Consider the following 57,671-nt stretch of genomic DNA (forward strand, 5'->3'; position numbering starts at 1 on the left):
CGGCGTACGCATCGAGCGCGTCATGACCGACAACGGCTCTGGCTACAAAAACGCCTTCCGCGCGGCCTGCGAGGAATTGGGCATCCGCCACATCCGCACGCGGCCCTATACGCCCAAGACCAACGGCAAGGCCGAGCGATTCGTACAGACCAGCCTGCGGGAGTGGGCCTATGCCAGACCCTACGAAAGCTCAGCCCAACGCACGGCTGCCCTGCAGCCCTTCATTGACGGCTACAACTGGTGCCGGCCACACTCCGCGCTCGGCCATCAGCCTCCCATCACACGCATTCCGGGTGTGAACAACCTCGTGAGACTCAACAGCTAGCTCTCTGACCCGGCTGTGTTACGCAGCAAGCAGCGAAGGCTGGTATGGGTAGGCGGAGCGGCTGCATGACTTGGGAGCCTGCACTTTAGAGTCGAGTGGACCACCAAGCTTCACAAAGTAGGGAAAGACCAGTTCGGCCATGAAGGCAACAGGGTAGGTAGTGCAGTCCGCCGTTCCTCGCGCACGTTGTTCGACAACTGCCGTGACTTGCGAGGCGCCCAACTTGTTTTTGCTCTGAAGATTCACAAGCTCTTCGTAGCGAAGGTTGGCAAAGTCGAGAGTGCGCAATGGTGACGAGGTGCGGCAGACCAGCGCGTAGTGCGACCGCTTGATGCGGCCTGTCTCGCTACCTTGGCGACTGGTTACCTTCACGCCTTCGGGAATAGGCCAATCTCTGCCATCGAGATCGATCGCCTCAGACCACACAGTCAGCCCTGAGGGTGTGACGTCGATGGCCTTGGGTTTGCTGCGCATGGGAGAGAACAGCACGATGGGGCGCTCTTCCAAGCGGATGAGGTCGCGGATGGCGGGGCCAACGCTGTTGCCGATGCCCCAAAGGAACATGCCACCAGTGGCTAGTCGCTCCTGTTCCTTACGGGCAAGGATGCTGTCAATTTTTTCACCAGCTTCGGTGCCGAAGCGGGTCCAACAGAAGTGCTTTGGCAGCATGAGCTTTCCAGTTAGTTCAACGTCACGAATATGCATTTATTCGTTTATTATACGAAGTATGAATGAATCCATCAAGGATCAGTGGACGGAGATGCGGGCCACACTGGGCAGGATTGGGCAAACCCAGCCGGAAATTGGTAGAGCGGCAGGTGTAAGTCAACCGGCAGTCTCTCGACTTATGGCGAAGTGTCCGAAACGGCATGGCGGCGCATTCAAAAAGCTATGCAAATATGCAGAAAGTCAGCGGGCTTATGCGCAGGCCACGTTGCCGCTGCCCGTGGAAGATGCTGCACTGGTCTCTGCAATTCGCGAGGTGTGGAACGGGACCCCCGAGCACGCTCAAGCCTTAGCTGCCATGATTCGCGCTGCAGGAGCTGCTGCACGTATCGCAATGAATTGAGAGGGGAAAATGGCAAATAACACTGACAGGCTTGTTCATCGCCTCCTCGACATAGGCTTGTCGCAGGAGATGATCGACTTGTCCCTACCAGATTGGTGGGTTGCCGAGGATAACGAGTCGCCCTCCGCACGCGCAATGGCTTCGATGCTTCTGGCTAGGCGCCTGAACCTAGACCCGACGACGCTTCTCGACGATGAGGTGCCTTTGGGATTCCTTCACACTGGAGTAAGTAAGTTCAAGCACATGCGTCTAGCTGATGGCGTGCGCCGAGATGCACTCGTAGGGTTTGCTACTGGCGTGGGCCGCATCCTTTTGTCGATGGCAGAGAACGAGCCGGGTCACGTCGTGCCCGCCAACCCGTTGGAGTTGCGGAAGGCCCTGATATCCGGGCGCCCTTTCGTCTCCTTCGGAGATGTCATCGCCGCCTGCTGGTCACTTGGTGTGCCCGTATTGCACCTGCGGGTGTTTCCTGCTCAGACCAAGGGCGTGACAGCTATTGCCGTGAAGCTCGGAGCTCGGCATGCGATTTTGGTCGCCCGGGAGTCAGGGTTTGATGCTCAGTACATGTTCCACGTCGCCCATGAACTTGGTCATATCGCACTGGGACATTTAGGAGAAGGGGGCGCGATTGTCGATGCTGACCCGAATGATCCTGCGAACAAACGAGATGAGCTGATAGACGACGAGGAAGAGCAAAGTGCTGATGCGTATGCTCAGGCACTTTTGACGGGTGCCCCCTCGTTCGAAGTGTTCGGATCGGAGGAAATGAGGGGTCGCCAGAGACTAGGCACCGGGCGAGAGCTTGCAACCCGGGCGCAACAGCTCTCGGGTGAGCTTGCAGTAGACCCAGGCCATCTCGTAATGGTGTTCGGGCACTCAACTGGAGACTGGGAACTGGCATTTGCTGCCGCGAACCAGTTGCCTCGACAGCCTCACAAACCAGGCTCATTGGTGAACCGTGTAATGTGGAGTCAGTTGGGCGAGCTTCAGGCAGATGAACATTCAATTGCCTTTTTGCAGGCGGTGGCACCGATATGACTGTTTCTGTGCTGCTTGACAACGATGTTGTCATTAAATTGGCGAGGATGGACGCCTACCTTGATGCCCTTTTGAGCATGGGGCTGACACCTCGACAGGTCGGCTCCCTTAAGCCGATGCTGCGGTACATGGGGCTATATGACAATAGTCGTCTCGTCCGATTTACGGACAACGCAGCGGAGGCGGCTCGGCTCCTTGCCGCATTGAAAACCGTCGTCGTGATGGAGATGACGCCGCCAGAAGCCGCGCTCGCGACCAGGGTCGCAAAGGTAGTACTTTCAGCTGGCTTGGACTTCAATGAAGGTGAGCTGATGATGTGCGTGGTCGCGGTCATCAGAGGCAACCTAGACTTCTGTACTGCAGACAAGCGAGCACTGAACAGCTTGCCGGGTGTTGAAGCTTGCTGGGCGGATGTAGGGAACATGCGCGGCAGATGCATTTGCTTCGAGCAGGTGTTCTACGCTCTATGCCAAAAATTCGGTTTGGCGCGCGTCACCCAGGCTGTGCGAACTTGTCCCACTACGGAGAAATCCATGACGCGACTTCACAACGTCTCGGTTGCACGCGGGCAGGACGATTTCCTACGCGCACTTGATCTGTACGTCCAAGACCGAATCAGCCGGCCCGCACGAGGCTGGCTGAAATCGTAAGCTCAGCGCAGCACAACGGCGTACGGTTCGGCAAGTTCGGCCGATAAGCAGAGCGCGATTTCAGTCTTGCGCTCGGCCAGACCAGATCCTGGCGAGTACACCAAGCAGGCTTTGTCCACATGTCCTCGGATGTATTGGTCGCCACTAATTCCTTCCTTATTCCCAATTCCAACGACCGTGTCGGAGAGAGATAAGACTTCCTCAATCGGGTCTAGGGTGGACACGACCAGCGCGTAACGCGAGCCGAGGACGTTGACGCCCTTGGGAACAGGGTAGTAGTTCTTCCCGTCAGGGCTGAACTCTTTGGCCAATCCTTCAGCGTAGTGGCGAGATGTGATTTCCTGCATCAGCAGCCGCACCTTCGTGCCTTTTGCAGTCTGTTCCTTCACAAAAGGCTGCACCGCGTTGTATGGATGACAGCTGCTGCCGCCATAGCCCCAGAACGATACGCCTGCATCCTCGATCTCTTTACGTTTTCGCGCGATGATGTCTTCAAGAGACTCGTTGGCATGAACGCCCACCTTCATGTAAAGGAAAGAGTCTCCTTGCTTCAAAATGCTCATGATTTGCCTCCTAGGTGTTCGAGGTTGTAGGTGCCATCAAAGGCCTTGCCATAGTCGACACGATTGGTCTCACGTACGTAATGCACGCGAAGATTTTGCGAGCGACCGTAGAAATCCTCCAGCCGTGGTGTATGAAGGCCGTAACTCCGGAGTACTACCTTGCGGTCCGGCAGAGATCGGAAAAAGAGATTGCAAGAGCGTAGGTCGGGCGCGTCGTCAAGGTGGTATTCATGCAGTTTCGTCTGCATCTCCTGAACATAAAAGCCCTTACCCAGTGCGAAGGCCTGTGTTTCAGCTAGCACCTTCTGGGACCATGGGACGGTTGGGTCATCCGCAATCACCACCACGCCAACGGCATCGGCGCTCGATGCCTCAATGCAGCGCTCAACGAAAACCTTCACACTTTCCCCGGCGTTGTGCGCACCCCATGGTGGATTTGTGTAGAAGGCATTGAACTGACCAAGAAGTTCCGCAGGAAGCTCGTCGATGCAGTTGTAGAGGCGCGACTGGATCCGGTCAGAAATGCCCTCTCGGTCTGCGAAGCGTTCGACGGCGCGCACCATGCGCTCATCAAAGTCGAGAACTAGGATGCTTTCCGGTCCGGCCTCAAGTACCCCGCGCTTCACGAGGTAGGCCAAGCACAAGCTGATGCTGTCCCCGTCTCCCATGAAAAGTAACCTGCGTCCGGCAAACCTCTGCGCGATAAGGCTTGTTTGCAGGACCATGTCGCCAGCTTTCATATAAATCTGGTCGAACTCTCGCAGCGGCTGCGGCCGGTTCTGAATGACGTCAGACACCGCGTTGATGGCTCGTCGCAAATCGAGTTGACCATTAGCTTTGGACATCTCTCCGCCCCTCTGTTGTTTAAGTATCTAGCTGTGTAACACGGGCCCTCTACAAAGCGTTGTAGGGAAAACGTGCGGGCGGGAGCACTATCTCACGATAACACGGTACCAGGGGAACCCGTTGCGCTGCTGGTCTGCAGGTTATGGACCCGTAGGTACAGGCGAATCAGCGGCTTTGTGCTCATGGTCTTCGTGCGCCGATGAACTTTGAAGTTACATGTCGTCCCCCCTCAGCAGTGACTGCTTGATGCGGAAAGTACGAGTTGCGTCACCGAAGGGCAGCACCCGCTGCAAACCTATCTTTCCGAACGCGAAAGGTGCCAAGGCTTGTTCGGCCCAGGCCGAGCAACAAGGTGAGCGATGCATTGTGCGGCGTCGCCGTAATTCCGAATCACCCGCGCACCAACACCAGCCCTGGCGGCAACGCCTCCCCGAACACCCGCCGCTGGTCCGCTTCATCCAGCACCGTCACCTCCCGCACCATCGCCACCCAGCCCGGTGCGGCATTTGCAGCCTCCAGTTGCTCGGCGATCCGCAGGCGAACCTCCTCCGGCAGGTCCCGTGCCCGGTCCCCCGTGGCCTGCGCGATCTGGGCCACGGCAAAAGCCGCGGCCTCCTGCCGCGCCCAGTCCGGCGCGATGTCGCCCTCGATCTGCGCGATCCAGCCCTGCACGGTGTCAGGCGGCAGCACATGGTGCACGCTGGCATACATCGGCTGGCGCGCGCCCAGGCGGCCCAGGGCCCACCAGAGTTCGGCCGTGGGGCGTTGTTTCAGCCGCTGCAGCAGCCAGCCGCCGAACTGCGTCTTGTCGGCCGGCTGGATGCGCTCGAACGAGGCCGCCATGCGCAGCAGTTCGTCGGGCGCCTGCATGCGCGGGCCTTCGGGGGCGGGGATGTCGGTTCCGCCCGCGGGCTGCAGGTAGTAGGCGATGACGTCGTAGACCATCTGCTGTTGTTCGGCGTCCAGGCCGCCGGCGATGCGGCGCCAGAGGGTCCACCATTCGGACCATTGCTGGCTGTCGTCGCTGTGGGCGATGCCGGGGCCGAACAGTTCCCACATCTGCTGCATGCGCCAGCCGTCGAGCGGGTCGCCGAAACCGGGGCGCAGGGTGAAGCCGACGAGGTTGAACCAGGTGCGTTCGTGCTGGGCGGAGCGGCGGCGGCGCTTGGCGCCTTGCAGCAGGGCGCCGAACAGGGTGCGCAGTAGCGGCGTGGGCCAGGTGGCGCGGTCGCCGAGCAGGCGCTCCAGGGTGGCACGCAGCTGGCGGACCTCTTTCGCATCTACGCCCTGTTGCTTCTTGCCGCCATAGACGCGGTCGATGGCGGCGAGGGCTTCGGGCAGGCGGGGGTGGGTCGTGGCCGTGGCCTTGGATGGGGATGCGGCGGAAGCGGTCCTGGCGCCAGTATTCGCATCGGCACCTGCATCGCCATCGTCATGCGCATCCTGCGTGGCCGTATCGCCGCGCAGCTGGAATTCGAGTTGCCAGCGCTGGGGATGCGGGGCGTTCACGGCGACGCAGTGCATTTCCAGCGTGCCGACGTCGGTGATGCGGGCTTCGAGCTGCACCTCTACCTGTGCGGCGCCGGCTGCCTGCGTTTTTGGCAGCACGGTGGCGATGGGAGGCAGGCGCTGAAGGCCGTCGTCATCATCCTGCAGGGCGACCAAATCTCCCGCACGGTGGTGGCGATCGACGGCGCGGGTGACGAGGTTGAAGCGCACGGGCCGGCCGAGGCGCAGGCGGAAGCGCCGGTCCGCGAGCCGCACGGTGTCGCCTTCGGGGGTGCCGTGCGGCAGCACGCAGACGCCCTGGCCGCCGTCGAGCGCGAGGTAGTAGGCGCGGGCCGCGCTGCTGCGGATGCGGGGTGCGCTGCCGGCGCGGGCCATGGCGTAGGCGACGGCGCCGCGTGCGACGGCGGCGTCGAGGCGGGGTTCATCGACCTCCAGCAGCCGGATGGGTGGAGCGCCGGCCGGCTGCCAGGCGCGCAGGGTGGCGAGCAGGCGCTCGCGCAGGGCCTGGGCGTGGAACACGCCGCCGTTGAGCAGCACGGTGTCGGGCAGGGCGCCGCCCTGGCGCTGAAGGAAGGCGGCGATGTGGCGGGTGATGGCGGCGTCGTGGGCGTAGGGCAGGCCGAATTCGACGAGGGCGCCGCGTGCACGCACAGGCTGCGCATCGGCGGTCACCTGCGGGAAACAGCCTTCGACCAGCAGCCGGTCCACGTCGGCGCGCGTGAGGGTGGCCGAGCGCGCGCCGCCGATCAGCCGGCTGCCGCTGCCCTGGAGCGTGACGGTCGTCTCCTGTGGGCCGTCGGGGGCGAGCAGGCGCTCCTTGGCGCTGCGGCAGCGCTGGGTGAGTTGCGCGAGCTGGATGGCCGAGAGCGGGGCATGCGCGGGCTGGCCCGGCTGGCCCGGCTGGCCCGTGGGCCCGCCCGACAGCCGTGGCTCGATCCAGCGGGCGAGCGCGAGGTCCATGTTGTCGCCGCCGAGCACGAGGTGGTCGCCCACGCCGGTGCGCGCGAGCTGCGGCTGGCCGGCGGCGTCGAGCGTGACGTCGATCAGGGTGAGGTCGGTGGTGCCGCCGCCCACATCGACCACGAGCAGGCGGCGCGTGTGGGCCAGCTCGCGTGCGAGGCCGGCGCGGTGGGCGAAGACCCAGTCGTAGAACGCGGCCTGCGGCTCTTCGATGAGGTGGACGGCTCCCAGGCCGGCGAGCGCGGCGGCCTGCAGTGTGAGCTGGCGCGCGCCTTCGTCGAACGAGGCGGGCACGGTGAGCACGGTGGGCTGCTGCGCGAGGGGGGCCTCGGGGTGGGCCTGGTCCCAGGCGTGGCGCAGGTGGCGCAGATAGCTGGCGCTGGCCTCCAGCGGGGAGACCTTGGGCACGCCGTCCGGCGCGCCCCAGGGCAGGATGGCGGCGGTGCGGTCCACGGCGGGGTGCGACAGCCAGCTCTTGGCGCTGGCCACGAGCCGGCCGGGCGTCTGCTGGCCGAGTTCGCGCGCGAAGGCGCCGAGGATGGCGGGCTCCTGCGATGGCCAGGGCAGGGGCAGGTCGGCCGCCGCGAGCGCGCCTTCGGCGGGGTGAAAGCGCAGCGAGGGCAGCAGGGGCCGTGGCGCGACCTCGCCGGCCGCGATGCTCTGCGGGACGGGGAAGACCTGGATGTCGTCCGCGCCCAGGGGCGCGAACGCGAGCACGGTGTGGGTCGTGCCCAGGTCGATGCCGATGCGGAAGGCGGCCGCCATCACGCGTCGCGGACGTCGAACTCCACCTTCCACTGCGCGCCGCCCGAGGCCCCGACACTTGCTTGTGCCAGCAGTTCCAGCGTGCCGATGTCGGTCACGCGCGCGCGCAGTTGCACGGGCACGACCTCGCCCGCGGCGCGGCCTTCGGCGGGCAGCGTGGCTTCGATCTGCGCGAGTTCCTGCAGTTCTTCGGGCGACCAAAAATCCAGCAGGGTGCCGGGCTGGTCGTCGCGCCGCACGGACGATCCGAAGAAGCGGAAGCGCACGGATTCACCGACCACGAGGCCCAGTTGCTGCGGAGGCAGCGGTGCCTCGGAGCCTTCTTCCATGCCGAAGGGCGCGACGCACAGGGCCTGCACGGGCGGCTCCAGGCCGGGCACGGCGGGCATGCTGGATTCGATGCCGACGTAGTAGGCCTGGGCCGTGCCACCGCGGATGCGGATGCCGCGGCCCTGGCGCACCTGGCCGTAGTAGGCGGCGCCGCGCGCCACGGCATGGTCCATGTCGGCGCCCTGCAGCAGGCGGGCGGGGGGCGCGCCGTCGGCGGCGAGCCAGGCGTTGAGCGTGGAGAGCACGCGTTCGGCCAGCAGTTCGGACTTGAACACGCCGCCGTTGAACAGCACGGCCGTGGGGTGCAGGAAGGTCGCGCCCTCGGGCTGGGCGAAGCCCGGCAGCTGCGCGGTGGCCCCCACTTGGCGGCCCAGCAGCGCGGCCAGGTGGCGGGTGACGGCGGCATCCTGCGCGTAGGGCAGGCCGATCTGCGTGAGGCCGGCGCGCGGGCGGGTGATGGGCCGGGCGCTGCTCTCGACGGCCGGGAAGAAGCCTTCGAGCAGGATGGTGGAGAGCAGTTCGCGCTGCAGTTCGGTGCGGATGGAGCCGCCGATGAGCTTGGAGCCGCGGCTGGGCACGACCAGGGGCACGCTCTGCAGGCCGGGGTCGCTCAGCAACTGCTCCTTGGCCAGGCGGCAGGCGTAGGTGAGCGCGCGCATCTGCCAGGGGTCGAGCTGTTTGCCTTCGGCGGCCAGGCCGCGCGCGACGCCGTGGGCGAGGGCCAGGTCCATGTTGTCGCCGCCGAGCAGGATGTGCTCGCCCACGGCCACGCGGTTGAGCTGCAGGTTGCCGGCGTCTTCGGTGACGGCGATGAGCGAGAAGTCGCTGGTGCCGCCCCCCACATCGACGACGAGGATCACGTCGCCCACCTGCACCTGCTTGCGCCAGTCGCCCGCGCTGCCCGCGATCCAGCTGTAGAGCGCGGCCTGGGGCTCTTCCAGCAGGGTGATGCCGTGGTAGCCGGCGGCCTGGGCGGCCTCGGCCGTGAGTTCGCGCGCGGCCGGGTCGAACGATGCGGGGATGGTGACGGTGACGGACTGCTGGTCGAACGGCGCCTCCGGGTGGCGGTGGTTCCAGGCGTCGCGCAGGTGCTGCAGGTAGTGGGTGCTGGCGGCCAGCGGCGAGATGCGCTCGACCTCGGGCGGCGCGTCGGCCGGCAGGATGCCGGCGCGGCGGTCCACGCCGGCATGGCCGAGCCAGCTCTTGGCGCTGGAGACGAGGCGGATCGGCGTGAGCGCGCCGTGGCTGCGCGCCCATTCGCCGGTGATGCGGCCGGGCGCGGCGTTCCAGGGCAGGGCCAGGTCGCCGGGCGCGAATTCGCTGTCGTGCGGCACGTAGAGGAAGGAGGGCAGCAGGGAATAGTCCTGCACGGCGCCGGGGCCGCTCTGCTGGGCGACGGGCAGGATCTCGGGCGCCGCGCCCTCGGTGTGCAGATCGACCCAGGAGAGCGCGCTGTGCGTGGTGCCGAGGTCGATGCCGATGGCGTATTTCGGTTGGCTCACAGTTCGACCTCCGCGGGGGCGATCACGCGGGTGTCGTGCCCTTCGGTGAGGGCGGGCAGGCGCACGGCGGTGGCGCGCCAGCCCTTGTGCTGCAGCGTGCCGGTGAACGGCGGCTGGCCGACCACGTTGCCGGTGACGCGCACGGCGGCGGCGTCGAAGCTGGCCGGCAGGGTCAGGCGGCTGCCTTCGGCTTCGGAGCGCACGGGTTCGAGATCGAACGTGTCCTGCAGCACCTTGCGCGCGCCGCCGTGCAGCAGGCGCGCGGCGCCGCCCACGTCGGCATCGGAATAGGCGCCGATGTCTTCCTGCAGGAAATCGACGAAGCGCGATTCGCGCTGCAGCAGGGCGAGCAGTTGCAGGGCAGCATCGACGTCGGCGGTGGCGCGCACGGGCGCGGGGGGCGGCACCGGGGCCGGCGGCGGCGCCTGCACGGGGGCCGGTGCGGGAGCGGGCGGCGGCACTTCGCTGGCCAGCGGCGCGCCGCTGCGCAGCGCCTGTACGCGCGCGGCCAGGCGGCCGTCGCCCAGCAGGGCGAAGAAGCTGCCGATGGCCAGGGAGAGGCGGGAGAGGAAGGGGAGTTCTTGGGGTTCGGTCATGGGTCTGTGGTGGCGCCAGGGGGCGCGACGGGCAGCGGGTGGGCCGGCCTGGCGCCGGGCCGTATGACCGCTATTGTCATCAATGCGGGAAAGCAGTTGTAAAACCCGAGGATTGCGCGCGCCGCTGCCGCGGGTGGGCGCCGGGGATGGGCGCCGGGCGGTGCGGACTCGCAACATCTTTTACCGAAGCGGTGCAACTTCATAAATACAAATAATTCGCATTACTTGTTTTGTTTGTATCATCGCTTTCCGCGCGTCGGGACCACCGCCGCCCATTCCAGGAAAGCGATGCTTATGTCCTTCATGCCGTTGCCCGAACCTTCCCTGGCCGATGTGTTCGTCGCTCACCGTGCGCAGTTGTGGCGGGTGGCGCGGCAGATCGTCCATACCGAGGATCTGGCGGACGACGTGGTGCAGGACGCCTACCTGAAGCTCGCGGAAGGGCCCGGGCGCGTGGCGGAGCGGCCCATCGGCTATTGCTGCCAGGTGGTGCGCAACCTCGCGCTGGACTACTGCCGCAGGCACCGGGTGGAGGCGAGCTACCGCACCTTCGACGTGGACGTGGAGGCCATCGACGTGCCGTGCCATCGCTCCCCCGACCGCCACATGTGCGAGCAGCAGGTGATCCACGCGATCGACGAGGTGCTCGCGCAACTGCCGCCGCGCACGCGCATGGTGTTCGAGCTCTACCGCATCGAGGGCCTGACGCAGCGCCAGATCGCCGAACGCCTCGGCTGCGCGCTGGGGCTGGTGAACGGCCTGATCGCGGAGGCGGCGAAGGCGGTGGCGCGCTGCCGGGTCCACATGATGGCCGGGCAATGACCCCGGTCCTGCCCCGCGCGGCCGGCTGACGGGGCGGCCGGCCCGGGGCAGGGCGCCCCGGGTGGCGGCTTACTGTCGGGATGCGCTAGGCTCGGCGCATGACAGCACCCCACGATGAGGATCCCGCCTGGGACGCGGCCTGGACCTGGGTCCGGCGCGAATTCGACCGCGAGACGTTCGACGAGGCCGCGCGCGCCGAACTGGCCGCGTGGCTGCAGGCGGACCCTTTGCACCGCCAGCGCTACGAGGAGGCCGCGCAGCTGTGGCGGCTGGCCGGCATGGTGCCGCGCCGCACGGACGACGGGGACGGGCATTCCTGAAACGCGCGGCGGCGGCCCGGGCACCGGCCGCGATGAACAGATGGCCCCGCCAACCGTCTTGTGAAGGCAGGCCCGCCCGGATGCGCTCCCTTTTTTTTCGGGAGCGGCGCGGCGGGGCTGGATGTTCAACCGCACAAGGGATGCACCGATGTCAACGAGCTGCTTCGACCGCGAGGACGAAACCTTCATCGTCCTGATCAACCACGAGGAACAGTATTCGATCTGGCCGCACTGGAAGGCCGTGCCGGAAGGCTGGAAGGCCGTGGAGGGCGTGCGCGGCGACAAGAAGACCGTGGTGGCCTATGTGGACGGCGCCTGGACCGACATGCGGCCGAAGTCGCTGCGCGACTGGATGGCGCAGCAGGACGCCGGGGCCGCGGCAGAAGGTTCCACCGCCGCGGCGGCCTGACGGCGATGGCCATGGCGAGCGATGCGGACCTGGTGCTGCTGTGCCTGCCCTGCGCGGGCGCGAGCGCGACGATGTACCTGCGCTGGCAGCGGCGCCTGCCCCCCGGGATGCGGGTGGTGCCGGTGGAGCTGCCCGGCCGCGGTGCGCGCATGGGCGAGCCGTTCGCGCGGTCGTACGCCGATCTCGTCGGCCCGCTGGCGGAGGGGTGCCTGCGCGCCGCCGGGGGGGCCGCGTTCGCGCTTTTCGGGCACAGCATGGGGGCGCTGCTCGCCTATGGCGTCGCCTGCCGCATGGCGGCCCTGGGCGGTGCCGTGCCCGCGGCACTGGCCGTGTCGGCCTGCGCCGCGCCCGCGCTGCGCAGCGGCGAGCGCTATGCGGAGCCGCTGGACGACGCGCGCCTCATCGCGGACCTGCGCGAGCAGGGCGGCACGCCGGAGGCGGTGTTCGCCGAGCCTGAGCTGCTGCGCATCACCCTCGACGTGCTGCGGGCGGACTACCGCCTGTGCCATGGTTTCCGCCGGCCGGACGACGTGGAGGGTGCGGAGGGCACGGCGCCGCTGTCCTGCCCCGTCCACATCTTCGGCGGGCGCGCCGACCGCATCGCCGCGGCCGAACTGCAGGCCTGGGCGCGCGAGACGCGCGGCCCTTCGACCCTGGACTGGTTTGGCGGCGGGCACTTTTTCCTGCGCGAGGAGGAGGACCGCTTCCTGCGGACCCTGGCCGCGCGCATGACGGCACCGGGGGCGGCGCGCGGCGCGCGGTCCCTGGCGGCCACCGCCTGACCGCGGCCACCCATTTTTCCTGCTTCCTTTTCTGGTTTCCCGCGCTGCCTGGCGCCGCGGGCTGGCAGCGCCTTTGCGCGCACGAGGAGTTCCACATGAATGAAATGCCGATGCAATTCAGGCGCCAGGCGCCCGAAGGGTCCGAGCTGCCCCTGCTGATCACGCCGAACCGGCCCGGGGAGGGGCTGCTCGATGCCTTCGGCCGCCTGCGCCCGCGCATCGAGGAGGCACTGCCGGCCGTGGGCGGGGTGCTGCTGCGCGGGTTCGACGTGCCGGCCGTCGAGACCTTCCAGCAGTTCGCGGCGGCGTTCGGCGATCCGCTGCTGAAGTACGAGTTCGCCTCGACGCCGCGCTCGGCCGTGGAAGCCTCCACCGGGGCAGGGGTCTATACCTCCACGGAGTATCCCGCGCACCAGACCATTCCCCTGCACAACGAGCAGGCCTACACCCGCGAGTGGCCCATGCGCATCTGGTTCCACTGCGTGACGGCGGCGCCGGAAGGGGGCGAGACGCCGATCGCGGACAGCCGGGCGATTTACCGGCGCATGCCGGAGCGCATCCGCCGCCTCTTCGAGCCCGGCGTGCTGTATGTGCGCAATTTCGGTGAAATGGACGTGCCGTGGCAGAAGGTGTTCAACACGGACCGCCGCGATGCGGTGGAGGCGTTCTGCGCGAAGGCGGGCATCGCCTGGGAGTGGAAGGACGACGGCGGGCTGCGCACGCGGCAGCTGTGCCAGGGCATCGAGGTCCACCCCGTCACGGGCGAGACCGTGTGGTTCAACCAGGCCCACCTGTTCCACATCTCCGCGCGCGATGCGGAAGAGCGCGAGGTGCTGCAGGAGGTGCTGGGCATCGACAACGTGCCGCGCAACACTTTCTTCGCCGATGGATCGCCCATGCCCGATGCGCTGATGGACGAGGTGCGCGCGGTGCTGGACGCCGAGACCGTGTCCTTCCCCTGGGAGAAGGGCGACGTGGTGATGCTGGACAACATGCTGGCGGCCCATGCGCGCGCGCCCTTCAAGGGGCCGCGCAAGGTGGTGGTGGCCATGGCGCGGCCCCACGGCAACCTGGGAGCGGGCGCATGAACGCGAAGGATCTCGCACTGCCCGCGGCCCTGGGCGCGGGGGCCGCGGCGCCGCGCAATTTCGTCGGGCGGCTGCGCACGCTGGCCGAAGAGCGGCCGGACACGGTCTGGCTGACAGTGGTGGACGAGCCGCAGGGCAGCCGGCGCGAAGTGGCGCTGACCTATGCGGAGTTCGCGCGCCGCGTGCACGCCCTGGCCGCGCGGCTGCAGCAGCGGTTCGCCCCGGGCGACCGCGCGCTCGTGCTGCAGGACAACGACGAGCACTATGCCGTCAGCATGCTGGCGTGCTTTCACAGCGGCATCGTCGCGGTGCCGGTGTTTCCCCCGGAATCGCAGCGGCCCCAGCACCTGGCGCGGCTGCAGGGCATCGCGCGGGACTGCGGCGCGGCCTGCGTGCTCACCACGACGGAGTGGGAGGCGATGGTGCGCGCCGGCTTCCCCGGCCTGGAGGTGATCGCGGGCGACGCGGTGGACCCGGCGCTCGCCGGCACCTGGCGCACGCACGAACCGGCGGACGACGACCTGGCCTTCCTGCAGTACACGTCCGGCTCCACGGGGCATCCCAAGGGCGTGATGGTGACGCACGGCAACCTGATGGCCAACGAGCGTGCCATCCAGGAAGGCATGGCCACGGGACCGGAGGACCGCTTCGTCTCGTGGGCGCCGCTGTTCCACGACATGGGCCTGATCGGGGGGCTGTTGCAGCCGCTGTACTGCGGGGCGTCGCTGGTGCTGGTGTCGCCGCGCTACTTCCTGGAGCGGCCCGCGCGCTGGCTGGAACTGGTGTCGCGCCACCGCGGCACGGTCAGCGGCGGGCCTGATTTTTCGTACCGCCTCTGCCTGGAGCGCATCAGCGAGGCGCAGGCCCGGGGGCTGGACCTGTCGCACTGGCGCGTGGCCTACAGCGGGGCGGAGCCCGTGCGGGCCGACACCATGGCGGCCTTCGCCGAACGCTTCGCGGCGCACGGTTTCCGCGCAGGCGCGGTGCATGCCTGCTACGGCCTGGCCGAGGCGACGCTCTACGTGACCGGGGTGCGGCCCGGGCAGGGCCTGTGGGCGCGGGCATTCTCTGCGCAGGCGCTGGCCGTGGGCGCTGCGGAGCCCGACGATGCGGGCACGGGCCCGCTGCTCGTGGGCTGCGGAGGGCCGGCGAGCGGGCATGCCGTGCAGATCATGGACGTGGCATCGCTCGCCCCCGCCGATGCGGGCTGCGTGGGGGAGGTCTGGGCGAGCGGGCCCAGCGTGGCGGCGGGCTACTGGGACCAGCCGGAGGCGACGGCCGCCACCTTCGTGGAGCACGGCGGCCGGCGCTGGCTGCGCACGGGCGACCTGGGCTTCGTGCATGAAGGGCAACTGGTCGTGACCGGGCGCACCAAGGACCTGATCATCCTGCGCGGCCACAACGTCTATCCGCAGGATGTGGAGCGGACCATCGAGGCCGAGGTGGAGGCGGTGCGCAAGGGCCGCGTGGCCGTGTTCCCGGTGCAGGGGGCGCAGGCCGAGGGCATCGGCGCGGCGGTGGAGGTATCGCGCGGCATGCAGAAGCTGGTGCCGCCGCAGGCGCTGGTGGAGGCCCTGAGCGCGGCCGTGAGCGAGGCGGTGGGCGAGCCGCTGTCGGTCGTGCTGCTGCTGCAGCCCGGCACGCTGCCCAAGACCACCAGCGGCAAGCTGCAGCGCAGCGCCTGCCGCGCGGCCTGGGCGGAGCGCAGCGCCGATGCCTACGCCATCTATGAATGGGGGCGCTTCGTGCGCGGCGGGCAGCAGGAGGCCGCCGCGTCCGGCGGTGGCGCCCTGGATGCGCTCGAATCCGAGGTGGCGGGCATCTGGCAGGACGTGCTGCGCACCGCGGCGCCGCAGGCGCTGGACCGCCACTCGCATTTCTTCGTGCTGGGCGGCAATTCGCTCGCGGCCACCCAGGCGGCGGCGTGCATCGCGCAGCGCTTCGGCGTGGCGTTCGCGCCGCGCGTGCTGTTCGACCATCCGCGGCTCGGTGCGTGCGTGGAAGCCCTGCGCGCGGCCCTGGCCGCGGGGCCGGCGGACGGCGCCGGTGCGGTCGCGAGCGCCGTGGAGCCGCTGCCCCCGGCCCTGCGCGCCGGGAACCGGCCGCTGTCGCACGCCCAGGCGCGCCAGTGGTTCCTCTGGAAGCTGGCACCTGGGGATGCCGCCTACCACGTGGGTGCGGCGCTGTGGATCGACGGTGAGCTCGATGCCGCGGCGGCGCGGGCCGCGCTGGAGGATGTGGCGCGGCGGCAGGCGTCGCTGCGCACCGTGTTCGGCGAAGGCCCGGATGGCGTGCCGTTCCAGCGCGTGGAGGAGATGCCGGCGATCGCGTTCGAGGCGGCGGACCTCGGCCGCACCGCCTGCTCGGAGCGCGACGATGCCGTGCGCGAGCGGCTGGTCGCGCTGCAGTCCCGGCCCTTCGATCTGCTGCAGGGCCCGCCATGGCGCGTGGCGCTGCTGGGCCTGGATGCGCGCACGCATGTGCTCGCCGTGGTGATGCACCACATCCTTTCGGACGGCGCATCGATGCAGCTCTGGGCCGCCGAGTGGCTCGAGGCCTACGGCGCGCGCCGCCAGGGCCTGCCCGCGCGGGGCATGCCGCCACTGCAGTACATCGATTACGCGGCCTGGGCCGCCGGCCGGCTGGAGGCCGGCGAGGGCGAGCGGCAGTGGGCCTGGTGGCGGGAGCGGCTGGCCCATTGGCACGCGGCACCCTGCGAGGTGCGGCCGGACCATCCGCGCCCGCCGCGCGCGTCCTATACGGCGCGCCGCCATGCCTTCGAGGTGCCGGCGGCGGTGGTGCAGGGCCTGCGCGCGCTGCAGGCGCGCGAGGGCGCGACATCCTTCATGGTGCTGCTGGCGGCCTTGCAGGTGCTGCTGTCCCGGTACACGGGGCAGCCGCGCGTGCGCGTCGGCGCGGCGGTGGCGCAGCGGGGCGTGCCCGGCGTGGACGGGCTGGTCGGCCTCTTCGTGAACACCCTGGTGCTGCCCGGCACGGTGGGCCCCCAGGCCACGCTGCTCGATGTGCTGCGCGATGCGCGCGAGCTGGTGCTCGGCGCGCAGGCCCACCAGGAGCTGCCGTTCGACCGGCTGGTGGAGGCACTGCGGCCGGAGCGCAGCGCGGGCGCGAGCCCGCTGTTCCAGGTCATGCTCAACCACCTGGCGGAGGACGAGCGGCTGCTGCGGGCGGTGCCGGGGCTCGCCGTGCGGGCCGAGCCGCTGCAGGGGCCGCAGGCGCAGTTCGAACTGGTGCTGGAGGCGCGCGAGCGCGGCACCGGGGCGCTGTCGCTCACCTGGGTCCACGCGGCCGAACTGTTCGAGCCGGCCACCATCGAGCGGCTGGCCGGCCATTTCCTGGCCCTGCTGCAGGCGATGGCCGAGGGCCCGGACCAGCCGGCCGGCGCGGTGGAGTGGCTCGCGCCCGCCGAGCGCGCGCAGCTGGACGCCTGGAGCCGCAACGACCACCGCGAGAGCCCGCCCGTGCCGGTTTTCCGGCAGCTGGAGGCGCATGCCGCGCGCCAGCCGCGGGCCACGGCGCTGCTGTTCGGCGATGAAGCCCTCGGCTATGGGGAACTGAACGCGCGGGCCAACCGCCTGGCGCACCACCTGCTGCGCGAGGGGCTGCGGCCGCAGTCGCTGGTGGGCATCTGCATGCAGCGCTCGGTCGAGATGATCGTGGGCATGCTGGCGGCGATGAAGGCGGGATGCGCCTACCTGCCGCTGGATCCGGAGCTTCCGGCCGGGCGCCTGGGCGACATGCTGGAGCACAGCGGCGCGGCCTGGGTGCTGTCGCACGCGGCGACGGCGGGGCAGGTGCCCGCGCTGCCGGGCGTGCGCGTGATCGGCATGGAGGGCCTGCGGAACGAAGTGCCCGGCGATGCGCAGAACCCCGGCATCGCGGTGCATGGCGAGCAGCTCGCCTATGTCATCTACACCTCGGGCTCCACGGGGCGGCCCAAGGGCGTGGCCGTGCGCCATGCGGCGCTGCACACCTGCATGGCCTGGATGCAGGGCACCTACGGGCTGGCCGCGCCGGACACGGTGCTGCACAAGGCGCCCTTCGGCTTCGACGTGTCGTGCTGGGAGATCTTCTGGCCGCTCACGGCCGGCGCGCGCCTGCTGGTGGCGCCGCCCGGGGCGCACCGCGATCCGGAGCGCATCGTGCAGTTGATCGAGCGCCACCAGGTCACCACGCTGAACTTCGTGCCCTCCATGCTGCGGGCCTTCCTGGACCATCCGGGCATCGAGCACCGCACCCGCCTGCGCCATGTGATCTGCGGGGGCGAGGCGATGCCCGAGACCCTGCAGCGCGAGGCCCTGCGCCGCCTGCCGGGCGCGACGCTGCAGAACCTCTACGGGCCCACGGAAACGACGATCCACGTCACCCGCTGGACCTGCCGGGACGAGGCCGGGCCGGTGCCCATCGGGCGGCCCATCAGCGAAACGCAGGCCTGGGTGCTCGATGCGCAGCTGCAGCCGGTGCCCCGGGGCGTGGCCGGCGAGCTCTACATCGGCGGGGCGCTGCTGGCGCGCGGCTACCTGGGCCAGCCCGGGCTGACGGCCGAGCGCTTCGTGGCCGATCCGCGGGGAGCGGGCGGGCGCCTGTACCGCACCGGGGACTGGGTACGCTGGAATGCCGAAGGGCAGATCGAGTACCTGGGGCGCATCGACCACCAGGTGAAGCTGCGCGGACTGCGGATCGAGCTGGGCGAGATCGAATCGGCGCTGCGCGCGCAGGCCGGCGTGAAGGACGCGGTGGCGGTGGTGCGCGGCGCGGAGGGCGCCGAGTCGCTGGTGGCCTACGTGGCGGGCGCGTGGGATGCCGTGGCGCTGCGTGCGGCCCTGGCGCAGCGGCTGCCCGGCTACATGGTGCCGCGCGCCGTCGTGGTGCTGGATGCGCTGCCGCTCAATGCCAACGGCAAGGTGGACCGGGCCGCGCTGCCCGATCCCTCGGCGGGCGCGGGCGCCGGCCCCGCTGCGGCGCCGCCGCCGCAGGGCAGCACGGCGCACCGGCTGGCGGCGCTGTGGAGCGAACTGCTGGGCGTGCCGTCGGTGGGGCTGCAGGACAACTTCTTCGACCTGGGCGGCCACTCGCTGCTGCTGGTGCGTGCCCATCGCCGCCTGGAGGACGAGTGGGGCTGCCGGCTCGCGCTGGTGGACCTGTTCCAGCACCCCACGGTGGAATCGCTCGCGCGCCGGATCGAGCAGGCCTCGGGCGAAGGCGGCACGGCGCAACCCGGTACATCCGCTGCGGTGCAGTCCGCCGACGACCGCGCGCGCCGGCAGCGTGCCGCGCTGCTGCAGCGCCGCGTCCATCTTCAAGGAGCCCGGGAATGAATGCACCCATGGACTCTCCCGTGATCTCTTCGCAGGCACCGAGCGGCCTGGAAATCGCGATCGTCGGCATGGCGGGGCGGTTTCCCGGCGCGCCGGATGTCGAGACCTTCTGGCAGCGCATCCGCGATGGCCTGGACTCCGTCAGGACCTATTCGGACGCGGAACTCGAGGCCCTGGGCGTGCCCGAGGCGCTGCGCCGCGACCCGGACTATGTGAAGGCGGGCGTGCCGCTCGACGGGTTCGACCGCTTCGACGCGGAGTTCTTCGGCTTCACGCCGCGCGAGGCCGAGCAGCTCGATCCGCAGCAGCGACTGTTCCTGGAAAGCGCCTGGGCCTGCCTGGAGCACGCCGGCTGCGATCCGGCGCGCCGGGAAGGCAGGGTGGGCGTGTACGGCGGCGAAGGGCCGGGCGTGTACCTCATGCGCCACCTGCTGCCCGCGGCGGGGCTGGACGCGGGCTCGGGCATCGCCGACGTGCTCGGCCTGATGGGCGCCAATGCGCCCAGCTCGCTCTGCGCCCGCGTGGCCTACAAGCTGGACCTGCGCGGCCCGGCGGTGAGCGTGCAGACGGCCTGCTCCACATCGCTGGTGGCCGTGCACATGGCCTGCCAGTCGCTGCTGGGCCACGAATGCGACATGGCGCTGGCAGGCGGCGTGTGGCTGAACCTGCTGCAGCAGGGCGGCTACCGCTACCAGGCCGGTGCGATCCTGTCGCCCGACGGGCACTGCCGCGCGTTCGACGCCGATGCCGCGGGCACGGTGATCGGCAGCGGCGTGGGCGTGGTCGCGCTCAAGCGGCTGGAGGACGCGCTGCGCGACGGCGACACGGTGCATGCCGTGATCAAGGGCAGCGCGGCCAACAACGACGGCGCGGCCAAGGTCGGCTTCACCGCGCCCGGCGTGGACGGGCAGGCCGAGGTGATCCGCGCGGCGCAGCTCGTCGCGGGCGTCTCGGCCGACACCATCGGCTACGTGGAGGCGCACGGCACGGGCACGGCGCTGGGCGATCCCATCGAGATGGCCGCGCTCACGCAGGCATTCCGCGCGGACACGGACAGGCGCGGCTTCTGCGCGGTCGGCTCCGTGAAGACCAACATCGGCCACCTGGACGCGGCGGCCGGCGTGGCGGGGCTCATCAAGGCCGCCATGGCCCTGAAGCACGCGCAGTTGCCACCGAGCCTGCACTGCCGGCAGCCGAACCCGCGCATCGATTTCGCGTCCAGCCCCTTCTACGTCAACACCGAAACCACCCCGTGGCCCCGGGGCGCCTTCCCGCGCCGCGCGGGCGTGAGTTCGTTCGGCATCGGTGGCACCAATGTGCACGTGGTGCTGGAAGAGGCACCGCCGCCGGTGCCGCACGCGGGCCGTTCCGTGCAGGGGCTGGCAGGGCAGGGCACGGAGGTCACGGAGGGCGTTCCGGAGCCCGAGTGGGAGGTGCTTCCGCTGTCCGCGCGCACCGAGGCCGCGCTGCACGCATCCCGCGCGCAGATGGCCGCCCACCTGCGCGGCGTGCCGCAGGAGGCGCTGGCGGACATCGCGCACACGCTGCAGTGCGGCCGCCGGGCCTGGGCCTGGCGGATGGCCGTGGCGGCGCACGAACCCGGCCTGGCGGCGCAGCGGCTGGAGGCCCCGCTGCCCGCGCCCCGGCGCGTGCCGGCCGCCGCGCCGGAGGTGGTGTTCCTGTTCCCCGGCTCCGGCGCCCAGCACATCGGCATGGCGCAGGGGCTGGACCGGCGCAGCGCGGTGTTCCGGCAGGCGCTGGGTGCGTGCGCGGGTGTCCTGCGGCAGGAGGCCGGGATGGACCTGCGGGCGCTGATCCATCCCGCACCCGGCCGGGAAGCCGGGGCCGCCGGGCAGCTTGCACGCGTCGAGGTGCTGCAGCCCGCGCTGTTCGCGGTGGAATACGCGATCGCGCAATGGTGGATGTCGTGCGGCGTGCGGCCCGCGCTGATGCTGGGCCACAGCCTGGGCGAATATGTCGCGGCCTGCCTGGCCGGCGTCTTCGCGCCCGAGGATGCGATGCGCATCGTGATCTGGCGCAGCCGGCTCATGGCCGGCCTGCCCGAAGGCGCGATGACGGCGGTGCCGCTGCCCGAGGCGGAGATCGCGCCGTTGCTGTCCCTCGGCTGCGACCTGGCCGCCGTGAACGGCGATGCGCTCTGCGTGCTGTCCGGCCCGCCCGCCGCGATCGGGGCGGCGGAAGAGGCGCTGCGCGCGCAGGGCCACGCACCCCACCGGCTGCACGTGGCCGTGGCCATGCATTCGCGCATGGTCGAGCCCATCGTCGCGGAGCTGGAGCGGCGCATCGCCATGGTGCCGCGCCATGCGCCGCGCATTCCCTTCCTTTCCAACGTCACCGGCCGGCCGATCACGGCCGGGGAGGCCATGAGCCCGGCCTACTGGGGGCGGCACCTGCGGGGCACCGTGCGCTTCCGCGAGGGGCTGGACGCGGTGTTCGCGCAGCCGGGGCGCGTGGTGCTGGAGGCAGGGCCCGGCGAATCCATGGCGGGGCTCGCGCGGCGGCATGCGCAGGCAGCATCGGCCGCCGGCATCTGGGCCAGCCTGGCCCATCCGCAGCAGCGCGACCGCGACGCGCAGCAACTGGCCCAGGCCCTGGCCGGCCTGTGGGCGGCGGGCGTGGAGATCGACTGGCCCGCCACGCGCGACGGCGCACGCCGCAGGAAAGTGCCGCTGCCCACCTATCCGTTCCAGCGCCAGCGCTTCTGGGTGGAGGCCGGTGCGCAGCGACCACCGGGCGATGCATCCGCGACGCAGCCGCAGGGCATCTATTACCTGCCCGCGTGGCAGCGCAGCGGTGCGGTGCCGGAGGCCGCGGGGCCCGGCCCGGGCGACACGGTACTGCTGCTGGGCGGTGCGGGACTGCCGCTGGCGGAGCGCCTGGCGCAGCGCCTGGCGGAGCGCGGAGCGCGGGTGGTGCAGGTGGCGGCGGACGAGGGTTTCCGGCGCGATGCCGACGGCGGCTTCGGGCTGCGGCCGGACGCGCGCGGCGACCATGCGGCGCTCTGGCGCGCGCTCGGGCCGGTGACGCATGCCTTCCATTTCTGGGGGCTGGAGGAGGCCCGGGGCGGTGCCCCGTCCATGGCCGCCTGGCAGCGCGGCTACTTCAGCCTCCTGGCCCTGGCCCAGGGCCGCGAGGACGCGGGCCGGGACGAACCGCTGTCGCTCACCGCCGTGATCGACCGTGCCGAGGAGGTGGCCGGCAGCGAACCGCTGGAACCCGGCAAGGCCACGGTGGCGGCCCTGGCGCGCGTCCTGGACCAGGAAATGCCGCGCATCGCCTGCCGCGTGGTGGATGTGCTGGTGCCGAACGCCGGCAGCGCCGCCGAGGCGCAACTGGCCGATGCGCTGGCGGGCGAGCCGGCCCGCCCGGCCGATGAGTTCTGCGTGGCCTGGCGCGGTGCGCAGCGCTGGGTGAAGGCCTATGAGCCCGCCCCGGCGCCCGCGCCCTGCGCGCGGCGCCTGCGGCCGGGCAGCGTGGTGCTGATCACGGGCGGCCTGGGCAGCGTCGGCCTCGCGCTGGCGCGGCACCTGGGCCGGCGCCACGGCGCGCGGCTGGTGCTGCTGGGGCGCACGCCGCTGCCGCCGCGCGCGGAATGGGAGGGCCTGCTCGCGCGGCCGGACCTGCCCGCGGCGCAGCGCCGCAGGCTCGCGCAGCTGCAGGCGATGGAGGCGGACGGCATCGAATGGATGGCCGTGGCGGCCGACGTCACCGATGCGGCGCAGTGGCGCGGCGCGCTGCAGGCCGTGCATGCGCGCTTCGGCGGCGTGAACGGCGTGGTGCATGCCGTGATGGAGCCGGGCGGCGGCATGCTGGCCACCCGCACACGGGCCGAGGTGGAGGCGGCCTTCGCCGCGAAGATGCAGGGCACGCTGGCCATGGTGGACGCCCTGCGCGGCGAGCCGGTGGATTTCGTGCTGCTGTGCTCCTCCGTCGCCAGCTGGGTGGGGGGGCTGGGCCGCAGCGACTACGCGGCCGCCAACGCCTGGCTCGACGCCTTCGCCACCGCCAGCCGGCGCGACAGCCCGTGGCCGGTGTTCTCGGTCAACTGGGATGCCTGGCGCGACGTGGGCCTCGGTGCCGGCATGGACGTGCCCGAGGGCATGGGCCTGGACGAGCGCACGGGCATGGAGGTGTTCGACCGCGTGGTGAACGGGCCGCCGCAGCCGCAGACCCTGGTGTCGGTCACGCCGCTCGCGCAGCGCCTGCGCCCGCTGGACGGGCTCGTGGATGCGCTGGAGGCAGCGCCTCAGCCAGCGGCGCCCTCCGGCGGCGCCGCGCACCCCCGCCCGGTGCTGTCCACGCCCTACCGCGCGCCGGAGGGCGAGCTGGAGGACAAGCTCGCGGCGCTGTGGACCGAGGCCCTGGGCATCGATGGCATCGGCGCCGACGACAACCTCTTCGAGCTGGGCGGCGACTCCCTGCTGGCGATCCGCCTGCTGGCCCGCGTGCGCAAGGCCTATGCCGTGGACATCCACCCCGCGGCCTTCTTCAAGGCCCCGCGCATCGCCGACCTGGCGCAGCTCGTGGAGCTGCGGCTGATCGAGGACATCGAGCGCGGCGCCGCACCTTCTTCCGTTTCCCTCCAGGCCGATTGACATGAGCGACAGTCCTCTTCTTTCCGAGCGCCGCGCGCGCCTTTCTCCCGAACAGCAGGCGCTGCTGCGGCAGCGGCTGGGCGGCCGTCCCGCCGATGCGTCCGCTGCCGGCGGGGCGGAGCCGCCGCCTGTGTCCGCCGTGGATGCGCTGCCGCGCAGCGGCGTGCCGGAGGGGGCCGAGGCCCCCCTGTCCTGGGCCCAGCAGGGCCAGTGGTTCCTCTGGCGCATGGACCCCGGCAATACCGCCTACCACGTGGGGGGCGGGCTGGATTTCGAAGGCCCGCTGGACGCCGCGGCCCTGCATGCGGCGCTGCAGGCCCTGGTGCGGCGCCACGAGGGCGTGCGCACCGTCTTCGGCGAAGGCGGCGACGGCATGCCCTGGCAGCGCGTGGAGCCCGCGCGGGAGGTGCCACTGCCCTGCACCGATCTTTCCGGGCTGGCGCCGGCCGGGCGCGATGCCCGGCTGGAGGCACTGGCGCGCGAGGTGTGCGCGCAGCCCTTCGACCTGCGCCGCGGCCCGCTGCTGCGCTGCGCGCTCGCCCGGCTGGGCCCGCGGGAACACCGGCTGCTGTTCATGATGCACCACATCGCCTCCGATGCCTGGACGGTGGAACGCATCCTCGACGAATGGGCGCGGGGCTACGCGGATGCGCTGGAGGGCCGCGCGCCGCCCGATGCGCCCCCGGCGCTGCGCTACGTGGATTTCGCGATCTGGCAGCGGCAATGGCTGCAGGGGCCGGAGGCCGCACGGCACCGGGATTACTGGACACGGCAGCTCGCGGAGGAAGCGCCCGTGCTGCAGATCGGCCGGGGCACCGCGGCCCCGTCGCCGCAGGCGCCCGAGGCACGCGACGCCGGGGCCGCGCAGCACCTGCTGGCCGTGCCCGCCCCGCTGGCGCGGGCGCTGCGCCAGCGCGCCCGCGCGCACGGCACGACGCTGTTCTGCGCGCTGCTGGCGGCTTTCCATGCGGTGCTGTTCCGCCATGCCGGGCACGCCGTGCAGCGCGTGGGCGTGCCCGTGGCGGGGCGCAACCGCCCGGAGACGGCCGACCTGGCCGGCGTCTTCATCAACACCGTGGTGATGCAGGCGCGGCCCGCGCCGCAGATGCCGCTGTCTGCACTGCTGGCGCAGGTGCATGCGACCGCGCTGGAAGCCCGCGAGCACGAGGACCTGCCGTTCGAGCACGTCGCGCAGGTGCTGCGGCCCGAGCGCGGCCACGCAGGCGGCGGGCTGTTCCAGTGCATGTTCAACCACCTGGGCGAGGGCGGCCGGCCCCTGGCGGGCTGGCCGGGGCTGGCCGTGCGCCGCGTCGATCCCGGACTGCGCGCGGCACCGTTCGGGCTCACGCTGGAGACCATGGAAGACCCGGGCGGCGGGCTGCGGGCCGCATTCCGTTACGACGCCGCGCGCTTCGGCGCGCAGGAGATGGCGGAGATCGCCGGCCACTACGAACGCATGCTGGACGCGCTGGCCCACGATCCCGGCCGGCCCGTCGGCGAGGTCGCCATGCTCGGCGATGCCGAGCGCGCGCGCCTGCGGGCGTGGTCGGCGGGCGGGGAGGCCGCGGACCTGGACCTGCCCGTGCACCGGATGTTCGAGCGCCAGGCGGCGCTCACGCCCGATGTGCCCGCCCTGGTGGCCGAAGGCCGCGAGTGGACGTATGCGCAGCTCGACGCGCGCACCAGCCGCCTCGCGCACCGGCTGCGCGCCTGCGGCGTGGGCCCGGAGACGCTGGTAGGCGTGGCGCTCGCCCGCGGCACGGACATGGTGGAGGCGCTGCTCGCGGTGCTGAAGGCCGGCGGCGCCTACGTGCCGCTCGATCCCGAGCTGCCGGCGGACCGCATCGCCTACATGCTCGGCGACTGCGCACCGGCGCTGGTGCTGACCGATGCCGCCCACCGCGCCTGCCTGCCGGCGGCGATGGCGCAGCCCGTGGTCCTGCTGCCCCTGGAGGACGCACCGCCGGGCGATGGCGCGGAAGCCGCGTGCCCGCCCGTGGCACTGCATCCCGAGCACCTGGCCTATGTGATCTACACCTCCGGCTCCACCGGCCGGCCCAAGGGCGCGGCCAACCGCCACGGCGCGCTGTCGAACCGGATCGCGTGGATGCAGCGTGCCTACGGCCTGGGCCCGGGCGACACGGTGCTGCAGAAGACGCCGTTCGGTTTCGATGTGTCGGTGTGGGAATTCTTCTGGCCGCTCGCCGTGGGCGCGCGCCTGGCGGTGGCGCCCCCCGGCGCGCACCGCGAGCCCGCGCACCTGCAGGCGCTCATCCAGCGGCATGCGGTGACGACGCTGCACTTCGTGCCCTCCATGCTGCAGGCCCTGCTGGCGCAGCTGGATGCGCACGCCTGCGCCAGCGTGCGGCGCATCGTGTGCAGCGGCGAGGCGCTGCCGGCCGAGGCGCGCCGCCAGGTGCTGGAGCGGCTGCCCGGCGTGGCGCTGCACAACCTCTACGGCCCGACGGAGGCCGCCATCGACGTCACGCACTGGACCTGCCATGCGCAGGAGCGCGGCCCCGTGCCGATCGGCCGGCCCATCGCCGGGCTGCGCACCCACGTGCTCGATGCCGCGATGCAGCCCGTGCCGCCGGGCGCTCCGGGCGAGCTGTTCCTGGGCGGCGCCGGGCTCGCGCGCGGCTATGCCGCCCGGCCGGGCCTCACGGCGGACCGCTTCGTGGCCGATCCGTTCGAGCCGGGCGCACGGCTCTACCGCACGGGCGACCTCGTGCGCTGGCGCGGGGATGGCTCCCTGGAATACCTGGGGCGGCTGGACCACCAGGTGAAGATCCGCGGCCAGCGCATCGAGCTGGGCGAGATCGAGGCGCGCCTGCTGGCCCGGCCCGGCGTGCGCGAGGCCGTGGCGGTGGCCGCGTCCACGCCCGCGGGCACGGCGCTGGTGGCGTACTGCAGCCCGCACGCGGGCGCCACCCTGGACGGCGAGGCGCTGCGCGCGCGGCTCGCCGCAGAGCTGCCCGAGGCCATGGTGCCTTCGCAGATCGCGGTGCTGCCGGCCCTGCCGCTGAACGCCAACGGCAAGGTGGACCGCAAGGCGCTGCCCTCGCTGCAGCCCGCGTCCGCTGCCACCTATACCGCGCCGCAGGGCGAGGTGGAGGAGGCGGTGGCGCGCATGTGGTGCGAACTGCTGGCGCTGCCGCGCGCCGGCCGCACCGACCACTTCTTCGCCCAGGGCGGCCATTCGCTGATGGCCATGCAGCTCGTCGCCCGCGTGCGCTCGGGCCTGCAGGCCGAGATCTCGGTGCGGGACGTCTTCCTGCACCCGGTGCTGGCGGACCTGGCGCGGTGCGTGGAAGCCGCGCGGCCGCAGCGCCCGGTGGCGGACGCGCTGTCGCGCCTGGATGCCTTCCTCGACGATATGGAGATTGCCGGATGAGCGATATGGATGCACTTCTCCCCCAGGCCCGGATGGCCCGGCGCTTCATGCGGCTGACCGATGCGCAGCGCCGCGCCGCCTACGCGAAGATGCGCGAAGAGGGGCTCACGATGGGCCAGTTCCCCATCCTGCCGCGCGAGGCGCGGGACGGGGAGGCGCAGGCCGGCCAGGCCCCCCTGTCGTACGCGCAGATGCGCCAGTGGTTCCTGTGGCAGATGGAGCCGCAGGGCTCGGCCTACCACATCACCGGGGCGTTCGTGCTGCGGGGCGCCCTCGACGTGCCCGCGCTGGAGGCCGCCTGGCGCGACGTGATCGCGCGGCATGCCGCGCTGCGCACCGTCTTCCGCGCCGATGCCGGCGGGCATCCCCACCAGCAGGTGCTGCAGTCCGTGGAGTTCGGCGTGCACCGCATCGACCTGTCGGACCTGCCCGAGCCCGAACGGTGCGCCCGCGCCGAGGCCGCCGCCCGCGCCTGCTGCGAGACGCCTTTCGACCTGGGCGAAGGGCCGCTGCTGCGGGTCTGGCTGCTGCGCACGGGGGCCGGGGAGCACCGCCTCGTGGTCGCCATGCACCACATCGTGTCGGACGGTTGGTCGCTGCGCGTGCTGGTCGAATCGTTTGCAGAGCGCTACCGCGCCCGCCATGCGGGCGAGGGCGCCCCCGTGGAGTCCGTTGCCGCGCTGCAGTACACCGACTACGCCCTCTGGCAGCGCCAGTGGATGGAGGCCGGCGAGAAGGACCGCCAGCTCGCTGTCTGGCGCGCCCGCCTGGGCGGTGAGCAGCCGGTGCTGCAGTTGCCCGCGGAGCATCCGCGCCGCGCCGATGGCCGCTACCGGGCGGCCGTGCATGCCTGGGACCTGCCCGCGGACCGCGTGCGGGCGCTGCGCTCGGCGGCGCAGGCGCGCGGCATCACCCCGTTCATGGCGCTGCTCGCGGCCTTCCAGGCGGCCCTGTACCGCTGGAGCGGCCAGCAGGACGTGCGCGTGGGCGTGCCGGTGGCCAACCGTGGCCGCGTGGAGACCGAGGGGCTGGTCGGCCTGTTCGTGAACACCCAGGTGCTGCGCCTGCAGATCGACGGCCGCATGCCGCTGTCCGCCGCGCTGGACGCGGTGCGCGAAGCCGCCCTGGAGGCCCAGGCCCACCAGGACCTGCCCTTCGACCAACTGGTCGAGGCGCTGCAGCCCGGCCGCAGCCTGGCCGCGCCGCCGCTGTTCCAGGTGATGTTCAACTACCAGCAGCACGACCACCGCGCCCTGGGCGAGCTGCCGGGCCTGGCGCTCGAGCGCTGGGACATCCCGGGCCAGACCGCCCAGTTCGAGCTCATCCTGGCTGCCGTGGAAGACGGGCAGGGCGGACTGCGCCTGGAGTTCCACTACGCCCGCGAACTGTTCGAAGCCGGCACGGTGCGCCGCATGGCGGGCCACTACGAGGCCGTGCTCGCGGCCGTGCTGCAGGCGCTGGAAGGCACCGGCGACCCGTGCGTGGGCGACGTGCCCCTGCTGGCCGGTGGCGAGGCGCGCCAGCTGCACGAGTGGGGCGACTGCCCGCGCGCGCAGCCCCATGCCGGGCCCGTGCACCGCCTGTTCGAGCGCATGGCGCGGCGGCAGCCCGATGCGGTGGCCGTGGAGGCCGGGGACGCCGCCTGGAGCTACCGCGCGCTGGACCGCCGTGCCAACCACCTCGCGCATCGCATCACCGCGCTGGGCGCCGGGCCGGAGCGGCGCATCGGTGTCGCGCTGTCGCGCTCGCCCGAACTGGTGGCGGCCCTGCTGGCCGTCCTCAAGGCGGGCGCGGCCTTCGTGCCGCTGGACCCGGCCTATCCGGCCGAGCGCCTGGCCCACATGGCGCGCGACAGCGGCATGGCGCTGCTGCTCACCGAAAGCGCCCTGGCCGGGCGCATCCCGCTGCCGCCCGGCGTGGCCTGCATCGCCTGCGACGACGAACCCGGCGCCTGTGACGCGGGGCCCGATGTGCCGGTGGGCCCGCGCCAACTGGCCTATGTGATCTACACCTCCGGCTCCACCGGCCTGCCCAAGGGCGTGCTGGTGGAGCACGGCCCCTTCGCGGCCCACTGCGTGGACACCGCCGCCTGCTACGAGATGGGGCCGGGCACGCGCGAACTGCACTTCCTCTCGTTCGCCTTCGACGGCGCGCACGAGCGGCTGTTCACCGGGCTCGCCTGCGGGGCCGCCGTGGTGCTGCGCGACGACACCCTCTGGACCGCCGAAGAAACCCTGGAGGCCCTGCGCGTGCGCGGCATCACGCACGCGGGCTTTCCGCCGGCCTACCTGGGGCAGCTGGCCGACTGGGCCGGGCGGGCAGGGGGCGATGCGCCCGCGCTGGAGCTGATCTCCTTCGGCGGCGAAGCCATGCCGCGCGAAGGCTTCGACGCCGTGCGCCGCCACCTGCGGCCGCGCCTGCTCATCAACGGCTACGGGCCCACCGAGGCCGTGGTCACGCCCATGCTCTGGAAGGTGGATGCGCTCGCATCCTTCCCCCAGGCCTACGCGCCCATCGGCCAGCCGATGCCGGGCCGCACCGCCCACGTGCTGGATGCCGACCTGCAGCCCGTGCCGCGCCACGTGCCGGGCGAGTTGTACCTGGGCGGCTCGGGCCTGGCGCGCGGCTACGGCGGACGGCCGGGCCTGACGGCGGAGCGTTTCGTGGCCGATCCCTTCGGCAGCGGCGGGCGCCTGTACCGCACCGGCGACCGGGTGCGCTGGCGCGAGGACGGCCAGCTCGAATACCTGGGCCGCACGGACCACCAGGTGAAGGTGCGGGGCTTCCGCATCGAGCCGGGCGAGATCGAGGCCGCGCTGCGGGCCGCGCCGGGCGTGGGCGAGACCGTGGTCGTGGCGCGCGAAACCGCGCAGGGCACGCGGCTGGTCGCCTATGTCGCCCCGGTGCCGTCATCCGTGCCGGCGACACGGGCCGGTGCCGCGCCGGACGAAGGCGCCCTGCGCGCGCACCTGGAGCGCAGCCTGCCGGACTACATGGTCCCTTCGGTCATCGTCGTGCTCGACCGCCTGCCCACGGGCCCCGGCGGCAAGGTGGACCGCAAGGCGCTGCCCGAGCCGCCCGAGGCCGCGGCCGCCCAGGCGGGCGGGGCGCCGCGCGGCGAAGCCGAACAGGCCGTCGGCCGCGTCTGGTGCGAGGTGCTGGGCCGCGCCGCGGTGGGCCGCGGCGACAACTTCTTCGAACTGGGCGGCGATTCCATCCTCAGCCTGCAGATCGTGGCCCGGCTGCGGCTGGCCGGCTGGCGTGCCACGCCGCGCCAGCTGTTCGAGCGGCAGACCATCGCCCAGCTCGCGGCCGCCATCGAGCGCCTGCCTTCCGGCGAGGCACGGCCCGCCGGCCCGGCGCGCGGCGAGGTGCCGCTGCTGCCGTTCCAGCGCGACTTCTTCGCCATGCCGATGCCGGCGCGCCACCACTGGAACCAGGCCGTGCTGCTGCGCAGCCCCGCTCCGTTGCAGGCGCAGGCCCTGCGCGGCGCGCTGCGCGCGGTGGCGCAGCGGCACGATGCGCTGCGCCTGCGCTTCACGCGGCAGCAGGGCGCGGCAGGGGAGGTGTGGACGCAGCACTACGAGGACACCGCCACGGCCCTGTCCGGATGGGACGACGTGCTGTGGATGCGCGCGGCGGACGGCCCCGCGCAGCTCAGCGCGCTGTGCGAGCAGGCGCAGTGCAGCCTCGACCTGGAGCGCGGCCCGCTGCTGCGCGCCGTCGCCGTCGCCCTGCCGGGCGGGGATGCGCGGCTGCTGCTCGTCATCCACCACCTCATCGTCGATGGGGTGTCCTGGCGCATCCTGCTGGACGACCTGCAGCAGGCCTATGCCCGCTGCCTCGCGGGCGCGCCGGCCGCGCTGCCGCCGGCCTCCAGCGGCCTCGGCGAATGGGCCGCCGTGCTGCAGCGCTACGGGCAGGACCACGCCGACGAGCTGGCGCACTGGGCCGCCCTGGCCGGCTGCCCGGCGGAGCTGCCCTGCGCGCGGCCCGAAGGCCCGCGCACCGCGGCCCAGCAGCAGTCCGTCTCCATCCGCCTGGACCGGCGCGCCACCGGGGCCTTCCTCGCGCAGGCGCCCGCCGCCTACCGCACCCAGGCCAACGACCTGCTGCTCACCGCCCTCGCGCGCGCGCTGTGCCGCTGGAGCGGCCACGACCGCGTGCTGGTGGACATCGAAGGCCATGGCCGCGAAGACCTCGATCCCGCGGTGGACCTGTCGCGCACCGTGGGCTGGTTCACCTCGCTCTATCCCGTGGCGCTCGACGCACGGGGGGCGCTGGGCGATGCCGTGCGGCGCGTGAAGGAAACCCTGCGCGCCGTGCCCCGCCACGGCGTGGGCCATGGCGCGCTGCGCCACTTCGGCACGCCGGAGCAGCGCGAAGCCCTGCAGGCGCTGCCGCGCGCGCACGTGGTGTTCAACTACCTGGGCCAGTTCGACGGACGGCCGCAGGAAGGCGCGGGCGGCTGGACGCTGGCGCCCGAACCGGCCGGCCCCGCCGTGGACGGCGGCGCCCCGCTCACGCACGAGTTCACCGTCAACGGCCGCGTGCTCGCGGGCGAGCTGTCGATGGACGTGTTGTTCAGCGGCGCGCGCCACGATGCCGCCGCGGTGCGCGGCTGGATGGCGGATTTCGAGCGCGAGCTGCGCGCGCTGATCGACCACTGCGCGCAGGCGCCGCAGGGCGCCACCCCCTCGGATTTCCCGCTCGCGGGGCTGGACCAGGCGGGCCTGGACGCGCTCGGGCTGGACTGGGCACAGGTGGAAGACCTGTACCCGTTGTCGCCCCTGCAGGCGGGCCTCGTTTTCCAGACCCTGCTGGACCCGGATGCGGCCGCCTACCGCAACCAGCTGCGCATCGACTTCCGCCACCTCGACGCAGGCCGGCTGCGCACCGCCTGGGAGGCGGCCTTCGGGCGCCACGCGGCGCTGCGCAGCGGCGTGCTGGCCGAGGGCGCCCGGCCCCTGCAGTGGGTGGCCCGGGCCGGCAGGCTGCCGTGGCGCGAGATCGACGCACGCGGTGAAATCGATGTGGCTGCCCGCCTGGACGCGGTGGCGCAGGAGGAACTGGCCGCCGGGTTCCCGGGCATGCAGCCGCCGCTCATCCGCTTCGCGCTGGTGCGCACCGGCGAGCATGGCTACCACTTCATCTGGACCATGCACCACGTGCTGCTGGACGGCTGGAGCACCTCGCAGCTCATGGCCGAAGTGCTGCGCCACTATGCCGGCGAGCCCGACGCGGCGCCGGCCGCCCGCTATGGCGACTACATCCGCTGGATCCAGCACCGCGACGCCGGGGCGGACCGGGCCTGGTGGACCGGGGCGCTGGGCGGCGTGGAAGAGCCGACCCTCCTGGCCCGGTGCCTGCCGCGCGCTGCGCCTGCGGAGCCTTCTGCGCGGGGCGAGGGCGCCGCGGGGCTGGAAGCCGGTGAGGCAAGGACCTCCTTCACGGAGCAGGAAACCGCGCGCCTGCAGGCCTTCGCGCGGCGCGAGCGCATCACCCTCAACACGCTGGTGCAGGCGGCCTGGGCCCTGGTGCTGCAGCGCCATGCCGGGCAGGAAACGGTGGTGTTCGGCACCACCGTGGCCGGCCGCCCGGCGGAGCTGCCGGACGCCGAGCGCGCGGTGGGCCTGTTCATCAACACGCTGCCCATGGCCTGCACTCCCCGTTCCGGCGCGTTGGTGGGCGACTGGCTGCGGGAACTGCAGGCGCAGGGCCTGCGCATGCGCGAACACGAGCACACGCCGCTCTACGACATCCAGCGCTGGATGGGCACGGATGCCGCCGGGCTCTTCGATACGCTGCTGGTGTTCGAGAACTATCCCGTCGATGGCGCCCTGCACGCACTGCCGGCAGGGCTGGAGGCCGAGGTGGTCGCGCAGCGCGAGGAAACGCACTACCCGGTCACGCTGCTGGCGCTGCTCGAGCCCGTGCTGACGCTGCAGCTGCGGCACGACCCCCGGCGGATCGACGCCGCCGCGGCCGGGAGGCTGGCGGACCAGCTGGTGCGCGGACTGCGCGCGCTGGCGGAGGATGCCGGCCGGGCGCTGGGTTCGCTGGATGTGCTGGCCCCGGCGGACATCCACCAGGCCCCGGCCTCCGCGGTGGTGGACGGCCACGACACGATCCACCGCCTGTTCGAGCGCCAGGCCCGCCTGCGCCCCGATGCCGTCGCGCTGCGCTTCGAGGACGATGCGCTGACCTACGGCGAGCTGGACCGCCGCGCCAACCGGCTGGCGCACCGGCTGCGCGCCGCGGGCGCCGGGCCGGAAGCCCGCGTCGGCGTCGCGCTCGGCCGGGGGCTCGACCTGGTGGTGTCGCTGCTGGCCGTGCTCAAGTCCGGGGCGGCCTATGTCCCGCTGGACCCCGACTATCCCCCGGAGCGGATCGCCTACATGGCGGGCGACAGCGGCATGGCCTGCGTGGTCACGCAGGACGGCCTGTGGGATGCCTCGCCGCTGCCCGCGGGCCTGGCCGTGGTGGATCCCCGGTGCGACGCCGGCGCCTGGCCCGACACGCCGCCGGATGCGGCGGTGCATCCCGACCACCTCGCCTACGTGATCTACACCTCGGGCTCCACCGGGCGGCCCAAGGGGGCGCAGCTGTGCCATCGCCAGGTGGTGCGGCTGCTGCGCGGCACCGACGGATGGTTCCGCTTCGGCCCCGAGGACGTCTGGACGCTGTTCCACTCCTGCGCGTTCGATTTCTCCGTGTGGGAACTCTTCGGCGCGCTCTGCACGGGCGGGCAGCTGGTCATCGTCCCGTACTGGGTGAGCCGTTCCCCGCAGGACTTCCTGGCGTTGCTGCGCATGCGGCGCGTGACCGTGCTCAACCAGACGCCGTCGGCCTTCGGGCAACTGGTGGGCCTGCCCGCCACCTATGAACCGCCGCCGGCCGGCATGCCGGAGCTGTCGCTGCGCGTGGTCATCTTCGGCGGCGAAGCCCTCGACCCGCAGCGCCTGCGGCCCTGGATCGCGCATTTCGGCGATGCGCGGCCGGAGCTGGTCAACATGTACGGCATCACCGAAACCACGGTGCACGTCACCTGGCGGCGCATCACCCGGGCCGACCTGCAGCCGCAGCGCAGCCCGGTCGGCACGGCGATTCCCGACCTCGGCCTGTTCGTGCTCGACGCGGACCTGCGGCCCGTGCCGCCCGGGGTGCCGGGCGAGCTGTTCGTCAGCGGCGCGGGCCTCGCGCGCGGCTACCTGCGCCAGCCCGCGCTGACCGCGCAGCGCTTCGTCGCGCATCCCTCGCCGAGCACTCCCGGGGAACGCCTCTACCGCACCGGCGACCGCGTGCGCCGGGGCGAGGACGGCGAACTGGAGTACCTGGGCCGGGTGGACCACCAGGTGAAAGTGCGCGGCTTCCGCATCGAGCCGGGCGAGATCGAAACCCGGCTCCTGGCGCAGCCGGAAGTGCGCGAGGCCGTCGTGGTGGCGGAGCAGGGGCCGGGGGGCGCGCGCCTGGTCGCCCACGTGAGCGCCCAGCCCGGCCTCGCGATCGACGTCGCCCTGCTGCGCGATCGCCTCGGGGAGTCCCTGCCGGACTACATGGTGCCCGCCGCGGTGCTGGTGTCGGGCGGGCTGCCCCTCACGCCCAACGGCAAGGTGGACCGCCGGGCCCTGCCGTCGGCCGCCCAGGCCCTGAATGGCGCCGGCACGCCGGGCGAGCCGCCGCGCGACGGCGTGGAGGCGGCCCTGGCCGCGCTCTGGCGCGAGGTGCTGCAGACCGATGCCATCGGCCGGCACGACCACTTCTTCGAGCGGGGCGGGCACTCGCTGCTGGCGGTGCAGCTCGTCGCCGCCATCCAGCGGTCCTGGGGGCGCACCGTGGCGCTGCGCACCGTGTTCGAGGTGCCGGTGCTCGCCGACCTCGCCGCGCGCCTCGCGGCCGACGGCGCGGTACCGCAGGCGGATGGCGCCGCCGCGGCCGACGACCCGGCCCGGCGCATCGACGCCCTGCTGGGCGAGCTGGAACTCTGAATCACGAACGGGAAAGACGACCATCGCATGACCACCGAAATGCACGAGCTCTCGCGCCGCTTCGCGGCCCTCACCCCTGACAAGCGCCAGGTGTTCCTGGAGCGGCTGCGTGCCAGCGGCATCGGCTTCGAGGCGCTGCCCGTGGTGCCCAGGGCCGCCGCCGGCGAAGCCCCCATGGCCTATGCCCAGCGGCCCCTGTGGCTCGCCTGGCAGCGCGATCCCGCCTCGCCCGCCTACAACCTCGCCGGCCGCATCGCGCTGCCCGGCTCGCCGGATGCCGCCGCGGTGCACCGCGCCCTGGCCACGCTGGTGGCGCGCCACGCCGCGCTGCACACCTGCTTCGGCTGCGACGCGCAGGACCAGCCGGTGCAGCGGGAGGACCCGCAGCAGCGCTTCGGCTGGTCGGTGCGCGAATGGAGCATGCCGCGCGACCAGGCGCAGCAGGCCCTGGCCGCGCAGGCACAGGCCTTCGCCATGGAACCCTTCGACCTGGAGCGCGGCCCCGTCTTCCGCGCCTGCCTGCACGTCTTCCCCGAAGGCGCGCCCGAGCTGGTGCTCTGCGTGCACCACATCGCGGCCGACGGGCAGTCCATCGGGCTGCTGCTGTCCGAATTGCGCGCGCTGCTCGCCGCACCGGGCGAAGCGGCGCCAGCCCCGGCGGCGCCGGGCGCGGCAGCGCTGGGCTATGCGGATTACGCCGCCTGGCAGCGCCACTGGATGGAAGCCGGGGAGCTGCAGCGCCAGATCGGCCACTGGCGCGAACGCCTGCGCGACGCGCCGCTGGCGACCGCGCTGCCGCTGGACCGGCCGCGCACCGCCCGGCGCGGCACGCAGGGCGGCATGGTCCATGCGGTGCTGGACGAGTCCGTGTCCGCCTCGCTGCGCGCGCTGGGCCGCGCGCATGCGGCCTCGCCCTACCTGGTGTGCCTGTCCCTGCTCGGGCTGCTGCTGCACCGCCTGGGCGGCCAGGACGACCTGTGCATCGGCGTGCCCACCACCACGCGCGACCGGCCCGAACTGGCCGGCGTGGTGGGGCATTTCACCAACGTGCTGGTGCTGCGGCTGCAGGCCGACCGGGCCTGGACCTTCGCGCGGTGGCTGGAGCACGTGCGCGACCGCTTCGTCGAGGCCAAGGCGCACCAGGAAGTGCCGCTGGACATGCTGGTGGATGCGCTCCCGGTGCCGCGCGTACCCGGCCTGCATCCGCTGTTCCAGGTCAAGTCCACCCAGCAGCAGGCCGCCCCGCGCGGGGCGCGGCAGCCGGCCGCGGCGGCCGGAAGCATCCCGGTGGACGAGGTGCATTTCGACCTGAGCGTGGATGTGCTGGACGATGGCGACACCCTCTCGTTCGGCATCGCCTACGCGGCCGACCTGTTCGACCACGGCACCATCCTGCGCCTGGCCGACGGGCTGCGCCTGCTGGCGCGGCAGGCGGCCGACGGCGGCATCCCGGCCATCGGCCAGGCGGCCCTGCCGCCCGTGCCGGAGCTGCGCGGCGAAAACACCGCATGGCCCTGCGCCACCGTGCTGGACGCCTTCGCCGCCGCCGCGCGGCGCGATCCCGCGGCCCCGGCCATCGCCGCGGGCGGCCGCACGATCGCCTACGCGGAACTCGACCGCGCGAGCGCCGCATGGGCGCAGCGCCTGCAGGCCCACGGCATCCGCGCGGAAGACCGCGTGGCCGTGTGCCTGGAGCGCGGCCCCGAATTCGTGCTGGCCTGGCTCGCGGCGATGCGGGCGGGGGCCGTCTGCGTGCCGCTGGACCCGGCGCTGCCGCGCACCCGGCGCGACGAGCTGCTGCGCGATTGCGGCGCCGTCCTGCTGATCGGCGATTTCCCGCATCCCCCGGAAGGCGTGCCGCGGTGGCGCGTGGATTTCGGTGCGTCCGGCACGGCGGACACCGAGCCGCCACCTTCGATCCGCCCGCTGGACCCCTCGCAGGGCGCCTACATGATCTACACCTCCGGCTCCACCGGGCGGCCCAAGGGCGTGGTCGTGCCCCACGGCGCGCTGGCGAACTACGCCCAGGGCGTGCTCCAGCGCCTGGATGCGGGCCCGGGCCGCTGCTTCGCGATGGTCTCCACCGTGGGCGCGGACCTGGGGCATACCGCGCTCTTCGGCGCGCTGTGCTCGGGCGGCTGCCTCTACCTGCCTTCCCCGGCCGAGGCGTTCGATCCGGATGCGTTCGCGGCCGGCATGGAGCGCTGCGGCGCCGACGTGCTGAAGATCGTCCCCAGCCACCTGCGCGGCCTGCTGAATGCGCGCCACCCCGCCGCGGCGCTGCCGCGCCATACCCTGGTGCTGGGCGGCGAGACGGCCGACGATGAACTGCTGCGCACCGTGCGCGCGCTGCGCCCGGGCCTGCGCATCCTCAACCACTACGGCCCCACCGAAACCACGGTGGGCGTGCTCACCCATGCCGCCGCGCCGCCGGACGAGGGCCCGCGCGGGTTCACCGCGCTGCCGCTGGGCCGGCCCCTGCCGGGCATCCGGGCCCACGTGCTGGACGCCCGCCTGGAGCCCGTGCAGCCCGGCATGCCCGGCGAGCTGTACCTGGCCGGGCGCGGGCTCGCGCGCGGCTATGCCGGCCGGCCCGGCACCACGGCGGAACGGTTCGTCGCCTCGCCCTTCGAGGCCGGCGCGCGCCTCTACCGCACGGGCGACCGCGTGCGGCTGCGCGGCGACGGGGTGCTGGAATTCCTCGGTCGCGCGGACGACCAGGTCAAGATCCGCGGATGGCGCGTGGAGCCCGCGGAGGTCGCCCAGCGCCTGCGCGAGTGCGCCGGCGTGGCCCATGCGGTGGTGGTCGCGCGGGCCCGCGAAACCGATGGCGCCATGGCGCTGCATGCCTATGTGGTGCCCGCCGATGCCCATGTGCTGGCCGATCCCGGCGCGCTGGCGGCGCAACTGCTCGCGCAGTTGCAGGCGCAGTTGCAGGCGGCGCTGCCGGCCTGGATGGTGCCGGACCACATCCTGCCCATCGCCGCGCTGCCGCTCACGCCCAACGGCAAGCTCGACCGCCGTGCCCTGCCGCTGCCCGCCGCCGCGCCCGAAGAGGCCGCCCGCGGAGCGCCCCCGCGCGGCCCCCTGGAAGAAGCGATCGCGAAGGTGTGGAGCGAGGTGCTGCGCGTCGATCACGTCGGCCGCGACGACAGCTTCCACGCGCTCGGCGGCGATTCCATCCTGTGCCTGAAGCTGGTCGCCCGCCTGCGCAGGCAGGTGCCGGGCGGCGCGCAGGCGAGCCTGGCCGATGTCATGCAGTCGCCCACGCTCGCGCACCTGGCGCAGCGGCTGCGCGAACGCTTCGAGGGCGCGCACGACGCGGTCTGCCTGCAGGACGAAGGCAGCGGCGTGCCGCTCTACTGCCTGCCCGGCATGGTGGTGAACACGCGCGAGTTCCTGCCGCTGGCCGAGGCGCTGCGTGGGGAGCGCGCCGTGCACGCCTTCGTGAGCCACGTGTACACGCGGCAGCGCTGGCGCGGGTTCGCGGTGGAGGCCCTCGCGGCCGAGTACGCGGACTTCATCGCGGCCACCGCCGCGGGCGGGCGGTGCGCCCTGCTGGGCTGGTCCTCCGGCGGCGACCTGGCCGTCGAGACCGCACGGCGCCTGCAGGGCCGCGTGGAGGTCGCCTTCACCGCGCTGGTGGACGTGCACCGCACGGAGCCCCTGCGCGCCGGCCGGCCGCTGTCCGCGGCCGAGCGCGCGCAGGCGCAGGCCCGGCTGGACGCCTGGCTGGCCGCCTCCACCATGGCCGACCGCTGGCGCGGGCTGCTGGAGCGCATGCATGCCGACGAACGCGACGGCGTGCTGCAGCAACTGCTCGATGCCCCGCAGCCCCTGCCGCTGGACGGCGAAGGCGAGGACAGCCACGAATACCTGCTCTGGACCACGCTCGACAAGCGCGTGCAGGCCTGCCGGCACACGCCCGCCTGCGACGGCCTGCCGGTCCACCTCTTCCAGGCGGGCCGCTCGGTGGAAGAGGGCGGGGCGCTGCGCGACTGGTCCGCGATCGCGGACGTGCGCGGCGTGCAGGTCGTGGAAGGCGCGGGCCACCTGGACATCATCCGCCAGCCCGCCTTCATCGGGGCCCTGCGCGAGGCGCTGCGCGCGGCCGACCGCGCCCCGCGCGCATGAAACAAAAGCAGGCGCCCGAAAGCGCCTGCCGGCCTTACCAGCGGTACGTGGCCGTGGCCACCACCCGGCGCGGATCGCCGTAGTAGCAGTTGCCGTACTGGTCGCAGTTGCCGATGTACGTCTTGTCGCCCAGGTTGCGCACGTTCAGCGCGAAGGTCCAGCGGTCGATGTCGTAGCCGATCATCGCGTCGAACACGGTGAAGGACGGCACCTTCGCCGGCGCGGCGTCCAGGTCGCCGTGGTTGGAGCCGGTGTAGCGCGCGCCCAGGCCCACCTTGATGCGGTTCGCGAACCGGTAGTCCACCCACAGCGCCGCGGCGTTGCGCGACACCGCCGTGAGCGGCTTGCCGATCTCGCGGCCCGTGCTGCTGGCCGTGATCTTCGCCGTGGGCGTGTAGGTGTAGGAGCCCACCACGTTCAGGCGCGGCATCAGCTCGGCCGAGGCTTCCAGCTCCAGGCCGCGCACCTGGATCTCGCCGGTCTGGCGCGGCACGAAGTTGTCGTCCGCGGTCAGGTAGTTCTTGCGGCGCAGGTCGAAAATGGCGGCGCTGTAGCGCTGCTTGCCGCCCTCGGGCTGGTAGCGCACGCCGGCCTCGTACTGGCGGCCGGTCTCGGGCTTGAACGGCTGGCCCGTGGCCGGGTTGCGCATGGCCGTGGGCACGAACGATTCGGTATAGCTCACGTACGGCGCCCAGCCGCTCTCGGCCAGGTAGGTCAGGCCCGCGCGCTTCGTCGCCTTGTGTTCCGACACCCTGGTCCGGCTGCCGTCCAGCCGGCTGTCCGCATCGCTGGTGGCGCGGTCGTAGCGCGCGCCCAGCGTGAGCACCCAGCGGTCGCGCCACTTGATCTGGTCCTGCAGATAGAAGCCGGTCTGCGCGAGCGTGGCGACGCCGTCATACCACGGCGCGGGCAGCTGCACCGCGCCGCCATACACGGGGTTGTAGATGTCGAGCGGGCTCGCGGAGCCGCCGCTATAGCTGACCTGGTCGATGCGGGTGCGCTGGTATTCCAGCCCGGCCAGCACGGTGTGCTGCACGTCGCCCGAGCGCAGGCGCGCTTCCAGCTGGTTGTCGAGGTTCAGCGCGTGGATGCGCTCGTTGCTGCCCGACACCGTGCGCCGCAGCGTGGAGAAATTCGCCGGATCGCGCGGGTTCGCCGGGTTCACGGTGATGAAGTTGCGGCCCTGCACCGCGGTGTAATCCACCTCGAGGCGGCCGTAGCGCGCGTTCTGCCGCACGGTGAAGGCATCATCGATGCGGTGCTCGAACAGGTAGCCGATCATCGCGGTGTCCATGTCGAAGCGGTTGTAGCCCGGCTCCCCGGCGAACAGGTCGCTCGGGATGGTGGTGCCGATGGCCGTCGGCACCAGCGAACCCACGGCCGGCCGCGTGCGCGAGTACACCCCGGCGCGGGTGCGGCCGAACTGCGACAGCACGGTCAGGCTGGTGTCGCCGGAGGGCTTCCAGGTGAAGGCCGGGGCGATGAAGGTGCGGTCGTCCTTCATGTCGCCCGCCGGCAGCTCGGCATCGCGCGTGAGCGCGGTCAGGCGGTAGAGCAGCTTGCCATCCTCGCGCAGCGGGCCGGACACGTCGGCCGCGATCTGGCGGCGCCCGTGGTCGCCGATCTGCACCTGCACCTCGCGCAGCGGCTCGGCCGTCGGGCGCTTGCTCACGGCGTTCACCAGCCCGCCCGGGCCGCTCATGCCGTACAGCACCGACGCCGGCCCGCGCAGCAGTTCGATCCGCTCGGCCCCATAGCTCTCCACGGGCCAGATGCCCCAGTTGCCGTTGTTGCGCAGCGGCATGCCGTCCAGGTAGAAGCCCGGCGAATAGGCATCGAAGCCGCGCAGCGAGATCCAGTCGTAGCGCGAGTCCGCGCCGAAGCGCGTCGGGATCACGCCCGGCGAGTAGCTGAGCGCGTCCTTCACCGTGCGCGCGCCCTGCGCCTCCATCAGGTCCGCCGGGATCACCGAGATGGACTGCGGCGTCTCGATCAGGGGGGTGTCCGTCTTGGTGGCGGTCGCGCTGCGGCGTGCCGTGTAGCCGTTCACCCGGCCCGTGGCGCTCTCCCCGGCGCCGCCGGTCACCGTGACCGTGGGCAGCGTGGTGGAGCCGGCGGAGGCCTCCTGCGCCCCCGCCAGCGGGGTGGACAGCACGGCCGCGGTGCCGAAGGCCGCGGTGATGGAAGCGTGCAGCAGGCGCTGCCGCGCAGGCCTCGCGGCGAAAACATGGCGCATCGGAAAACCCCCTTCAGAAATGGAATAGGTGCAGAAGTGTGCAATGCATGCGAATTGTAATGAGAATGTTTCTTATTAACCAGTCTGCAGTTACGTTTTTCCGTGACTGCTCAGCTCCGCGGCATCCACAGGCCGTCGTAGAAGTAGTGCTCGCGCAGCAGCATCACCAGTTGCGCGCGCTTGTGCGGCAGGTCGAACTCCTTGACCTTCGCGTAGCCGGACTTGTCGAGGTTGCGGATCTGCTGATGGTGGTCGATGCGCGGCTCGCCCAGGATGCGCTGCGTGCGCGCATCGCACAGGAACAGGTAGTGCGAGATCGAGGTGAGCCAGGCGGTGGCGAAGGCCTTGCCCCGGAACGCCGGCTCCCCGACCAGCACATGCCAGCCGCGGTCGTAGTCGTGCGCGTCGTAGAAGGGCGCGATGCGGCTCTCCTTGGTCCAGTACGCCTCGAAATACGCGAACGGCTCGCCATCCAGGCTGGCGATCATCGAATGCATGTGCGGATCGCGGGCTATCCCCTCCAGGTAGGCGCGGTGCTTCTGCAGGTCGCCTTCTTCTTCCCAGATCACCGCCACGTCGGGGTCGTTCATCCAGCGGTTGAAGCGCGGCAGGTCTTCGTCGATCTCCAGGCTGCGGAAGGTGAACGTGCGCCCGAGCCACGGGATATAGCGCTGGTAGAGCAGCCCGTGCGGCTTCGGCGCGCGGCGAGGGTGGTAGCGGCCCTCCGTCAGCGCGAAGCGCTGCGCCATCGGCGGCGGCACCCCGGGCCGCCAGAGCCCGGGCTGCTGCCACAGCGTGTCCCGGCAGGCGCGCCAGATGCCGTCCGCCGCCGGTAGCACCACGCCCGCCTCCGCCAGCGCGGCCAGGGCCTGGGGGTCGGCAGGATGCATGGCCAGGTCCCTGCATTCCGGGTGCGCGGCAAAGGCGGCGTCCAGCGCCGCGAGCCCGTGCGCTGCCGGCGCCGGCCGGGCACCCTCCGTAGCGGGCCGGAGCACGAGGTCGCCGCCGTGCCCGGACAGCGTCCAGTGCGATGCCGTCTCCGCCGGCCCGCCCTCCACCTGCAGGGAGGCGCCGTCGATGCGCACCGCATGCGCCTGCCCGCCTGCATAGGACAGGAAAGAGGACAGGAAAGGCCGGCCGGCGGCGGCCTGGGTGTCCGCAGCAGCGGAGGAAGGGGAAGAAGTCGGGGTATGGGGCGTGGCGAATTTCACGGTCTGTCTCCTGTTCGTCCTCAAAGGTGGAATGGCGAAGCGGGCCTAGGCGCGCCCGACAGGTGCGGGGCCAGCAGCTGCAGGCCCTGGTGGAGCGCGGGGAACAGGCTGCGGTGGAAGTTGTTCCAGCGCAGCTGCAGGATCGTGTCGGCCGGGTCGATCGGCGTGCCCAGCACGTCGTAGATGACCTCGCCCGAGTCGATCCCGTCATCGACGTAGTGCAGCGACGCACCGGTCCGCAGGATCGGCGTGACCGGCTCCGTGGCCATGCGCTGCCAGTCGGTCACGCGCTCGCCGCGGGCTCCGTGCAGGGCGTCCAGCGTGGCGTGCGCGCCGCGGCGCCGGTAGGGCGACTCCAGCCGGGTGATGCCCGGGTGGATGTTCACGATGCGGCGGTGGAACGGCGCGCCGGGCTGCACCAGCGCATCCAGGATGACCAGCAGGCCGTCGAGCACCACGATGTCGGCCTCCAGCGATTCCAGCGTGCGCTGCAGCGCGGCCTCGAAAGCCTGCTTGCCGGCCGCGCGGCCCGGATCGGCCAGGGGCAGGCGGCGGTACTCCGACGGCACGGGCCGCAGCAGGTCGCGCAGCTTGCGGTCCTGGGTGGCGAGTTCGTGCGGAAAGATCCAGCGCTCGCCCGGCGTGCATGCGAAGCCGTAGCCGTTCAGCGCCGCGCGGTCCCGCGGCGATTGCGGGTCGTCGTCGAACACGATGCCTTCCAGGGAGTAGGCCTCCCCGAGCGGCGTGGTGTCGAGCGCGTGCGCCAGGTATTCGAGCGGGGAGGGCATGTAGCGCCGCCCGCCGCGGTAGTCGATGAACTGGCCGGCCTGGTCGGCGGCCGCGTTGCGCAGGGACAGTATGTAAACGAGCTTGGCCTGTGGCATGGAAGGGCAGGGGTTGGAGGTCGGAACGTTCTGGAAAAAAAGAGTGGATCGCGCAGCGCCGCGGTGGAGTGCCTGCATGCCGCTTCAGCCCGGGCCCGCCGGCTGCGCCGCGTCCGGTGCATCGGCACAGGCATCCGGCCTGCGCCCGGCCGGCGGTGCGCGGTGCCGCGGGTCCAGCGGGCAGCGGCCGCAGTAGCCTTCGCCCGGCAGGCGGTAGTACAGGCAGCACTCGCGGTGCAGCGCCACGGATTCGGTGCCCTGCGCGGTGGCCATCGCCACCACGCGGCGCGGGCGGCACAGCGGATTGGCACGCGGCCCGCCGTCGTCGGGCCATAGGGGCGCCTGCAGCAGGTCGGCGGCGTCCTGCGCGATGGCGGGCTGCTGCGGCGCGAGCCGCACCGCCTGCTCCAGCACCGCTTCCAGGTGCCGCGCCGCATTGCTCCACAGCACCTTCTGCGGCACGCGCGCCACCTGCTCCAGGGCCGCGAACAGCGGCGCCCAGTGCTGCCAGACCAGCGGCGCATAGCGCTGCGCGGCGGGGGCGCCCGGCAGTGCGGTGCCGATGCCGCCCAGGTAAATGCCACGCACCCGCCCGTCCGCGGCCAGGTCCAGGCACAGTCCCTCCAGGTCCACGGGAAACACATGCCCCAGCACGCTCGCGGCGGCGGCCACCGGCGGCACCAGCACGCCCAGGGTGTCCAGCACCCAGGCCGACGCGGCCGCGCGCAGGTCCTTCGCCGCCGGCCCCTGCAGTCCCCACACCGCGGCGGCGTACCGGCGCAGCAGGGCCTCCAGCTGTGGCGGCTCGAGCAGCCGCGCGCCCGGCCACGCGCCCCCGGGCGCGGGCCCGGCATGCAGCCGCTGCGCGAGCGGCGCGAGCGCGCCGGGAAAAAGCGGCCGCAGCACATCGATCATGGCGCGCGGCGGACGGGAAGTGAGAGGGGCGCGAAGGCGCAGTGCATTCCAGTGTGACGATCCTGCGCGCCGCTTGTTCATCCGCCTTCCGCGCGGCGGCGTGGAACCCCCTGCGCATGAACATCCCCGCGCCCGCAGCGTCTTTGGAGCAGGCGTCCCGCCTTGCAACCCAGCCCCCGACGGGCGGAAAGAGATCTTGCGCATGACTGCAGCCCCCGCTCCGCGTGCCCCGGCTTCCGAGGTGGCGCGGCTCCTCCGGCCCTTCCTCCCGTGGATCGCACTCTCCACCGTGTGCGGCCTGGCCGCCGGCATCGCCACCGTGCTGCTGCTGCGCACGGTCAACGAAGTGCTGCACAGCGACGGCGGCATGTCCGGCGGCCTGCTGTGGACCTTCGTCGCCCTGTGCGCCGCCGCGCTCTTCGGGCGCCTGGCGGCCGACGTGTCCACCAACTACGTCGGCCAGAAACTGGTGGCGCAGGTGCGCGTCGGCCTGGCCCGGAAAATCCTGTCGGCCCCCATCGACGCGCTGGAGCGCTACCGCACCCACCGGCTCATGCCCGTGCTGTCGCAGGACGTGGACATGATCAGCGACGCCGCCTTCGTGCTGTCGTCCGCGCTCATCGCCTCGGCCGTGATGCTGGGCTGCCTCGTGTACATGGCCTGGCTGTCCCTGCCGCTCTTCGGCCTCGTGGTGCTGGCCCTGGCCATCGGCGCCAGCCTGCAGGTCGTGGCGCAGACCCGGGCCGAAAAAGGCTTCTGGAAGGCCCGCGAACACGAAGACAACCTGCACAAGGCCTACCGCGCCATCAGCGAAGGCGCGAAGGAACTGCGCATGCACCGCGAGCGCCGCGCCCGCATGCTGGACGGGCAGGTGGAGCGCATCGTGGCCCAAATCCGCCAGGTCAACGGCCGCGCCATCAACACCTACGTCACCGCCACCGCCTTCGGCTCCGCGCTGTTCTTCCTGCTCATCGCCATGATCCTCGGCTGGGCCGCCTTCCAGCCCACCGAGCCGGCGGTGCTCAGCGGCTTCGCGCTGGTGCTGCTCTTCCTCAAGGGCCCCATCGACCAGATCGCCGCCACGCTGCCCCACATGGGCCGCGCCAAGGTGGCTTTCCTGCGCATCGCCGACCTGTCGGCACGCTTCGCCACGCCGGAGCCCCACCTGCACCAGGACCGCCCCGCGCCCGCCCCCGTGCTGCACGAAGGCATCTCGCTGCAGGGCGTGCGCTACGCCTTCGAGGCGCCCGCCGACGGCGGCGAGCCCTTCGCGCTCGGCCCCGTGGACCTGGAGCTGCGCCGCGGCGAAATGGTCTTCATCGTGGGCGACAACGGCTCGGGCAAGACCACCCTCATCAAGCTGCTGCTGGGCCTGTATGCCCCGCAGGAGGGCGAAGTGCTGATCGACGGCGTGGCCGTCACCGCCGAGTCGCGCGACGACTACCGCCAGCTCTTCACCACCGTGCTCTCGGACTTCTACCTCTTCGAGGACCTGGCCGGTGCCGGGGAGGGCGGGGCGGGCATGGCGGCCCTGCCCGAGGCAGCGCGCCCCTACCTGGAGCGCCTGGAGATCGCCCACAAGGTGAGCATCCGGGACGGCGCCTTCAGCACCGTCGATCTGTCCACCGGCCAGCGCAAGCGCCTCGCGCTGGTGCATGCCTACCTCGAGGGCCGCCCGGTCATGGTGTTCGACGAATGGGCCGCGGACCAGGACCCGGCCTTCCGCCACCTCTTCTACACCGAACTGCTGCCCGAACTGCGCGCCAAAGGGCACCTGCTGGTCGTGATCTCGCACGACGACCGCTACTTCCACCTGGCCGACCGCGTCGTCCACATGAGCGCGGGCCGCATCGCCGACAACCGCGTGCGCGCCGGCCGCGAAACCCTGGCCGCCTGACCGTCCGAATCCCGGTGCGGCCGCGAGCCGGCCGGCCCGTCCCTTTTTCAAAGGAGTTGTCATCCCATGCAGCACATCCATGACCTGATCGGTATCGGCTTCGGTCCCTCCAACGTGGGGCTGGCCATCGCGCTCGAAGAGCACCGCGGCACCCACGGCCGCGCGCCGCAGGCCTTCTTCATCGAGCGCCAGCCGGCCTTCGCGTGGCACCCCAACATGCTGCTGGACCACGCGCACATGCAGATCTCCTTCCTCAAAGACCTCGCCACGCTGCGCAATCCGCAAAGCCGCTTCACCTTCCTCAACTACCTGCACGAGCAGGGCCGGCTGCAGGACTTCATCAACCTCAAGAGCTTCTATCCCAGCCGCCACGAATTCAACGACTACCTGGGCTGGGCCGCGCGCCAGTTCGAGGGCCAGTGCGCCTACGGCGAAGAGGTGTTCGAGGTCCTGCCGGAGCACGGCCCGGACGGCGCCGTCGAGCAGCTGCGCGTGCGCTCGCGCAACGCGGCCGGCCGCGTGCAGGAGCGCCTGGCGCGCCACCTCATCGTCGGCGTGGGCGGCACCGCGCGCATTCCCGAGGTGTTCCGGGGCCTGCAGGGCGACCCGCGCGTCTTCCACTCGAGCACCTACCTGCGCGACATCGCGCGCCAGGGCGCGGCGCGCAGCATCGCCCTGATCGGGGCCGGGCAGAGCGCCGCGGAAATCTTCATGGACCTGCAGGGCCGCGCCCATGCACCCGAGGTGGACTGGGCCATGCGCGCCCGCGCCATCCGCCCCTCCGACGACAGCCCCTTCGTCAACGAAATCTTCAACGCCGACTTCACCGACTACATGTTCGGCCGCTCCGCCCCGGAGCGCGAATCGCTGCTGCGCGAATACGCCCACACCAACTACGCCGTGGCCGACCTCGAACTGATCCAGCAGGTCTTCAAGACCTTCTACGAACAGCGCGTGACCGGCGGCCGGCGCCTGCGCATGCTGCGCCAGCACGAAGTGCGGGCCGCCCGCGCCGATGCCTCCGGCGTGTACCTCACCTTCCACGACCGCGAATCGGGCGAGGAAAGCACCGTGCGCTACGACGCCGCCGTGCTGGCCACCGGCTACGAACGCGCCGCCCACCGCGACGTGCTCGCGCCGCTGGCCCCGTACCTGGGCGACTTCACCGTGGACCGCCACTACCGGGTGCAGGCGGCCCCGGGCTTCCGGCCCGCGATCTTCCTGCAGGGTGCCTGCGAATCCAGCCACGGCCTGAGCGACACGCTGCTGTCCGTCACCGCCGTCCGCACCGGAGAAATCGGGCAGGTGCTCGCCGCCGCCCTGCCTCCCGCCCGCGAGCCGCTGCGCGCGCGCGGCCCGGACGCCCCGGCGCGCGGCAACGCGGGAGACTTCGAGCGGGAGACACAGCGCCTGCATGTGGCCTGAGGCCCCGCCGCGTCCGGGCCCGTCCCTGCCGTGCCTGGCGGGCCAGGCCGCCGCGCCCGTCCCGCCATGCGGACAATCCGGGCCATGCCGCCATCGTCGATGACCCCGCCCGTTCCGTGGCCCCTGCCGCCAGAAGTGCTCCCTCACATCCGTGCCTGGCGTGTCCCGCTCCAACTGGATGCGCCCATCCCCGCGGATGACTGGGCCGTGCTCTCCCCCGCCGAGGCCGAACGCGCTGCGCGCCTGCGCCAGCCCGCCGACCGCGTGCGCTCCGCCTGCACGCGCGCCGCGCTGCGCCGCCTGCTGGGCGAGCGCATCGGCGTCGCCCCGCGGGACGTGCCCCTGGCGGCCGGCACCCACGGCCGGCCGGCGCTGGTGGGATGGGAAGGGCTGGACTTCAACGTCTCGCACTCCGGCGCATACGCGCTCATCGCCCTGGCGGAAGGCCCCTGGGCCGTGGGCGTGGACGTGGAGCGCTGCGATGCCTTCGGCGCGCACGGCCTCGCGGACCCGGCCGCGCTCGAATCCCTGGTCCTGTCCGCCCGCGAGCGGGCCGCGCCGCCCGCCGCGCGGCCGGATTTCCCCACCTTGTGGACCGTGAAGGAAGCGGTCCTCAAATGCCTGGGCCTCGGCGTGGCCGAGCACCTGCCGCACGTCTGCGTGGAGCGGCGGGAAGCCGGCGGGGTGGGGGGCGAGGATGGGGCAGGCCTGGGCGTGGTACTGGAGGGCCCGCTGCACGGCCCGGCCGTACAGGCCTGCGTGCTCGCCGCGCCGCCTGGCTACGCCGCCGCCCTGGCCTGGGCCGCGGCGGCATAGGCCCGCACCGCCGGCCGGGCACGCCGTTTGCCGCATGCCGGGCAGGAGCCTCCCGCTTCGGGCCAGGCCTTGCCCGCCGTGCCGGGGGAGGGGAGGCGTATCGGCAAATTTGCAGCAAGGAGCGACCATGCCCGCCACGAATTCCCGCACCCCCTGGCCTTTCCCGACCGCCGACGCCCATCCCTCTCCCGCCCCTGGCACCAGCACGGACAGCCCAGCCGGCGGACTGCAGGTACAGGCCGTCGAGGAAGACACGCTCGACAGCGCCGTGGAAGAGACCTTCCCCGCGAGCGATCCCGTGTCCGTCGTCAGCACCAAGTCCGTTCCCGCCGACGAGGGGGCCGCGGAAGACCCGAAGGCGACGAAGCGTTGACACCGGCGCCGGCACCCGCACCGGGACCGGGACCGGGACCGAAACCGGCTCCGGCAGTCGCCGGACCGCCCGGCCCGGCCGCACGGATCCGATGAACCCACAACAGCCTGCGGCCCTGCTGCCCTTCGGCATCCTGATGGTCCTGTGGATCGCCGCGGGCGCGGCGGACTGGTGGTGCCACCGGCGCACGCGCATCGAAGCGACCAGCACCGGCTTCGCGGAATCGGCCTTCCACTGGGCGCTGTTCCTGCAGATGGGCGCCGCCGTCCTGGCGGCCCTGCTGTTCGAGCCCACGGCCGGGCTCGTGGCCTTCCTGCTGGCCATGTGGCTGCTGCACGAGGCCGCCACCTGGCTGGAGCTGCGCATGGTCGCGCCCGCGCGCACCATCACCCCGCTGGAGCAGATGGTCCACAGCTTTATGGAAATCCTGCCCCTGGCGGGCATCCTGCTGCTCTGCCAGCCGGCGCTGGAGGCGTGGCTGGCGGTGCCGGAGGAGGGCACCAGGGGCACGGCGCTGGACTGGCGCTGGCGGATGCGTTCGGAGCTGCCGCCCTGGCCTGTGCTCGGGGGCTTCGCCGTGGCCATCGCGCTGTGCAATGGGCTGCTGCTGGCCGAAGAAAGCTGGCGGTGCTGGCGTGCGGTGCGGGCGGGTGGCCGTGCGCGCGCCCTGCGGGACTAGCTCTCCGAAGCCAGGGCCACGCCGGGCGCAGCGCCCGAAAAACCGCCACGGGAGCGCGGAAAACCCGGTCCAGGTCACGAAGCCTGGCGGCATGGTGAATTTGCAGCGGCGGCTGCATACGGGGCGAACCTATATCCAAATGTTTTACAGCGACAAAGTTGTTTTAATTCGAACACCTACCTGCGGCCTGTAGAGTGCGGACTGCGCCGTGCTCAACAAGACCCTGCGCGAATTTCTCGAATCCAGAATGCAGCAGACGACTGGCTCGATTATCGAGCCCGTCGTGCGCGGTGCTCTCCGGGAGTTCCTGGTATTCAATCTGTACTTCACCAGAGGCAGGGTATGCAAAGCCGTTTCATCGGTTGGTCGGAGCAAGTGCTCGATGTGAACGATATACAGGGAGTCTTGAGGGATATTGACCGATACGGGTTTGCCATCGTCCGCGACGAATGGCGGTTCGATGCTTCAGACTTCGAGCGCATGGCCGAACTCTATTGCCTCGGCCCCATGTACCAGTCCGAATTCAACCGCCGCATGCATACGGAAGGCATGTCCACGCGCGGCGTGAACCAGGTCGGTGGCTTGGCGAGCGGGCAGCATGATGTGTTCAATGGAACGGCAGGCGCGGCCTTGCACACCGATGGCTCCTACCTGCCGATCGGCACGATCAAGACGTCGATCCTGCTTTGCAGGCAGCACGCGGCTTCCGGTGGCGAATCGATACTGTTCGACAGCCTGTCGGCATTCCAGGCCCTGTCCCGCCATGATCCAGGGCTTGCCCAAAGCCTGCTGGCCCCCAAGGTGTTCCGGCGCAGATCGACCGATCCACGCCTGGATCAACAATACGAACACATCGGGCCGGTGTTTCACACCGGAGAAAACGGTCAAATGGCGAGCGGCTTCACCCTCGACGTGACCGCGGACTGGGACTATTCCCGCCGCGCCGACCCCCGGGTGATCGACGCCGTGGCTTACCTGAAACATCTTGCCGAGCCAGGCAGTGGATATACGCTGAGCTTCACCCTGCAAAGAGGGCAGGCATTGGTCATGCGCAATGACCAGCTTTCACATGGGCGAAACGCCTACATCGATGATCCGGCCCACCCCCGCGTCCTGCTGCGAGGCCTGTTCCTCTCCGCTCCACGCGCCATGCAGGAAGCGCTCCCGGCCGCTCCCATTCACCAGTCCGTGCATCCAGCACAGTGCAGATGACGGATACCACGGGATACGTGCCGGCATCCTGGTGGTCTTCATGGATGTCCTGTGGCGAGAGCGAGCTTGCCACGCGCATCCGGAGTGATATCGAGGAATACGCGGTCGGCCATGACCTGGCATCGGCCATCGTCGCATTCGTGCACGAATACCGCGCCGGCGGGAAGAACTGGAGCCGCACAGGGCTGCGCGGAGACGAGGCACTGGCGCCCATGCGGGCCCTCGCGGAGCGCTCGCCCGGGATATTCGAACTCATGCGTGCCCAGGTCGCACAGGCCGAGCACAACAAATGGCTGGGCGGCAGCCTGCCCGAAGACGTCGCCACCGCGCAGAAGCAATATACGAAATTCGCCATTGTTTCGACGCCGCGCTCCGGCACGCATCTCCTGCGGACGCTGCTCGGCTCACATCCGTGCATCGAGATGCACGGCGAGGCATTCAACCGGTTCGGCCAGCACCTGCTTCCGTATGCACAGGAAACCACCGCGCAGCACATCCTCGACCGGCATCTGTTCCGGCCGTACTTCGAATACGTGGAAGCCGTGGGTTTCGTGCTTTTCCGGGATCTCGACACCGAATGGGCTGGTGCAAACATATGGGAGTCCCTGGTGGGCCTGCAGGACCTGAAGATCATCCTGCTGGATCGACGCAACCGGCTCGAGCGCCTGGTGTCGCTGAAGAAAAGCCTGCGGGACCAGATCTGGTATGTCGGTCGCGACGACAGGAGGCACAGGCAGGAAATCAGGCTGACCATCCCACCAGCGGAACTCATCGAATTCATCGACCAGGATCTTGCCAATCGGGCCGAATTCCTCGACTGCTTCAGCCGCCACGAAATCCTCACCGTCGAATACGAAGACCTGCTCGAAAATCCCGGGCCCGTGCATGCGCAATTGATCGATTTTCTCGGGGTGTCGGCCGCGAGGCTCGTCCCCGGAACAGGAAAAAAAGAAACATCGTCGATGGCATCGGCGATCGAGAACATAGACCAGTTGAAATCCGAACTTCAGGGGACGCCGTATGCACGCCATGTCTAGATTCCGCGGTTACTGGCCGCCTTATACCCCCATGGGCTGCGATGACCATCGGCCAAAGATCGTGCGGGGCGAAGGAGCCTATCTCTACGACGATGCAGGGCGGCGCTACCTGGATGGCATATCGGGCAGTTACAACCATTGCCTGGGCCATTCCCACCCGGCCCTGATCGATGCGGTCAAGCAGCAGATGGATACGCTGGTCCACGCGTGCAATATCGGTTCGAACACGGTACTGCCGGAGGCCCTCGCGGAACGGCTCATCGATGCGTCTGCACCCATGGGGCTCGCGCACATGTTCCTCGTGGGCAGCGGCAGCGAGGGGGTCGAGGCCGCGTTGAAGATGGCGTGGCAATACCAGGTCAACCGTGGGCGCCCACAGCGCACGCATGTGGTGGCCATCGATGGCGCCTATCACGGCTGCACGCTGGGGGCGATGATCGCGACGCGGCGTGCCTTCATCAACGAAGGAGCGCTGCCACTGGTCGCGGCTTGCTCGTTAACGATGCCCCCGCCACGCGGCAACGACGACCTGGCGGCATGGGAAGCACTTCTGGCCGAACATGGCTCGACCGTGGCAGCGATCATCGTCGAGCCGGTGATGGCGATCGCAGGAACACGCCAGTTCCCGGAGGGCTTCCTGCGATCGTTGTCTTCGCTCGCCAGGGCCCACGATATTCCCCTGATTTGCGACGAAGTCTATTGCGGGATCGGCCGAACCGGCGTCTTGTGCGAGTCGTTCTCCCAGGGCGCCAGCCCTGACATCGTCATTTTCAGCAAGAATCTTGGAGGCGGTTTCCCCATCACCGCCGTAATGGCCACGGCCCACATCGCGGACAGCTTCTCATCACAACCTGTCCCGCTCCTCCGGCATGGGCACACGCAGTCCGGCAATCTTCTGGGCTGTCGTGCTGCCTTGTTCATTCTGGATTATCTGCACGCACAGGACTGCTTCGAAAAAGTTCGAACGAACGGCACACGGCTGCTGCAGTGGATTCGCGAGAAGTTGCCGACAGTCGATGACACCGTTACCGCCCAAGGAAAAGGGCTGATGCTGTCGATCAGTTTCGATTCAGCCGATACCTGCAGGCGTGTGCAAAACGACGCGCGCCGGCAGGGTTTGATCGTCGGGGCTGCAGATCGGCACCTGAAGCTCGCTCCCCCTTTCACCATCGATGACTCCGGGATGGAAGAGCTGGTCCACCATCTGATCCGGGCCATAGGCAACGCGCCGCGCCATTGATTTATTGTTGTGCGAAGAAACATATGACATCGGGATATTTCTCGCTCGGGCAGATCGCCGGGGGCACGCTCCATCACACCCCTTTCAACTGGGGGGAACTGCAGAACATATGGAGTAACGATGCGCTGGCCCAGAAGCTGGCCAGCGAGTTCCCGACGGAAGGTTTCAACTTCCGCGAACGCAACGGTGGGTACTTTTACCGGCGCACCATTGTCCCCCTGGGCTCTTCCGGTGTGGACGATCCCGCAACCTTGTCCGATGCATGGCAGGCGTTGGGCAAGGAACTGGTATCTGGTGCATTCAGGTCGGCCATGGCCGCTTTCAGCGGCACGGACCTGGCAGGATTCCCGATGGAGGCCGTGGCATTCCGTGGAGGCCAGAACACGCACTACTTGCCGCATGTCGATGCATCGCTGCGCCGGGGCTTTCGCCTGATCATCTACTTCAACGCCCGCTGGGAATCCGGGTGGGGTGGACTGCTTCGTATTCTCGATCCGCGGGATCACGCCCAAGCCTGCCATACCGTCGTTCCCGTGGTGGGAAATGCCACCGTCATCATTCGCGATGGGCAGTATGAAGATACCTGGCATGAGGTCACGCGACTGTCTGCAACAGCAGGCCTGACCCGAAACACGCTCAACGTCACGTACTATGAACCAGGGACAACCCAGACAGCCCAGTAAGGCCTCCATGGTTCCCGGCCGCGGGAGAAAGATCGTCATGCTCTACGGCCCGCCTGCCGTGGGGAAATTGACCGTTGGAAAAGAACTGGCGAAGAAATTCTCCGCTGCGCTGTTTCACAACCACCTGACGCACGATATCGCGATCGTCCTGCTCGGCGACAACAGCAGTTTCGAAAGCCGGCGGCAGTTTGCATGCCGGTTGAGGCTCAATGCCATCGCGTTGTTGCTGGAGTCCGATCCTCGGGACATCATCACGACCTTCTGTTATGAGGGGCCCCATGACGACTGGTATATCGATGGGCTCAAGGCCCTGTGCGCGGAACACCAGGCGACACCGTATTTCATTCAACTGAAGGCGCATAACGATCAGCTCATGGGCCGGGTGGAAAACGCAGACCGGCGTGCGTTCAGGAAGGTCAACAGCGGTGAGCAGCTTGCCGCGATCCTGGAGCGATGCGCCTATGGGATTCCGATCCGCGCGGACAACCATCTCTGTATGGATACCTCGGATCTTTTACCCGATGAGGTTGCGGGTGAGATCACGGAGTGGCTGGCAACACCGCAGTGCCGCGGCGTTCGATCGGCGTGCGGAAGCCTCGCGGCAACACCAGAGGGAATCTTTCAGAACCCCTGACCCGAGCGGGCACCTCTCACAACCACCGCCAGCCAGCGTGTCGTCAAGATTCCAGCGGCCCGAATGCGCTCGGACACCTGCACGGTGGGTGGGCCGCAGCCCATGCCCCGGGGCCTTTGCCCCCCCGCAAGGCTCACGCTTTTATCGGTTGCAGGCGCACCCGTGCCTTGGCAGCCGATGGCTTGAAGAACGCATCCACTCCCCGGTCCAGGAAGGACGCCAGCCGCTTCATGTTGTAGCAGGCGGCCATCATCGTCATGCCCACCGTGGCGCGGGTCTGCCCGATGGTGCGTAGCAATTTGCCCCCCAAGTGCCGGATGCCGGCGAACACGTGTTCCACCTTGGCACGCTTCTTTGCGATGCGCTGGTTGCGCCGCTGCTGGCACTCGCTCAGGGGCTTGCCCGGCCGGGCCCGGCGTTGCATCGCGTCCACGAAGCCCAGCACCTTGAGTAGCTGCTGGTGTTGCCGGCTAGCGTAGGCCTTGTCCGTGTGCACGCCCCGTCCGGTGTTGTGCAGGTCCAGCACCTCGTCGAAGTGGTGTCCGTCGTGCTCGCTGGCCGTGCCCGTGGCGATCCTGCGGATGAAGCCGTGCTTGAGGTCCACGCTCACGCTCAGCTTGTAGCCGAAGTAGCTCTTGCCGTGCTTCTTCGTGTGCGTGGCATCCACATCTTTTTGCCTGCGCCGGGCGTCGCTCCAGTCCGGCTGCAGGCCCTGCTGCAAAGCCTGCCTGTCCTCCCGGTCGATGTGCTGGCGCGGCGCGGGTATCAGCGTCGCATCGATGGCCTGCCCACCCCGGGCGATATACCCATGGCGGTGCAGTTGCGCATCCACCCCCTGGAACAACGCCGTGGCGCCATCCACGCCCAGCCGCTCGCCGAAGCGCCAGATCGTGTTGCGGTCCGGCACGTTCATCGCATCCTGCAGCAGGCAAAAGCGCTGGTAGCTTGCGCGGTCCAGCAACTGGTATTCCATCTGCTCGTCCGAGAGGTTGTACAGCCGCTTCAAGACCAGGATGCGCACCATCACTTCGGTGGGATAGGCGGGCCGGCTACCCTTGCGGCTATCGCTGCGCTCGATGAGTGCATCCACCAGCCGGGCCAGCTCGGCAAAGTCGATGTGCCGAGCGATCACTTGCAGCGGATTGCCCGCTTCATCTCTCTTGCGCTGGAGCGACGCATTGGCAAATAGATCGAACTTCAAGGCGCTGCGAGGAGTGATCATTGAAGGGGGGGCGGCTCAGGTCTTGTCGGTGAACAAGGGAGTGGCGGGGTTTTGAGAGGTTCCCTTCTGGGAGCCTTTCAAAACCCCCGACAGTGAGCACTCAGTGCTCTTGTAAATCAACGAGTTACGGCGCTCCAATTTGCGAATTCGGAGGTTTTGAGAGGTTCCCTCCTGACTCACACCACTAGACATCAATGGTGATTGGTGCTAGCTTTGGTTGCGCGGCATTAGAATATCAAACGGAGGGTCAGATGGATGAGGAATTTCAAGCCATAAATTTTGGATATGCCAGCGCGCAACAGGAAGGTGTGCGAGCTCCTGGTCTACTAATAGATGGGTATTTTGATTTGCATCAAATTTCTGACGCAGCATTAAATGGCCCTGAATTCTTAGTCTTAGGATACAAGGGTTCGGGTAAATCTGCTGTATCGGAACGGTTGAGGTTGCTTCATCAAAATGAAAGTCAGATATTTCTGTCAAACATTGATCTTGGTGATTTTCCTTATACAGCATTTTCAAATATCATTCCTGGAGCTGAGGCTCCGCAGGCCAAATATCCAGCGGCTTGGTCATGGTTGCTGTTGATTCATTTGGTTGCATCACTCCAGCGTGATGCCTCTTTGGATATTCCAGATCCTACTCCTTTCGATGAGACTGTAAAGTCACTTCAAGAAATGGGGCTCATGCCGATTATGGGTCTTCCTAATTTGGTGCGGATCACCAACGAGGTCTCTATAAAAATATCAATACCTCCGTTTTTCAGTGGGGAAAGTAAAACAAAGAATGCAAAAATAGATGTTCCCTATTTCGTTGATAACCTCAAAAGATTGCTCCTCAATATTCGCACTTCCAACAGGCATGTTATTGTTCTGGATGGACTTGATGAAATTGTAACTACACAAAGTGCTCAATGGGATTCGCTTGGTGCATTAATTTATGAGGTTAATCGATTGAATGGAAGTTTTGCATTATATGGATTAAATGCGAAAATACTACTTCTATGCAGAACGGATATATTTGAACTGCTCGACGGCGCAAATAAGAATAAAATCCGACAAGATTCGGCAATTGAGATGAATTGGTATACAAATCCATCTTCACCTTCCGAGTCCCGACTGGTGAGTATTGCAAATCTTAGGGCGAAAATTGCTCTCGGAAGAAATGTAAATGTTTTGACAGAGTTTTTTCCTCCCAAACTTTTAGGCAAGAAGACATCTTTGCTCCTACTGGATAATACAAGGCATACTCCAAGGGATTTTCTGCAGCTTCTAAGAATGATTCAGAGTGCATGCAAACAAGGAGGAATTTCTGCTGATAATATAAGAAATGGAATAAGACGTTATTCAATAGAATATTTTCTCCCTGAGATAAAAGATGAACTTCAGGGTTACGTTGATTCAGGTGAAATAAAAGAATTCTTTCGTTTGGCTGGTGCATTAAGACAGAGAGATTTTTCACAGAAAGAATTGCACGCTCTGGCAGAGAAGGAGGCGTCGTCGCTTTCCCCTGAGAAAATAGATGTTGTGCTTCGCGCTCTTTTTGAGTGCAGTGGAATAGGCAACATACAAAATCTTGAGCGGGGCCAGACTCATTTCACTTTCAGATACCGAAATAGGCATGCCCCATTCAACATCCGTGAACGAATGCTTTTGCACCGTGGGCTATGGCGCGCATTTAACTTGCCTGTAGACGATAAATTTATCTCAAGGCCTTCGGATACTTGACCCCTTTCGTTGATCGGGGATCACATGCTGCGTTGCAGCCAGACATCGCGAATTAATTTCCCATAAATGCGGGATCAGTTTAGACCGCGAAGGCGCCAAATATGACGTGCGGACTGGGTCGGTCTATGTTACGTTCGGCGTCACAACTATCGAGTTACATATATGGAAATTCCTGGTGAGAAACTTGTCATCAAGCTCTGGGATACTCTTGCTGAAAAAGGGATCGGCAATCTGTTGAGGCCTTGGCAACTCCGGCGGGAGGGGCAAGCTGCCGTGGACGTTAGGCGGGCAGAGATGCTCGCCCTTGCCCAAGCTGAAATTGACGCCGCAGCCATACGGAGTGGCCAAAAAGCGCTTCTGGTAAATGGCGAACTTGTTGATCGACCTGCTTTGATTGCGCCATCAGACCATGGAATAGCGGTTAACGCTACGTCTCCTTTG

General features: G+C 69.9%; 37 protein-coding genes (1 of these 37 running past the window's edge). 26 read left to right on the forward strand and 11 right to left on the reverse strand.

What is annotated here, in order from left to right; genetic code table 11:
• The coding region (locus tag BLR99_RS18315) for an integrase core domain-containing protein (RefSeq protein ID WP_139160178.1) at window positions 1-325 on the forward strand (325 nt) is incomplete at its 5' end.
• A gap of 18 nt (window positions 326-343) precedes the next feature.
• Here the strand turns inward: BLR99_RS18315 and BLR99_RS18320 are convergent.
• Window positions 344-1,030, reverse strand: a complete 687-nt coding sequence (locus BLR99_RS18320) for a hypothetical protein (RefSeq protein WP_011796785.1) — start codon at window positions 1,028-1,030, stop codon at window positions 344-346.
• Window positions 1,031-1,052: 22 nt separating this feature from the next.
• Between BLR99_RS18320 and BLR99_RS22770 the strand changes: the two genes are divergently transcribed.
• The 3 genes from BLR99_RS22770 to BLR99_RS18335 are packed head-to-tail and all read left to right on the forward strand — an operon-like array spanning window position 1,053 to window position 3,082.
• Window positions 1,053-1,394 (forward strand): hypothetical protein, encoded by a 342-nt coding sequence (locus BLR99_RS22770; RefSeq protein WP_133246120.1) that lies wholly within the window; start codon window positions 1,053-1,055, stop codon window positions 1,392-1,394.
• Between the two features lie 9 nt (window positions 1,395-1,403).
• Window positions 1,404-2,432: an ImmA/IrrE family metallo-endopeptidase gene (locus BLR99_RS18330; RefSeq protein WP_011796784.1), complete on the forward strand. Its 1,029-nt coding sequence runs from the start codon at window positions 1,404-1,406 to the stop codon at window positions 2,430-2,432.
• Between the two features lie 8 nt (window positions 2,433-2,440).
• Window positions 2,441-3,082 carry a hypothetical protein gene (locus tag BLR99_RS18335; RefSeq protein WP_133246119.1) on the forward strand — a complete coding sequence of 214 codons (642 nt, stop codon included), beginning with the start codon at window positions 2,441-2,443 and terminating at the stop codon, window positions 3,080-3,082.
• Window positions 3,083-3,084: 2 nt separating this feature from the next.
• Here the strand turns inward: BLR99_RS18335 and BLR99_RS18340 are convergent, their stop codons facing one another.
• The 5 genes from BLR99_RS18340 to BLR99_RS18360 all read right to left on the reverse strand — a co-directional run bounded on the left by BLR99_RS18340 (window position 3,085) and on the right by BLR99_RS18360 (window position 10,153).
• Window positions 3,085-3,645, reverse strand: coding sequence for a hypothetical protein (locus BLR99_RS18340; protein WP_011796783.1), 561 nt, complete (start codon window positions 3,643-3,645; stop codon window positions 3,085-3,087).
• Window positions 3,642-4,490, reverse strand: coding sequence for a bis-aminopropyl spermidine synthase family protein (locus tag BLR99_RS18345; RefSeq protein ID WP_011796782.1), 849 nt, complete (start codon window positions 4,488-4,490; stop codon window positions 3,642-3,644). Before BLR99_RS18345 ends, BLR99_RS18340 begins: the two co-directional genes overlap by 4 nt.
• Before the next feature lie 391 nt (window positions 4,491-4,881).
• Window positions 4,882-7,725, reverse strand: coding sequence for an Hsp70 family protein (locus tag BLR99_RS18350; protein WP_048857681.1), 2,844 nt, complete (start codon window positions 7,723-7,725; stop codon window positions 4,882-4,884).
• On the reverse strand, window positions 7,725-9,557 hold the full coding sequence (locus tag BLR99_RS18355; RefSeq protein ID WP_011796780.1) for an Hsp70 family protein: 1,833 nt from the start codon (window positions 9,555-9,557) through the stop codon (window positions 7,725-7,727). The genes BLR99_RS18350 and BLR99_RS18355 overlap by 1 nt, the downstream gene beginning before the upstream one ends.
• Window positions 9,554-10,153: a DUF2760 domain-containing protein gene (locus tag BLR99_RS18360; protein WP_074687411.1), complete on the reverse strand. Its 600-nt coding sequence runs from the start codon at window positions 10,151-10,153 to the stop codon at window positions 9,554-9,556. The genes BLR99_RS18355 and BLR99_RS18360 overlap by 4 nt, the downstream gene beginning before the upstream one ends.
• A 288-nt stretch (window positions 10,154-10,441) precedes the next feature.
• Between BLR99_RS18360 and BLR99_RS18365 the strand changes: the two genes are divergently transcribed.
• The 10 genes from BLR99_RS18365 to BLR99_RS18410 all read left to right on the forward strand — a co-directional run bounded on the left by BLR99_RS18365 (window position 10,442) and on the right by BLR99_RS18410 (window position 39,042).
• Window positions 10,442-10,975, forward strand: coding sequence for a sigma-70 family RNA polymerase sigma factor (locus BLR99_RS18365; RefSeq protein WP_011796778.1), 534 nt, complete (start codon window positions 10,442-10,444; stop codon window positions 10,973-10,975).
• Between the two features lie 98 nt (window positions 10,976-11,073).
• Window positions 11,074-11,295, forward strand: coding sequence for a hypothetical protein (locus BLR99_RS18370; protein WP_017440495.1), 222 nt, complete (start codon window positions 11,074-11,076; stop codon window positions 11,293-11,295).
• A 148-nt stretch (window positions 11,296-11,443) separates the two neighbouring features.
• The gene (locus tag BLR99_RS18375) at window positions 11,444-11,704 is read left to right on the forward strand and encodes an MbtH family protein (protein ID WP_017440496.1); all 261 of its coding nucleotides are present in this window, start codon (window positions 11,444-11,446) and stop codon (window positions 11,702-11,704) included.
• Between the two features lie 5 nt (window positions 11,705-11,709).
• A complete protein-coding gene (locus BLR99_RS18380; RefSeq protein WP_011796776.1) occupies window positions 11,710-12,486 on the forward strand; it encodes a thioesterase II family protein in 777 nt (258 codons plus the stop codon).
• A 95-nt stretch (window positions 12,487-12,581) separates the two neighbouring features.
• On the forward strand, window positions 12,582-13,574 hold the full coding sequence (locus tag BLR99_RS18385; protein WP_046060477.1) for a TauD/TfdA family dioxygenase: 993 nt from the start codon (window positions 12,582-12,584) through the stop codon (window positions 13,572-13,574).
• Entirely contained in the window at window positions 13,571-18,910 is a 5,340-nt protein-coding gene (locus tag BLR99_RS18390; protein WP_074687412.1) for a non-ribosomal peptide synthetase, read from the forward strand. The genes BLR99_RS18385 and BLR99_RS18390 overlap by 4 nt, the downstream gene beginning before the upstream one ends.
• On the forward strand, window positions 18,907-23,526 hold the full coding sequence (locus tag BLR99_RS18395; protein ID WP_074687413.1) for a type I polyketide synthase: 4,620 nt from the start codon (window positions 18,907-18,909) through the stop codon (window positions 23,524-23,526). The genes BLR99_RS18390 and BLR99_RS18395 overlap by 4 nt, the downstream gene beginning before the upstream one ends.
• Window position 23,527: 1 nt before the next feature.
• On the forward strand, window positions 23,528-26,920 hold the full coding sequence (locus BLR99_RS18400; protein ID WP_074687414.1) for a non-ribosomal peptide synthetase: 3,393 nt from the start codon (window positions 23,528-23,530) through the stop codon (window positions 26,918-26,920).
• A complete protein-coding gene (locus tag BLR99_RS18405) occupies window positions 26,917-34,908 on the forward strand; it encodes a non-ribosomal peptide synthetase (RefSeq protein WP_139160179.1) in 7,992 nt (2,663 codons plus the stop codon). Before BLR99_RS18400 ends, BLR99_RS18405 begins: the two co-directional genes overlap by 4 nt.
• A 27-nt stretch (window positions 34,909-34,935) precedes the next feature.
• Window positions 34,936-39,042, forward strand: coding sequence for a non-ribosomal peptide synthetase (locus BLR99_RS18410; RefSeq protein WP_074687416.1), 4,107 nt, complete (start codon window positions 34,936-34,938; stop codon window positions 39,040-39,042).
• Window positions 39,043-39,076: 34 nt separating this feature from the next.
• On the opposite strand, the gene BLR99_RS18415 is transcribed toward BLR99_RS18410, so the two are convergent.
• The 4 genes from BLR99_RS18415 to fhuF all read right to left on the reverse strand — a co-directional run bounded on the left by BLR99_RS18415 (window position 39,077) and on the right by fhuF (window position 44,288).
• Window positions 39,077-41,278 (reverse strand): TonB-dependent siderophore receptor, encoded by a 2,202-nt coding sequence (locus BLR99_RS18415; protein ID WP_074687417.1) that lies wholly within the window; start codon window positions 41,276-41,278, stop codon window positions 39,077-39,079.
• 110 nt (window positions 41,279-41,388) lie between these two features.
• Window positions 41,389-42,489: a GNAT family N-acetyltransferase gene (locus tag BLR99_RS18420; RefSeq protein ID WP_170838063.1), complete on the reverse strand. Its 1,101-nt coding sequence runs from the start codon at window positions 42,487-42,489 to the stop codon at window positions 41,389-41,391.
• A 20-nt stretch (window positions 42,490-42,509) separates the two neighbouring features.
• Window positions 42,510-43,373: a formyltransferase family protein gene (locus BLR99_RS18425; protein ID WP_017440039.1), complete on the reverse strand. Its 864-nt coding sequence runs from the start codon at window positions 43,371-43,373 to the stop codon at window positions 42,510-42,512.
• An 84-nt stretch (window positions 43,374-43,457) separates the two neighbouring features.
• The gene (gene fhuF, locus BLR99_RS18430) at window positions 43,458-44,288 is read right to left on the reverse strand and encodes a siderophore-iron reductase FhuF (RefSeq protein WP_011796766.1); all 831 of its coding nucleotides are present in this window, start codon (window positions 44,286-44,288) and stop codon (window positions 43,458-43,460) included.
• A gap of 202 nt (window positions 44,289-44,490) precedes the next feature.
• On the opposite strand from fhuF, the gene BLR99_RS18435 reads away from it, so the two are divergent.
• From BLR99_RS18435 to BLR99_RS18480, 10 genes are all read left to right on the forward strand, one after another.
• On the forward strand, window positions 44,491-46,185 hold the full coding sequence (locus BLR99_RS18435) for a cyclic peptide export ABC transporter (protein WP_011796765.1): 1,695 nt from the start codon (window positions 44,491-44,493) through the stop codon (window positions 46,183-46,185).
• 66 nt (window positions 46,186-46,251) lie between these two features.
• Window positions 46,252-47,610, forward strand: coding sequence for a lysine N(6)-hydroxylase/L-ornithine N(5)-oxygenase family protein (locus BLR99_RS18440; protein WP_074687418.1), 1,359 nt, complete (start codon window positions 46,252-46,254; stop codon window positions 47,608-47,610).
• Between the two features lie 135 nt (window positions 47,611-47,745).
• On the forward strand, window positions 47,746-48,426 hold the full coding sequence (locus BLR99_RS18445) for a 4'-phosphopantetheinyl transferase family protein (protein ID WP_233427241.1): 681 nt from the start codon (window positions 47,746-47,748) through the stop codon (window positions 48,424-48,426).
• 127 nt (window positions 48,427-48,553) lie between these two features.
• Complete coding sequence (locus BLR99_RS18450; RefSeq protein ID WP_046060483.1) at window positions 48,554-48,799, forward strand: hypothetical protein; 246 nt, start codon at window positions 48,554-48,556, stop codon at window positions 48,797-48,799.
• 91 nt (window positions 48,800-48,890) lie between these two features.
• A complete protein-coding gene (locus BLR99_RS18455) occupies window positions 48,891-49,478 on the forward strand; it encodes a hypothetical protein (RefSeq protein ID WP_074687420.1) in 588 nt (195 codons plus the stop codon).
• A gap of 342 nt (window positions 49,479-49,820) precedes the next feature.
• Window positions 49,821-50,690, forward strand: a complete 870-nt coding sequence (locus BLR99_RS18460; RefSeq protein WP_011796760.1) for a TauD/TfdA family dioxygenase — start codon at window positions 49,821-49,823, stop codon at window positions 50,688-50,690.
• The gene (locus BLR99_RS18465) at window positions 50,687-51,727 is read left to right on the forward strand and encodes a sulfotransferase (protein ID WP_074687421.1); all 1,041 of its coding nucleotides are present in this window, start codon (window positions 50,687-50,689) and stop codon (window positions 51,725-51,727) included. The genes BLR99_RS18460 and BLR99_RS18465 overlap by 4 nt, the downstream gene beginning before the upstream one ends.
• Entirely contained in the window at window positions 51,711-52,967 is a 1,257-nt protein-coding gene (locus BLR99_RS18470) for an aminotransferase family protein (protein WP_233427242.1), read from the forward strand. The genes BLR99_RS18465 and BLR99_RS18470 overlap by 17 nt, the downstream gene beginning before the upstream one ends.
• A 23-nt stretch (window positions 52,968-52,990) precedes the next feature.
• Window positions 52,991-53,650: a 2OG-Fe(II) oxygenase gene (locus tag BLR99_RS18475; protein ID WP_074687423.1), complete on the forward strand. Its 660-nt coding sequence runs from the start codon at window positions 52,991-52,993 to the stop codon at window positions 53,648-53,650.
• Window positions 53,651-53,657: 7 nt separating this feature from the next.
• A complete protein-coding gene (locus BLR99_RS18480; protein WP_074687424.1) occupies window positions 53,658-54,284 on the forward strand; it encodes an AAA family ATPase in 627 nt (208 codons plus the stop codon).
• Window positions 54,285-54,417: 133 nt separating this feature from the next.
• Here BLR99_RS18480 and BLR99_RS18485 read toward each other — a convergent pair whose 3' ends face one another.
• Entirely contained in the window at window positions 54,418-55,503 is a 1,086-nt protein-coding gene (locus BLR99_RS18485) for an IS5 family transposase (RefSeq protein ID WP_074687428.1), read from the reverse strand.
• A 197-nt stretch (window positions 55,504-55,700) separates the two neighbouring features.
• Between BLR99_RS18485 and BLR99_RS22775 the strand changes: the two genes are divergently transcribed.
• Window positions 55,701-57,230: a P-loop ATPase, Sll1717 family gene (locus BLR99_RS22775; RefSeq protein ID WP_139160180.1), complete on the forward strand. Its 1,530-nt coding sequence runs from the start codon at window positions 55,701-55,703 to the stop codon at window positions 57,228-57,230.
• Between the two features lie 162 nt (window positions 57,231-57,392).
• Window positions 57,393-57,671, forward strand: the 5' end (the start) of a protein-coding gene (locus tag BLR99_RS18490; protein WP_074687425.1) for a DUF2806 domain-containing protein. Its footprint extends 750 nt past the window's final position; the window shows 279 of its 1,029 coding nt (coding positions 1-279); its start codon is at window positions 57,393-57,395; its stop codon lies beyond the right edge, outside the window.

The organism is Paracidovorax citrulli (assembly GCF_900100305.1).
Classification (GTDB): domain Bacteria; phylum Pseudomonadota; class Gammaproteobacteria; order Burkholderiales; family Burkholderiaceae_C; genus Paracidovorax; species Paracidovorax citrulli.

Coding starts and splice junctions, on each gene's coding strand:
- BLR99_RS18320 (WP_011796785.1), bottom strand. CDS start 1,030: ATGCATATTCGTGACGTTGAACTAACTGGAAAGCTCATGCTGCCAAAG.
- BLR99_RS22770 (WP_133246120.1), top strand. CDS start 1,053: ATGAATGAATCCATCAAGGATCAGTGGACGGAGATGCGGGCCACACTG.
- BLR99_RS18330 (WP_011796784.1), top strand. CDS start 1,404: ATGGCAAATAACACTGACAGGCTTGTTCATCGCCTCCTCGACATAGGC.
- BLR99_RS18340 (WP_011796783.1), bottom strand. CDS start 3,645: ATGAGCATTTTGAAGCAAGGAGACTCTTTCCTTTACATGAAGGTGGGC.
- BLR99_RS18345 (WP_011796782.1), bottom strand. CDS start 4,490: ATGTCCAAAGCTAATGGTCAACTCGATTTGCGACGAGCCATCAACGCG.
- BLR99_RS18350 (WP_048857681.1), bottom strand. CDS start 7,725: ATGGCGGCCGCCTTCCGCATCGGCATCGACCTGGGCACGACCCACACC.
- BLR99_RS18360 (WP_074687411.1), bottom strand. CDS start 10,153: ATGACCGAACCCCAAGAACTCCCCTTCCTCTCCCGCCTCTCCCTGGCC.
- BLR99_RS18365 (WP_011796778.1), top strand. CDS start 10,442: ATGCTTATGTCCTTCATGCCGTTGCCCGAACCTTCCCTGGCCGATGTG.
- BLR99_RS18370 (WP_017440495.1), top strand. CDS start 11,074: ATGACAGCACCCCACGATGAGGATCCCGCCTGGGACGCGGCCTGGACC.
- BLR99_RS18375 (WP_017440496.1), top strand. CDS start 11,444: ATGTCAACGAGCTGCTTCGACCGCGAGGACGAAACCTTCATCGTCCTG.
- BLR99_RS18380 (WP_011796776.1), top strand. CDS start 11,710: ATGGCCATGGCGAGCGATGCGGACCTGGTGCTGCTGTGCCTGCCCTGC.
- BLR99_RS18385 (WP_046060477.1), top strand. CDS start 12,582: ATGAATGAAATGCCGATGCAATTCAGGCGCCAGGCGCCCGAAGGGTCC.
- BLR99_RS18390 (WP_074687412.1), top strand. CDS start 13,571: ATGAACGCGAAGGATCTCGCACTGCCCGCGGCCCTGGGCGCGGGGGCC.
- BLR99_RS18395 (WP_074687413.1), top strand. CDS start 18,907: ATGAATGCACCCATGGACTCTCCCGTGATCTCTTCGCAGGCACCGAGC.
- BLR99_RS18400 (WP_074687414.1), top strand. CDS start 23,528: ATGAGCGACAGTCCTCTTCTTTCCGAGCGCCGCGCGCGCCTTTCTCCC.
- BLR99_RS18405 (WP_139160179.1), top strand. CDS start 26,917: ATGAGCGATATGGATGCACTTCTCCCCCAGGCCCGGATGGCCCGGCGC.
- BLR99_RS18410 (WP_074687416.1), top strand. CDS start 34,936: ATGACCACCGAAATGCACGAGCTCTCGCGCCGCTTCGCGGCCCTCACC.
- BLR99_RS18415 (WP_074687417.1), bottom strand. CDS start 41,278: ATGCGCCATGTTTTCGCCGCGAGGCCTGCGCGGCAGCGCCTGCTGCAC.
- BLR99_RS18425 (WP_017440039.1), bottom strand. CDS start 43,373: ATGCCACAGGCCAAGCTCGTTTACATACTGTCCCTGCGCAACGCGGCC.
- fhuF (WP_011796766.1), bottom strand. CDS start 44,288: ATGATCGATGTGCTGCGGCCGCTTTTTCCCGGCGCGCTCGCGCCGCTC.
- BLR99_RS18435 (WP_011796765.1), top strand. CDS start 44,491: ATGACTGCAGCCCCCGCTCCGCGTGCCCCGGCTTCCGAGGTGGCGCGG.
- BLR99_RS18440 (WP_074687418.1), top strand. CDS start 46,252: ATGCAGCACATCCATGACCTGATCGGTATCGGCTTCGGTCCCTCCAAC.
- BLR99_RS18450 (WP_046060483.1), top strand. CDS start 48,554: ATGCCCGCCACGAATTCCCGCACCCCCTGGCCTTTCCCGACCGCCGAC.
- BLR99_RS18455 (WP_074687420.1), top strand. CDS start 48,891: ATGAACCCACAACAGCCTGCGGCCCTGCTGCCCTTCGGCATCCTGATG.
- BLR99_RS18460 (WP_011796760.1), top strand. CDS start 49,821: ATGCAAAGCCGTTTCATCGGTTGGTCGGAGCAAGTGCTCGATGTGAAC.
- BLR99_RS18465 (WP_074687421.1), top strand. CDS start 50,687: ATGACGGATACCACGGGATACGTGCCGGCATCCTGGTGGTCTTCATGG.
- BLR99_RS18470 (WP_233427242.1), top strand. CDS start 51,711: ATGCACGCCATGTCTAGATTCCGCGGTTACTGGCCGCCTTATACCCCC.
- BLR99_RS18475 (WP_074687423.1), top strand. CDS start 52,991: ATGACATCGGGATATTTCTCGCTCGGGCAGATCGCCGGGGGCACGCTC.
- BLR99_RS18480 (WP_074687424.1), top strand. CDS start 53,658: ATGGTTCCCGGCCGCGGGAGAAAGATCGTCATGCTCTACGGCCCGCCT.
- BLR99_RS22775 (WP_139160180.1), top strand. CDS start 55,701: ATGGTGATTGGTGCTAGCTTTGGTTGCGCGGCATTAGAATATCAAACG.